This is a genomic window from Sphingomonas sp. IBVSS2 (assembly GCF_002127225.1).
In the GTDB taxonomy this organism is placed as follows: Bacteria; Pseudomonadota; Alphaproteobacteria; order Sphingomonadales; family Sphingomonadaceae; genus Sphingomonas.
Window position 1 is genome coordinate 893,395 of sequence record NZ_NFUR01000001.1, and the last position, 54,920, is coordinate 948,314.

Genomic DNA, 54,920 nt, shown 5'->3' on the forward strand with positions numbered 1-54,920 from the left:
CGATCCACCGAGGTCGAGCGGATATATTCGATGCGCTTGAACAGCTCCTCGCCGCCATAGGCACGGATTACGTTGCCGAGGAGCCGACCGAGGAAGCGAACATCCTCGTTGTTTGCGATCGCGAGGCTAGCCATGGGGCGCGTTGCTGCACTGCGAAATGTTACGGGGTCAATGCGAAAGCGCTTGGGGACGCGTTTAGTTTCGCTTTCCGGCTCAGCGCGTGGTGACTTGGTCGTCTTCCAGCCATCCGGCAACGCCGGGATCATTCTCGATCAGCGCTTCCGTCGCGACGGCGGCGGGCCGCGCGAGATCGCTGCCCAGGCCGAGCGAATCGGGGATCACGACCAGGGTGGTGCCGGGCCCCACCACGCCGGCGAGCGCGCGGCGGAAGGGATCGCTGCCCTGGAAGCGGCCGGCATCCGGCGCGGCGGGAGTGACGGCGGCACGGCCCTCGCCCGGCAGCGCCAGCCGCTGCCACCGATAGTCGCCGGCAACCACGTCCTGCAGCACATAGGCCTGGACCCGGTCGATCACCCCGTCGAACGCCACCGGTGCCGAGCCGATCTCGACGCCGCCGCGCAGCACCACCATCCGCCGGTCCGCGCCGCTCACCACGATCGAGACCGGGCCGGAGCGCGAAAGCTCGGGCCGCCACACCGCCGGGCCGGCGGGGAGCGCGGGCGCCACCGGATCGGCGCCGATGCGCAGCGCCGGGGCCTGGTTGGTGACGATCACCGTCATGCCGAGGTCGGTCTCCTCGAACAGCAGCCGGGCGAATTCATGGGGCAGGCGGATGCAGCCATGCGAGGCCGGATAGCCCGGCAGGTTCCCGGCATGGAGGGCGATGCCGTACCAGGTGAGGCGCTGCATGAAGGGCATCGGCGCGTTCGAATATTTGCTCGAACGGTGCCATTTCGCCTTTTGCAGGATGGTGAAGACGCCGGTAGGCGTGCGATGGCCGGGCTTGCCCGTCGAGATGGTGGAGACTGCGATCGGCACGCCGTTGCGATAGGCCACCACCCGCTGGGTGGCGATGTTCACCACCACCAGCATCGGGCCCGCCGGGGCGATCTCGGGCACCCAGATATACTGGCCGGGCCTGAGCCGCTCCACCGATGCCATCACGGTGCCGCCGTTGATCGGCTGCATCTGGGCCGCGCCCGCAGTGGCGAGCAGGCCCGTGGCGATGGCAAGGAACAATGCTTTGATGCGCTTCGACCGGAGCAAGACTCAACCCATGCGATGACGTCATGACATCCTATCAGCGTGGCGCCCCGGCGAAAACGGGCGGTTGCGGGAAAGCTGTTAGTCCCTAGCTTGGGGCCATGAATCCGGCCGATGGCATTGCGAAAAGGCTGCGCGGCGCGCTGATCGGCCAGGTGCGCGCGGTGTTCAACGACCAGGCCCGGGGCGAGAAGCCGGTCCAGCGCAAGCCGGAGGAGAGCCTGTTCGGCCCCGGATCGGTGGTGTGGCGCGTGCATGGCGACGTCACCACCATGATGGTGGGCGGCGTCGCGGCGCTGCTGCTCCAGATGCTCCATCCGGCAGTGCTGGCGGGCGTGTGGGACCATTCCGCCTTTCGCGGCGACATGCTCGGTCGGCTGCGGCGCACGGCGCGGTTCATCGCGGTGACCACCTATGGCTCGGCGGAAGAGGCCGGCGCGGCGATCGCCAAGGTGCGTGACGTCCACACCCGGGTGAAGGGCGTGTTGCCCGACGGCACGCCCTATGCCGCCGACGATCCGGGCCTGCTCGCCTGGGTGCATGTGACCGAGGCGGTGTGCTTCCTCGATGCCTGGATCCGCTATGCCGAACCGGGCATGTCGATGGCCGACCAGGACAGGTATTTCGCCGATTTCGCGCGCATCGCCGAGGCGCTGGGCACCGACCCGATCCCGCGCAGCCGGGCCGAGGCGAATGCGCTGATCGCTGCGATGCGCCCGGAACTGCTGGTGGACGCGCGCACCCGCGAGGTGGCGCGCATGGTGCTCGACCAGCCGGCGCCCAATCTGGCGGTGGCGCCGGTGCAGGCGCTCACCTTCGGCGCGGCGGTGGACCTGCTGCCCGGCTGGGCGCGGACGATGCACGGGCTTTCCAGCGCGGGCCTGGCGACTCCCGCGCTGCGCATCGGCACGCGCGGCGTGGCGCGCACCCTGCGCTGGGCGTTTCGTTAGTCCTGGCCGGCTTCGGCCTTTTCCTCTTCGGCCAATGCGAGCGAAACGATGCCCCGGCCCCGGCGGGCGAGGCCGATCTCGTTCGCGGCCGCGCGGGAGATATCGATCAGCCGGCCCTTGCCCCAGGGGCCGCGGTCGTTGATCCGCACGACCACGCTGCGCCCATTGGCGACGTCGGTGACGCGCACGTGCGTGCCGAAGGGCAGGCTGCGGTGCGCGGCAGTGAAGTCGCTGGGGTCATAGGCCTCGCCGCTCGCGGTGCGCTTCCCGGCGAAACGGTCGGCATAATAGCTGGCTTCGCCGGTGGCGATGGCGGCGGCGGGCGCCAGGCCGGGTGCGTTCGCATGGGAGATCGCGCAGGGCGAGAGCAGCATTGCCGCAACGGCAAATGCCATCCCCCGCTCGAATCTTGCCCCCATTTGAACCCGCCTCTTATTGCCCGCGGGCAGGCCTGCCGCCGATCGCCGAACAAATCCACAGCGCCGGGCCGATACTGCGCCATATGGTGGTCGGGCGGCGACGAGCCGCTCAGGCGGCGTCGAAGGCGAGCGTGTAGGTATAGCTGCGATAGGGCGTTTCCGATCCGGCCGGCGCCGCCGTGCGGTGGCGGACCAGGATCAGGTAGATGCCGGCCTCGCCCGGGCGCAGGGTGAAATCGCCCCGCGCGTCCGACCGGACCGTCGCGGCGATCTTCCGGCCGTCGTAATTGCCGGCGGCGCGGAACAGCGTGACTTCGGTATCGGCGAGCGGCCTGCCGTCGAACAGCAGGCGGAACTGGGCGTCGCTGCCCGCGGCGATCTCGGCCGGATGGGTACGCGGCTGGATTTCCAGCGCCGTGCCGATCGGCCGCAGCGCCCCGGCACTGGCCGCGCCGCGCGTGACATAGGCTTCGGCGAGCGTGGTGCTCTGCACGTCGACGGTGCGCGCGCCGGCGGGCGGGGCGCCGTCCTCGCCGGCGATGATCCACTTGCCGCCCGCCTGGTACATCTTGCCCTTGCGGCCGAGCCGCTGGCCGGTGGTGAGGCGATAAGTGCCCTCGGCCGAGAGATCGGCTTCGAAGATGGTAAGGTCGCGCAGATAGGCCGGCTTGCCGACTTCGCCGCGCGTGCCGTCGGGCCGGATCAGGTGGAACGGCGCGTCCTTCATGCCGATCTCCGGCACGAACGCATCCTCGCCGAACGACGCGGTGACGGTGACGTGATCGCCCTTGCCGATGTCGAACAGCGTCGGGAGCAGATAGGGCATGTGCGCCTGGGCCGCGGTGCCCAGCACCAGTGCGCCGAGCGCCCCCAGCAGCGTGAGTTTGGCAAATCGCATGGCGGCCCCCGTTCGAATGTCGCGAGGTTGCGCTACTATTATTGCGATTAACTTTCAATAGCAGATATTCGAGGAGTCTGGCGGATCCGGTAGCGCCAGGCCGCGATGCCGCCATAGAGCAGCGTGAGCAGGGCGAGGTTCAGGAGCTCGGCCCATTGCTCGGCCAGCGTCGCGCCCATCTGGTTGATGCCGACCATCAGGCGGATGCCCGGCGTCGTCGGCAGCAGCCGTGCGACGAGGGTCAGCCAATGCGGCGTCGCCTCGGCCGGCCAGGACAGGCCGGAAAGGAAGAAGATCGGGACGGAAGTGACGATCCAGAGCTGGATCGGCCGTTCGCGCGTGCGGAAGAAGCTGCCGAGCGCCAATGCCCCCGCCACCGTCGCCGATACGAACAGGGCGGCGGAGACGAGCAGCGCGGCCGGATCGGCCTGCGCGCGCGGATAGTCCTGGAACCAGAAGACGAAGCCGGTGAACCAGGCGATGTTCGCGCAGCCGATGACGAAGAAGGCGAGCGCGATGCCGAGCAGGCCGGCTGGGGCAATGCCCTGCTTGCCCTGCTGCTCGCGCATCGTCGCGGCGAGCATGGCGAGGCCGATGAGCAGGGTCTGCTGGATGATCAGGAAGGCGACGCCCGGGAAGATCGTGCTGCCATAGCCCTCGCGCGTGTTGAACAGCGGGCGCTGGATCATCGCGAGCGGCGGCGGCGCCGGGGCGCCCTGCGCCATCGCCTGGTCGAGCGCGGCTTCGCGCCCCGCCGCGCCCAGCGCAGCGCCGACGCCGGCCAATGCCGTCGACGTGCGCAGGAGATAGGCGCCGTTGCCATAGAGCGCGACCACGCCCTGGCCGCCGGAGAGGATGCGCCGCTCGAAGCCCGCGGGGATCACCACGATGGCGCTCACCCGCCGCTCCCGGAGCTGGCGCAGCGCGGCGGCGGGGGAGGGCGGGCGCGAGACCAGCTCCGCCTGCTGCACCGCGCCGAGCCGGTTCTCCAGCGCGCGGCTGGTGCCGCTATGGTCCATGTCGACCACCGCGATCGGCATCCGCACCGGCACTTCGCCCGAATAGGCCGAGGGATAGAAGAAGGCGTAGAGGATGCACGATCCGATCAGCAGCATCAGCGCCGAGCTGTCGGCGAAGATCGCTCGGAAGGTGGCGACGAAGGCGCGGCCGATCATCGCCGGCCCCAGCTTTCCGGCCGCCGCGCCGCCGCCAGGTAGCGCGGCAGCCCGATGCCGGCGCCGACCAGCAGGAAGGCGAGCATCGCCAGCAGCTGCCATAGCGACTGGGCGGCGGGCGCGGCCATGATCCATTGCTCCGCCAGCAGCTTGGCGAAGGCCGAATAGGGCAGCAGCGCGCTCCACAGCCGCGCGAAGCCGGAGGCGGATTCGATCGGGAAGATCGCGCCGGCAAAGGCGAAGGACGCGCCGGCATAGAGGCCGGCGACCGACAGTGCCTTGCCCATCGTCAGCGTCAGTCCGACGACCAGCAGCGTCACGCCGACATAGGCGAGGTACATGGCGACATAGCCGGCGAGCAGCATGGCAACGCTTCCCGCCACCGGCCAGCCGCGCAGCCCGGCGACATAGCCGATCGCCAGCAGCCCCCAGCCGGTGAAGATCGCGAGATAGGGCGCGAGCTTGCCCGCCACGGCGGCGGCGGCGCGCAGCGGGGGCTCGCCGCCGATCCAGTCCCCGATCGTGCCGTCGCGCAACTCGCGGCCGAGCGCGCCGGCGATCGCGACCATGAAGATCAGGTGGAGCAGCGCGGGATGGATCAGTGCGACCAGCTGCAGCTCGTAGCTGCCCTGGGGATTGAACAGCACCGCGCTCTGCACCGCGATCGGCGGGCGGCGGACCTTGCCGGGCCCGAGCGTGGCGGCGGTCTGGGTGGCGGCGAGCGTCGCGGCAAGGCCCTGGACGACATTGCCCGCCTCGCGCAGCGCCGCGCCCGACGCGGTGGAATAGCTCGCATTGTAGAAGGTGGTGATGCTGGCGGTGGCGCCGCGCAGCACCGCGCGCTCGCTGCCCGCGGGGATCAGCACCACGGCATAGGCGCGGTTCGCGCGCACCAGCCGTTCCGCCGCGCGCATGTCCCCCGGCCGCGCCGCGACGCGCAGGCCCGGCGCCGCCTCCAGCCGCCGCGTCAGCTCGCGCGAGACGGCGCTGTCGTCCTGGTCGACCACCGCGATCGGCAGGCCGCGCATCACGCCCGAGGACAGCTGTACCGCCACTACCGCCATCAGCAGCAGCGGCACCCAGGAGACCAGCGCGAGATCCCAGAAACTGGTGGCCAGGAACCGCACCTCCCGCCGCAGCGCGCTGCCGAAGGCGCCCGCCATGCCGGTCAGGCCGGCCAGTCGAACAGCACGGTCATGCCCGGCCGCAGCCCCTCGACCGGCGCGACCGGCACCACGCGCACCTCGAAGCTCTTGATGTCGAACCCGGTCGATTGCCGCGTCGCGCGCCAGGTGGCGAAGTCGCCGGCCGGCGCGGTATAGACGACGCGGAAGCGCGCCCGCTTGTTGGCGAGGGCGGGGATCGTGCCCGCCAGCTCCTTGCCGCGCGCCAGCCCGCGCAGCTGGTCCTCGCGCACGTTGAGCGTCACCCAGGGGTGCGCGATGTCGGTCAGCACGAACACCGGAAAGCCCTGCGGCACCAGCTCGCCCGGCTGGGCCAGCCGCTTGCCGACCTCGCCATCGGCCGGCGCCGCCACCCGCGTCTCGTCGGCCGCGGCCTGCACTTCCGCCACGGCGCCGCGCGCCTGCTGCACCTGGCCGGTCGCCGCCGCCTTGTCCTGCCGCCGCGCCCCGGCGAGCGCGAGGTCATATTGCGCGCGCGCCGCCTCGGCCTGTTCGGCGGAAGCGACTGCGTTGGTGCGCGCCTCGTCCGCTTTCTGCCCGGCGATCACGCCCTGCTCGTAGAGCCGCTGGGTGCGCGCGGAAGTGGTGCGGGCCAGTTCGGCGGCCGCCTGTGCCCGGCGCCACTGCGCCTCGGCCGCGCGGATGTCCTCCGGCCGGGCGCCTTCGTCCGCCTTGCTCTCCACTGCCTGCGCCGCCGCCAGCGCCCCGCCCGCCTGTTCCGACTTGGCCGCGACTTCCGGGCTGTCGAGCGTGTAGAGCAATTGCCCGGCCTTTACCGGCTGCCCCTCCTCGACATGAAAGGCGCCGATGCGGCCGGTGACCTTGCTGGTGATCCGCATCTCGCGCGCATCGACCATGCCCTGGATCTGGTCCGGCGCGGGGCGATAGGCCAGCCACAGGCCGAGCGCGAGCAGCACGGCCACCACCAGCCCGGCGACCAGCGCGACGGGAAAGCGCCTGGCAGGGGCAGGCGCGGGCACCGGCGCGGGGGCTTCGTCCTCGATCGCGGTATCGGTCATGGGATCACCTTGTCGGCCCGGGCTAGATAATCGGGCATCCGGGCCATCTGGCCGCTCAGGCTGAGCAGCTGGGCGAGCGCCTGGACATAGTCGTTGGCCGCCTGGGCGCGCTGCACGCGGGCGCGGCCGAGCCCGAGCTGTGCGTCGATCACGTCGAGCGACGTGACCTGCTGCTCGCGGAAGGAGAGCGTCTGCAGCCGCAGATTCTCGGTGGCCGAGGCAAGCGCGCTGTCCAGCAGCAGGAAGCGCCTGCGCGCCGCCTCCGTCTCGCCCCAGGCCTTGGTCACGCCGATTTCGAGCTGGGTGCGCGCCTCGCGCAACCCGGCTTCGGCCTGCGCCACCGTCTCGCGCGCGGCATCCACCTGCTGCCGGCGGCCGGCGCCCGACATGAGCTTGTATTTCAGGCCGACGCCCACCGACCAGTCGGGGTCGGTGAGCAGCGAGTTGCGCGTGTCGAAATTATACTGGCCGAAGCCATAGATGGTCGGCCGCAGCTTCGATTGCTGGAGCGTCACCCCGGCGCGGGCCTGGTCCTCCAGCGCCTGCATCCGGGCCAGCTGGGGATGGGCATAGAGCGCGGCGGCCTTGAAGTTCTCGAGCGGCTCCAGCGGCTGCGAATTGACGCCGAGCGGGCTGAGCGGATGCACGCCGGCCGGCGCGCGCAGCATGCCGGCGAGCGCCGCATTGGCGGTGCCCAGGTCCGATATCGCCTTCTCATATTCGCGCGCGGCATCGTCGCGCGCAACTTCCGCCTGCAGGCGCTGCGCGCGGCTGATGAAGCGCGCCTGTTCGAGCTTCGCTGCGTCGGCGACATGGCGGTTGAGCCCGTCGAGCACGTCGCGGCGGATGCCCAGCGCCCGCTCGGCGAGCTGCTGGCCATAATAGGCCTGCACCAGCTGGACGAGCGCATTGTCCACCGCGATGTCGCGATCGGCCTTGGCTTGGGCCACCTGCGCGCTGGCGCCGGCCCGGGTCCCGGAGATCTGGCCGCCGGTATAGAAGGGCAGGGTGGCGGTAACGATCGGCCGGGTGCTCGTCCGTTCCTGGCGGAACTTCAGCGGATCGCGGATGCCGAAGGATTCCGCCACCGGCGCCAGCGATCCGAGCGGCAGGTAGAGCGTCTTCTGATATTCGAGCAGCTGCGCCTCGACGTCCACGTCCGGCCGGCCGAGCGTGCGCGTGGCGCCTTCCTGCGCCTGCTTGCCACGCAGATTGGCGGCGGCGGCCTCGATCGCGTCGGAGCGCTGGAGCAGCCTGTCCTGCGCTGCGCGATAGTCCAGCCCCAGCGGTTCGGAAGTTTGCGCGAAGACAGGCGATGCACAGGAAAGCGTAGATAGCAGCGACAACGCCAGGATGCGCATCGACAGAACTCCCGTCACGCCACGCGCGAATGATCGCGATCATGCCGCTTTTGTAAAGAGCGATTTCCCGCCCTTGGGTCCATTACGGTTAGTGATGGAGCAGCTGGGGCGGGAGCCCGGGCAGGGTTTTGTTTCTCCCGCTATCCCCATTTCCACCGTCAACCCCGCCTGCGCGGGGATGACGGTGGAAATCGGATATCTCGAGACCCCGACCTACACGTCGAGATTGGCGACGCTCAGCGCGTTTTCCTGGATGAACTCGCGGCGCGGCTCGACCACGTCGCCCATCAGGCGCGTGAAGATCTCGTCCGCCACGTCGGCCTGGTCGACCTGGACGACCAGCATCGAGCGATTGGCCGGATCGAGCGTGGTCTCCCAGAGCTGCTCGGCGTTCATCTCGCCAAGGCCCTTGTAGCGCTGGATCGACAGGCCCTTGCGGCCCGAGGCGAGGATCGCGTCGAGCAGCTCGCTCGGGCGCGCCACCAGCGTTTCGCCCTTGGCGGCGGCGACCAGTTCCTCGCCCTCGCTTTCCTCGGATGCCGGCGCGGCCTCTTCGGTCATGGCGGCCTTGGCCGGCACCAGCTTGGCGAGCGAGCCATAGCTGGCCGCCTGCTCGGCGGCGAGCGCGTGGAGCTTGCGTCCCTCGGCCGAGGTAAGGAATGCCGCCTCGATGATGTGGTGGTCGGTCACGCCGCGCCACAGCCGCTCGAAATGGAAGCCGCCCTCGTCGGTGACGCGGGCCGACCAGCGCGCATCCTCGTCGGTCTGGTCGAGCCGGCGGGTGACCGCGCCCAGCCGCTCGGCGCGCTGCTCGCGGCTGGCCTCGGGATCGAAGGCGCCGGCCAGCGCCAGCGCCTCGACGATATCGGGCGCATAGCGGCGCGGCACATAGCGCATCAGGGTGCGCATGCGCCGGGCATGGTCGACCAGCTTGATCAGCTCGTCGCCGAAGATCGGCCCTTCATTGGTTTCCAGCCGCGTCGCGCCGACTCCGGCCTCGACCAGATACTGGTCGAGCGCGGTGTCGTCCTTGAGATACACTTCGGAGCGGCCCTTGGTCGCCTTGTAGAGCGGCGGCTGGGCGATGTAGAGGTGCCCAGCCTGGATGATCTCGGGCATCTGGCGGTAGAAGAAAGTGAGCAGCAGCGTGCGGATGTGCGCGCCGTCCACGTCCGCGTCCGTCATGATGACGATCTTGTGGTAGCGCAGCTTCTCCAGGTTGAAGTCGTCGCGACCGATGCCGGTGCCCATCGCCTGGATCAGCGTGCCGATCTCGCGGCTCGACAGCATCCGGTCGAAGCGGGCGCGCTCGACGTTCAGGATCTTGCCGCGCAGCGGCAGGATCGCCTGGAAATGCCGGTCGCGGCCCTGCTTGGCGGAGCCACCGGCCGAATCGCCCTCGACCAGGAACAGCTCGGACTTGGCCGGATCGCGCTCCTGGCAGTCGGCGAGCTTGCCGGGCAGGCTGGCGATGTCCATCACGCCCTTGCGCCGGGTCAGCTCGCGCGCCTTCTTGGCGGCCTCGCGCGCCGCCGCCGCGTCGATCACCTTCTGGATGATCATGCGGGCATTGGCCGGATTCTCTTCGAGATACTCGGCCAGCTTGTCGGCCATCAGGCTCTCGAGCGGCTGGCGCACTTCGGACGAGACCAGCTTGTCCTTGGTCTGCGAGCTGAACTTCGGGTCCGGCAGCTTGACCGAGACGATCGCGGTGAGGCCCTCGCGCATGTCGTCGCCGGTGAGCGTCACCTTCTCCTTCTTCAGCATGCCGCTCTTGTCGGCATAGCTGTTGATGGTGCGGGTCAGCGCGGCGCGGAACGCCGCCAGATGGGTGCCGCCGTCCCGCTGCGGGATGTTGTTGGTGAAGCAGAGGACGTTCTCGTAATAGGAGTCGTTCCACTCCAGCGCCACGTCGATGGTCACGTCGTCGCGGGTGCCCGCGATCGCCACGGGATCGGGCATCAGCGGCTGCTTGTTGCGATCGAGCCACTTCACAAAGGCCGCGATGCCGCCCTCGTAATAGAGTTCGACTTCCTTCACTTCCTCGTGCCGCGCATCGCGCAGGAACAGGCGCACGCCGGAGTTCAGGAACGCCAGCTCGCGATAGCGATGCTCGAGCTTCTCGAAGTCGTACTCGATCTGGTTCTTGAAGGTGCCGCCGTCGCCGGGCGTCTTCTCGGTCGAGGCGAGGAAGGTCACGCGCGTGCCCTTCTTGCCCTCGGGCGCCGCACCGATCACCTTCAGCGGCGCCGTCGCGTCGCCATAGGCGAAGCGCATGTAATGCTCCTCGCCGTCGCGCCAGATGTTGAGGTCGAGCCACTCGGAAAGCGCGTTGACCACCGAGACGCCCACGCCGTGCAGGCCGCCCGACACCTTATAGGCATTGTCGTCGCTGGTGTTCTCGAACTTCCCGCCGGCATGGAGCTGGGTCATGATGACCTCGGCCGCCGAGACGCCCTCCTCGCTGTGGATGCCGGTGGGAATGCCGCGGCCATTGTCCTCGACCGAGACCGAGCCGTCCGGATTCAGCTGGATGATGATCTTGTCGCAATGCCCGGCCAGCGCCTCGTCGATCGCATTGTCCGAGACCTCGAACACCATGTGGTGGAGGCCCGAGCCGTCGTCGGTGTCGCCAATGTACATGCCGGGGCGCTTGCGCACCGCGTCCAGTCCCTTGAGGACCTTGATCGAGTCTGCGCCGTAGCTGTTCTGGTTCGGGGTATTTTCGGGAGTGGTGTCGTCGATTGCCATGCCCAGCATATAGGAATTGGCGTCACGAAACGGAAGCAAAATAGGGGGGCGGTGGCCCCCCTGGGTGCGCTTATTCGCTGTCATATTCGAAGGTGGCGATCGCGGCCGCGTGCACCGGCTTGCCCTGGTAGCTGGCCGGGGTGAAGCGCGCGCGCTTCAGCACCGCGGCGCAGGCGGCGACGTCGAGCCTGGCGATGCCGCTGCTGTGCTGGACCATGCAGTGCGTCGCCGCGCCGCGCTCGTCGATCTCGTAGACGATGGTCACGCTGCCCGAGCTGTGCTCGGGAATCGCCGTGGCGGGATAGTCGGAGGACGGGAACCATTCCTCGGTCGGGCCCTTGGCCAGCGCCGGTGTGATCGCCGCCGGCACGCCCCGGGCGGCGATGGCGGTGCAGGCCGCCTTCGTCTTGGCTGCATCGGTGGCGGGATCGAGCGGCACGCAGGAAATGATCCGGTTCCTGCGGTCGGTCGCCACGGCATAGGTGGCGCCTTCGTGGCGCATCGCTGGCCAGGCGCGCAGCTTCTCGCCGGATGCGCTCGGTGCGGGCGCGAGCACCGCCGCAACGGCGCCGAGCATGAACAAAGCGGGCATGATCCCTTCCCCCTCCCGTTATGTGCGAAAGGGTGCGTGGGAATCACCGCGGCGTCCAGTCCTATTCCGCGCGCACCGTTCCCTCGGCGACATGGTAGCGCGTGGCGCCGCCGGGCACCGCCTCGAACAGGCCCGGCTCGGTGCCGGTCATCCACACCTGTCCGCGGCCTTCGAGCCGGGCGAACAGCGCGGCGCGGCGGCCGGGATCGAGATGGGCGGCGACTTCGTCGAGCAGCAGGATCGGCGCGCGTCCGGCGCGCTCGGCGACCAGTTCGGCATGGGCGAGGACCAGGCCGAGAAGGAGTGCCTTCTGCTCGCCGGTGGAGCAGAGATGCGCCGCCTGGTTCTTGCCCAGATGGGTGACGAGCAGGTCCGCCCGGTGCGGGCCGGCGAGCGTGCGCCCCGCCGCGGCATCCCGCCGGCGGCCGGCGGCGAGTTCGCGGGCCAGCGTGTCGGCATCGCCCCGCCAGCCCTCCAGCGCCAGGCCGGCGCGGGCGAACGGCCCCTCGGGCTGTGCCGCCAGCCGCTCCGCGAGCGCCGATACGGCCTCGCGCCGGGCAGCGTCGATGGCGGCGCCATGCTCGGCCATGCGCGCCTCGAGCGCGGCGAGCCAGTCGGCATCGGGCGCGGCATCGTCGGCGAGCAGACGATTGCGCTCGCGCATCGCCGCATCGTAGCGCGTCGCGTGATGCGCATGGCCCGGGGCGAGGGCGAGGGTCAGCCGGTCCAGGAAGCGCCGCCGCTCGCCCGCGGCATCGACGAACAGCCGGTCCATCGCCGGGGTCAGCCACAGCACGCTCACCCATTCGGCGAGCGAAGTGGCCGCGGCGGTGGCGCCGTTGATCCGCACCAGCCGCCGCTCGGGCGCGCCGGCCTGGGTGCCGGTGCCGATGTCGATGCCGTCGGACTCCGGGCCCAGCCGCGCGGCGACGCCGAAGCCGCCGCTGCCGCCCTGGCGCGCCATCTCGGCGAGCGGTGCGCGCCTGAGGCCGCGGCCGGGGGCCAGCAGCGACAGCGCCTCGAGCACGTTCGTCTTGCCTGCGCCATTCTCGCCGCTCAGCACCACGAAGCCGGGGCCGGGCGCCAGCACGGCATCTTCATGGTTGCGGAAATCGGTGAGGACGAGGCGGGATGCGGCCATTTCCCGCCGATAGCCGATCGCGCGGCGGGGATCACCTGTCCGCATGCGTCCCGCTTGCCGCGCGCCGGGACTTGCCCGATGATCGCGCGTGTCCGCATCCTCGGGGAAAGAAGGCACGATGTTCCGCACCACGCTGCTCCTGGCCGCGCTGCTCGCGCCCTTGCCCGCGCTGGCCGATGTGACCGCGCGCTACGGCGTGGACGGCAAGGAGCTGGTGGTCGAGGCGGACGAAGGCGGGAATTCCCGCGTCGAGCTGGCCGGCAAGTTCGCGATCATCCGCCGCGACGGCGCCGACTATGTCGTGCTGTACGGGAAGACCGGCCCCAAGGTGTTCGAGCTCCAGGCGCTGGCCACGCTGTTCAAGGCCATGCTGCCCAAGGCCGCGGAGAAGGAGAAGGTCCAGTTCGGCGTGGAGCCGGGGACCGCCCCCGCCACCGTGGCCGGGCGCACCGGCTCGGTCTGGCTGATGCGCATGCTCGCCGGGCCGGAGAAGGACCGCAAGCGCCATATCGAGATCGTGACGAGCGCCGATCCGCAGCTGGCGCCGATCGGACGGATCGTCGCCCGCGCCGCCGATCTCGCGCTCGACTTCATGGCCGGCTTCATCCCCGAATCGACGCAGTTCGGCGCCACTGCGCGGGGCATCCTCGCCAAGGGCGCGCTGCTCCGGATCCAGCCGGTCGATTCCGGCGTGCCGGGCAAGGCCGTGTTCGAACTCCGCTCGGTCGACTCCGCCGCAATCGACCCGAAGCATTTCGAGCTGCCCGGGCCGGTCACTCCGGCCGAGGAAGTCTTCGGAGCGATGGACGGGCTGGCGCGGCCGGACGGCGGCGGCAAGATCGAGAACCTGCCCTGAGCGGGCAGGCGGGGATCAGATGCCCTTCAGGCCGGCCGCTTCGAGGCTGGCCTGCGCGGCCCGGTACCGGACCGGGTCGCCGATGCCCAGGCGGCGGCGGACCTGGTCGAGCGGCTCGGCGAGCAGCGTCTCGTAATCCTCGCCGTGCAGCCACTCGGCCCGCTTGCCGTGGCGATAGCCTTCGATCACCGCGCGGAAGAAATCGAGCCTGCGGGTGATGCGGATGCTCTTCAGCGCCGCGCCCAGCCCGATGAAGCCCCAGCCGAGACCGCCGGTCTGCGCATAGGAGAAGGCGACCAGGCAGGCCTCGCCCAGATGCTCGTCGGCCTGATAGCCGGTGATCACGTGCCACAGGTCGTGGATGTCGCGCTCGCGCCGGCCCATCCAGGCATAGGGATGCTGGATGTCGGCATTCTGGAACGCGCCCTCGGCCATGCTGACGGCCACCAGCCCGTCGGCCGAATAGCCCGTGCGGTCGAGAAAGTGGCGATAGGCGGCGCCGACGGTGCCCTCGGCGAAACCGTCGATCCAGGCGCGGTCGGACAGCTTCTCGGCCATCTCGACATGCTGGAAGGCGATGCGCCCGCCATTGGGCATGGTCAGCAGCTTGCGATAGCTCTTCTGCGTCGCATCGCCGTTCAGCGCGCGCATGATGCGGAAGACCTGCTCGGTATCGTCGCCATTGGCGAGCAGCCGCCCGAGCGCGCGGAACGCGGTGCCCCATTCCCGCTTCATCGGGATGCCGGGGTTGAAGATCTGCGGCGCGGGTTGCGTGGCCATGGAAGCGAATCCCTTACTGACAATAGTGTCAATATAGGAGTCGGGGCAGGAAATCAACCGCGCACGCACCTGACAAGAACTCTTGACAACCATCGCGAGAAAGACAAGAGTTCTTGTCATATGGTACAGAGTTCTGGACAGCGCGAATGAAGAACCGGCTGCGCGTGCTGCGGGCCGAGGCCGGGCTGAGCCAGGGCGAGCTGGCCGGCCTGCTCGGCGTGTCGCGCCAGACGATCAACGCGGTCGAGACCGACAAATATGACCCAAGCCTGCCGCTGGCGATGCGGCTGTCGAAGATTTTCGGAGTGCCTATCGATGCCATCTTCCTTGACGACTGGACCCCGCCGGAGCTCCCCCATGGTTAGTCCCGGGACCCGCCGCCGGCTCGTCCACGCCGCGATCAGTGCCGTGGTCGGCTTCGTCCTTGCCTACGCCGCCGGAAAGGCCGGTCTGCTCGACTGGCTGGCCGAAATGCCGGGCGAGGACATCGCCTCGATCGCGCTCGCCGCCCTGCTGCTGGGCCTCGGCCTGTTCGCTCTGGTCGCCGCGTCGAGCAGCGCGCTCTATCGTCGCATGGCCGAGAATTACCAGGAGGGCGATCCGCTCGATGCCGGGGTGTTGCGCTATCTGCGCGTGAACGGCGTGGCCCTGCTCCTCGGCGCCGCGCTGTTGCTTGCCCCGCCGCTTGCCGTTCGTTTCGGCTTCACCGGCGATGCGGCGATCCCGGTCGCGGTCGGTCTCGCCATGTTGCTCGCGCTGCAGGCTTGGCTCAGCGCCCGGATCCGGCGCGCCAGCGACGAACTCAACCGCGCCGCGCTGGCGGAAGCGTCGATCGCCAGCCTCTGGCTTTCCCAGCTCGGCCTGTTCGGCTGGGCGGCGCTCGCCAGGCTCGGCCTGGTCGCGGAGGTCAGCCTGTGGACACTGATGACGATCTCGATGGCCCTGTATCTGGTCGTGTCGATCGTCGTCGCGCTGCGGCGGGGCATGTTTGCCTGATGCGAGCGGCCTGAAACGAAAAAGCCGGTGTGGGGCGGGCCCACACCGGCTATTTTCATGTCCGGATCCCTTGGGGGATCAGACCCGCATCGGCATCAGCACGTAGAGCGCCGGCGACTTGTCGTTCTCGCGGATCAGCGTCGGTGCCGCGGCGTCGGCCAGATGGACTTCCACCGAATCGCCTTCGATCTGGTTGAGGATGTCCATCAGGTAGCGGCTGTTGAAGCCGATCTCGAAGCCCTGGGCGGCATAGTCGCCCGGCACTTCCTCGGCCGCCGCGCCGTTTTCGGGGCTGGTGACCGAAAGGATCACCTTGTCGCGCTCCAGCGCCATCTTCACCGCGCGGGTCTTCTCGGTCGCGATGGTCGAGACGCGGTCGACGCCTTCCATGAAGCTCTTCGGATCGAGCTTGAGCAGCTTGTCGTTCGCGGTCGGGATGACGCGCGTATAATCGGGGAAGGTGCCGTCGATCAGCTTCGAAGTGAGGATCGCCTGGCCGAGGTCGAAGCGGATCTTCGAGGCCGAGAGCGACACGCCGATCGAGCCGTCCACTTCGTCGAGCAGCTTGCGCAACTCGCCCACGCACTTGCGCGGGATGATCACGCCCGGCATCGCATCGGCACCGTCCGGCCGCGCCACGGTGACGCGGGCGAGGCGGTGGCCGTCGGTGGCGGCGGCGCGCAGCACCGGCGTCGCTTCGTCGACGACATGCAGATAGATGCCGTTGAGATAATAGCGCGTCTCTTCGGTCGAGATCGCGAAGCGCGTCTTGTCGATGATCTGCTTCAGCGTCTCGGCCGGCAGCTCGAACACCGTCGGCAGCTCGCCCTCGGCGATCATCGGGAAATCGTCGCGCGGCAGCGTCGACAGGGTGAAGCGCGCGCGGCCGGCATTGACGGTGATCCGCCCCTCGGCCGCCGACAGCTCGACCTGCGCGCCCTCGGGCAGCTTGCGGACGATGTCGAACAGGGTGTGCGCCGGCACGGTGATCGCGCCGGGCTGGTCGACCGCGGCCGCGATCGTCTCGTCGATCTGCAGGTCGAGGTCGGTCGCCATCAGGCGCAGCGCGCCGCCGCCCTGTGCCTCGATCAGCACGTTGGACAGGATGGGGATCGTGTTGCGCCGCTCGACCACGGACTGGACGTGGCTCAAGCCCCTCAACAGAGTTGCGCGTTCGATCGTCGCCTTCATCAAGAACCCCCGGGGCATGTGTCGCCCGAATCTAACCCGGTACCGGGACTTTTCCGACCTTTACCCTTAACGGCAAAAAGGGCCGGAGCAAGCGCCCCGGCCCTATAGTTCACACCTTAAATACGCAGTTAAGGGTGTTAGAAGCGCACGCCGACGCCGGCGAGCACCTGGTGGCGCTTGGCGTCGATGCCGGCATCGTCGTTATTGTACTTCGAGTAGCGATACTCGCCCTTCAGATAGACCTTGTCGTTCAGCTTCACCTCGGCGCCCGCGCCCAGGCGCCAGCCATCGGCATTGTCCGAGGTGCTGACGTTGGTGGTGCCCGACACGTAGCGGCTGTCGAACTTGGCGTTGGTATAGCCGCCCTTGGCATAGATCAGCGCGTTGCCGCCCACGGTGAAGCCGACGCGGGCGCCGACATAGAGGTCGCGGCCGGTGCTGATGCGCGCACGGTCGCCGGCGACGAGCACGCTGGTGTCGGTGCGCTTGGCGGTGGAGCCGGTGGCTTCGCCTTCGACGCCGAACACGGCGTTGCCGGCCTGGAAGTCATAGCCGATCTGGCCGCCATAGAGCACGCCGTCGGCGCCCTTGACGCCGCTGCCCGAGGGCTTGACGTGATCCCAGCCGACCACGGCTTCGGCGCGCGGGCCGGTGAAGCCCGAATCGGTGCTCTGCGCGAAGGCGGGAGCGGCGAAGGCCGAGCCGGCGAGAAGCGCTGCGGCGGCGGCGATGAACTTGGTACGCATAACTGAACTCCTTGGGTACGCACCCGCGCTGCAAAGCGCGGGCGGGGAGATCAACCCGGCGCGAGGGACGCCGTTTCATGAACCCCCGATAAACAGAAAAAAGCGTGGCTTATCCGCAACAGTTGCGATTGCCGGCCACGCCTGGCCCTTAACGGCGACAATGTCCCCGCAATGGTCACTCCCTCTTATCGTCTGCCCGCGAGCGGGCTGGTGTCCTATTGGAATAGCGCACCTGATTCCCCGCTGAACGAAAGGGGGCGCAAATTGGGCACTTGCCTTTCTCTTGCCGCCAAGGCTTGTGCGGGGCCGATGACGAGCAAGCGCAAAGGCCGCGATTTCATCGCCCGCCACGGCGAGACCGTGTTCAACCTTGCCCGGCGCATGCAGGGCGATCATCCGCACACGCCGCTGACGCGGGCCGGCTTCGCCCAGGCGGACGCGATGGGCGCGGCGCTGCGCCAGATACTGGGACCCCGGCCCAGGCTCACGCTCTGGTCGTCGAGTGCCGGGCGCGCGCTGCAGACGCTGGCGATCATCGCCGAGCATCTCGAGCTCGACTGGCACCAGGCGCGCCGCGACGACCGGCTGGTGGAGATCGGCATGGGCGAATGGAGCGGGCGCTATTATGCCGATCTGATGGCCGAGGTGCCGGGCTTCCTCGATCTGGAGCATGGGCTCTACACCCGCCCGCCGCCGGGCGGCGAATGGTATGACGGCATCGCGGCGCGCGTCTCGTCCTGGCTCGCCGATACCGACGACGATCCGGGCGACCGGCTGGTGATCATGCACGGCATGTCGAGCCGCGTCCTGCGCGGCGTGATGACCGGGCTGCCGGTCCAGCCAAGGTTCGCCGCGCCGGTGGCGCCCGACCTGCCCCAGGGTTCGATCGTGCGGATCGAGCATGGCGTGGAGACGGTGGTGCACACCGGCACCGGGCGCGGCGCGGCGCCGGCATGAGCGGGCTGGCGCTCCTGCTGCTGCTTCAGGCGCGCACGCCGCTCGGCACGTTCGATGGCTGGGGGGCGTTCCGCGATCCCTCGCCGTTGCGCTGCTTCGCGATCGCCCGGCCGGTGGAGAAGCATGCCAATGCGCAACCCTTTGCCAGCGTGGCGACCTGGCCGCGGGACGGGGTGCGCAACCAGCTGCACATAAGATTGAGCCGCGCGCGCGCGCCCGATGCGCGCGTGACGCTGTCGATCGGCGAGCGCCGCTTCGAGCTGCAAGCGGGGGATGCGGATGCCTGGGCGCCGGATGCGCGCACCGATGCCGCGATCGTCGCGGCGATGCGCGCGGGGCGGAGCATGAGCGTGGAGACGATGGGCGCGAACGGCGCCCCCTTCGCCGACGGCTATGCCCTGCGGGGCGCGGCGACGGCGATCGACGCCGCTGCGCTGGACTGCGCTGGGCGGTGAACTGAATCGAGGGGCGGCGCCGGCGCGCCTTTGGACAAGTTCAGGGCGACGGGTAGAATATGCCGAGGCGGATCGCTTCCCGTCGAAGCGATCCGCCCGATTCTCTCCAGCCTTTACGGCTGCTTCGCCGCCGGCGTGCCGCCCGACGCGGCGAGCTTGGCGGATGCCGCTGCCTGGATGCGCTTGTTGAGCGCCGTGTCCGTCTGCATGGCCTGGCCGATGGCGTTGAAGCGCTCGGCGGTCAGGCCGGCGGCAGTGGCGGCGGCCGCCATCTTGGCGCCCTTGTCGGCTTCGGGCGTGGCGGTGTCCTTGCGGATCTTGTCGATCTCAAGCGCCGCGGTGGCGAACTGGCCGACTTCGGCCTCGGTCACCGGCCCGGCGGCCTGCGGCGCGGCTGGTGCCGGTGCGGTCTGCGCCGGGGCGGCCGGATCGGCGGTCTGGGCCAGCGCGGCCGGGGCGATAGCCAGCGTCGCGCCGGCGAGGATCGTTCCGATAAGCTTCATTACTGCACTCCAAAAAAGCAACCAACTCACCCCCTTGAACGCAATGCTGTGGTGCACGGATGCAACAGGACAACCCGAACGCGGTGCGTCGTGGCTCCTCCGGGGTTAACCGAGATAGGCCTTGAGCCCGGCAACCAGCGCGTCGAACACCGTGCGCACGCGGGCCAGGCCGCGCAGGTCTTCGTGGCATACCACCCAGGTTTCGAGGTCGAGCCGGAAGTCGGGGAGCAGCCTGACCAGTCCGTCGCGCGTGCCGATCGGCACCTGGCAGATACCGATGCCCAGCCCCGCGCGGATGGCGGCGAGCTGGGCATGGTCGCTGTCGCTGCGAAAGCCCAGTTCGCCGAGCTTCACGGGGAAGCCCGCCACCTGCACCGCGCGCAGCGTCGGCGAATCGCTCTGGGGGCCGATCAGCCGGTGGCCGGCCAGATCGGCGAAACTGCCGGGGAAGGGGAGGCCGGCGAGATAGTCGGGATGCGCGTGCACGCCGAGCGGCACCGCGCCGATCCGCCGCGCGACCAGCGCTTCCTGGCGGGGCGGCACCATCCGGACGGCCACATCGGCCTCGCGGCGCAGCACGTCCTCGTTGCGGTTGCTCGGGCTCAGCTCGATCACCAGGCGCGGATATCGGCGGGCAAGGGCGGTGAGGATGGGCGGCAGCGCCTCCACCGCGATCACTTCGCTGGCGGTGACGCGCACGGTGCCGGCGATCTCGTCCGGGGCCGCCGAGGCGGTGCGGACGAACGCGTCCGAAGCGAGCGCCATCGCGCGGGCATGCTCGTGCAGCGCCGATCCCCTCTCCGTAGGGGTGAGGCCGCCGGGGGAGCGCGTGAACAGCGGCGTGCCCAGCGCCGCCTCCAGCGCCTCGATTCGCGTCCGTACCGTCGGCTGCGCAAGGTTGAGCCGCCGCGCCGCGCCGGACAGGCTACCGGTCTCGAGCACCGCCAGGAAGGCGCGCTGCTGCTCCCAGTCGATGGAGTTCATCAAATTCCTATATACCGCCTGCAAAGGTTAGGCAATTTTCTATCAGGCCCATTTTCGCCACAGCTGGTGACACAGGTGATGATGGAGATCGGAATGAACAGGATCGCATTGGTGTTGGGCGCAACCGGCGGGGTAGGCGGCGAGACGGCGCGGGCGCTGCTCGCCAGGGGCTGGCAGGTGCGCGGCCTGGTCCGCGGGATCCGCCCGGGGCTCGACCCCAGGATCGACTGGCGCGAGGGTGACGCGATGGTGCGCAGCGACGTGCTGGCCGCAGCCGAGGGGATCGCGGCGCTGGTCCATGCGGTGAATCCGCCGGGGTATCGCGAATGGGACAAGCGGGTGCTGCCGATGCTGGAGAACAGCATAGAAGCGGCCTGGGCCAATGACGCCCGCCTCGCGCTGCCCGGCACGATCTACAATTACGACCCCGCCGGAACCCCGGTCGCCCGGCCCGATTCGCCGCAGGAGCCGGGCACGCGCAAGGGCGCGATCCGCAAGGCGATGGAGGCGCGGATCGCCGAATCGGGGGTCCGCGCGTTGATCCTGCGCGCTGGCGACTATTACGGGCCGCGTCCGGGCAACAGCTGGCTCTCGCAGGGGATGATCACCCCGGGCAAGCCGGTGACGCGCGTGACCAATCCCGGGCGACGCGGGACGGGGCATGCCTGGGCCTATCTGCCTGATGTCGGCGAGACCTTCGCCCGGCTGCTCGATCGCGAGGCGGAGCTGCCGCGCTTCGCCCGCTTCCATTTCGCCGGTCACTGGGACCCGGATGGTAGCGGCTTCCCCGCGGCGATCGCGGCGGCGGCGGGGCGCCGGGTGAAGCATGCCCGCCTGCCCTGGGCGCTGCTGCCGCTTGCCGCGCCGTTCAACCCGACCTTGCGCGAGCTGATCGAGATGCGCCCCTTCTGGAACCACCCGGTGCGCCTCGACAATCGCGAGCTGGTGGCCTTTCTGGGCGAGGAGCCGCGCACCGGGCTGGTCGAATCGCTGCGGACCAGCCTCAACGCGCTGGGGTCACTGGAATAATCGCGCGAGATCGACTATGTGCGCGGCCATGCAGACAGCTTCGGCCGCGCCCCCGCCCGTTCACGGGCACATCGAGCCTATGCCCATTCCCGGGCATATCGACCCCGTGCCCGTGCCGCGCCCGGCGGTGGCGCGCGAGGACGGCCGCATCGACCTGATCGGCCTCTCGCGCGAACAGCTTCGCGCGGTGCTCGCCGATGCCGGGCTGGAGCCGAAACAGGCCAAGCTGCGCGCCAAGCAGATCTGGCACTGGATCTACAATCGCGGCGCGACCGACTTCGCGGCGATGACCGACATCGCCAAGGCGCAGCACCCCTGGCTCGCCGAACGATTCGTGATCGGGCGGCCCGAGATCGTGGAAGCGCAGGTCTCGACCGACGGCACGCGCAAGTGGCTGCTCCGCTCGGCGGACGGCCAGGACTATGAGATGGTCTTCATCCCCGATGCGGACCGCGGCACGCTCTGCGTCTCCAGCCAGGTGGGCTGCACGCTCAACTGCCGCTTCTGCCACACGGGCACGATGCGGCTGGTGCGCAATCTGACGGCGGGCGAGATCGTCAGCCAGGTGATGCTGGCCCGCGATGCGCTGGGCGAATGGCCGAGCCAGCCCGAGGGCCGCATGCTCACCAACATCGTGATGATGGGCATGGGCGAGCCGCTCTACAATTTCGACAATGTCCGCGACGGGCTGGCGATCGTGATGGACGGCGACGGGCTCGCGCTCTCCAAGCGCCGCATCACCCTGTCGACCAGCGGCGTGGTGCCGATGATGGCGCGCGCGGGCGAGGAAATCGGGGTGAATCTCGCGGTGTCGCTCCACGCGATCACCAAGGAGGTGCGCGACGAGATCGTGCCCCTGAACCGCAAATACGGGATCGAGGAGCTGCTCCAGGCCTGTGCGGACTATCCGGGTGCCAACAATGCCCGGCGCATCACCTTCGAATATGTGATGCTGAAGGACAAGAACGACAGCGACGCCGATGCCCGCGAGCTGGTCCGCCTGCTCAAGAAGTACAAGCTGCCCGCCAAGGTGAACCTGATCCCGTTCAACCCCTGGCCGGGTGCGCCTTATGAATGCTCGACGCCGGAGCGGATCCGGGCGTTCAGCAACATCGTGTTCGAGGCGGGCATTTCCGCCCCCGTCCGCACGCCGCGCGGACGCGACATCGACGCTGCCTGCGGCCAGCTCAAGACCGCGGCCGAGAAGAAGAGCCGCGCCCAGATGGACCGCGAGGCCGAGGAGAAGATGGCGGCGCTGGGCTAAAGCCCGGCATCGCGGTAGCGCCATCCGGGTATCTTCCTCTGGGGATCGGCGCGCGCGAGATTGCCCTCGACAAGGCGGGGCAGGCGCGGAAGGAAGGCGGAGTGATCGATCCCGCCGCCCTGATCCTCCCTGCCGCCGCCGGCATGCTCGGCGGCGCGATGAACGCGCTAGCGGGCGGCGGCACCTTCGCGACGCTGCCGGCGCTGATCGCGCTCGGCCTGCCCTCGAACATCGCCAATGCCACTTCCAACGTCGCCCTGTTGCCGGGCGCGGGCGCGAGCGCCTGGGAATATCGCGACGAGCTGGCGCCGGTGGGCGGCCTGTCGGTGCGGGCGCTCGCCGGGATCACCTTTGCCGGCGGGCTGGTCGGCAGCATGCTGCTCGTGCTCACGCCGACCCGGGCCTTCGACATGATCATCCCCTGGCTGCTGCTCTTCGCCTTCGTGGTGATGGCGTTCGGCCGCCGCGCCTCGGACTGGCTGCACGCCCGCGTGACCATCGGGACGCGCACCCTCGTCACCGCGCAGAGCCTGCTCGGCATCTATGGCGGCTATTTCGGCGGCGGGGTGGGGCTGATCACCACCGCGGTCTATGGCCTGCTCGCCGGCGCCGACCCGCGCTCGCTATTCTCGATCCGCACGCTGATGCTCGCGGTCGCCAATTTCGCGGCGGCGCTGGTGTTCATCGCGATCGGGATGGTGCGCTGGTGGGCCTGCCTGCCGATGCTCGCCGGCGGGATCCTGGGCGGCTGGCTGGGCGCGCGCCTCGGCAAGCGGCTCTCGCACCGGGTGGTGCGGGCCTGGACGCTGCTCGTCACCGGCGGCACCACCATCGTCTTCTTCGTGCGCGCCTATGGATGATCGGCTAGGATAGGGCCATGCAGGTCTATCGCCACCGGCTGATCACGCGCATCTGGCACTGGGTCAACGCGCTCGCCGTGCTGGTGATGATCCCGAGCGGGCTGATGATCTTCAATGCGCATCCGCGGCTCTACTGGGGCAATTACGGCGCGAATTTCGACCATGCCTGGCTCAGCCTGCCGCGCTGGCCCGGCTGGCTGACCCTGCCGTCCACCTACGACCTGGCCGGCGCGCGGCACTGGCATCTGTTCTTCGCGCTGGTGCTGGCCTTCTCGCTGCTGGTCTATCTGCCCTGGAGCCTGGCCAACCGGCATCTCCAGCGCGACCTGCGCTTCCGCCGCGAGGAGCTCACCGCCGCGCATGTCGGAGAGGATCTGCGGGCGCATTGGGAGATGCGCTTCCACGATCCGGAGGACCCGCGCGCGTACAATCTCTTCCAGAAGGCGAGCTATGCCCTGGTCCTGTTCGTGCTGCTGCCGCTGCTGATCTTCACCGGCCTGGCGCTGGCGCCGGGCATGTGGCCCTGGCTGGCGGACCTGTTCGGCGGGCGGCAATCGGCGCGCTCGCTCCATTTCATCGCGATGGCGCTGCTGACCGGCTTCCTGGTGGCGCACCTTACCCTGGTGATCCTGGCCGGCCCGGTGAACGAGGTCCGCTCGATGATCACCGGCTGGTGGAAATCGCCCGAAGCGGAGCCAGGGGAATGATCACCCGGCGCGGCCTGATCGTCACCGGCGGCGCAACGCTGCTCGCCGGCTGCGACGCGTGGAGCGGGAGCCCGGTGCTGCTGAGCGCGGAGGAAGCGCATCGCTATCTCCAGCGCACCGTCAACGGCCGCGCCGCGCTTGCCCGCGAGTTCCGCCCGGAACAGCGCAGCCCGCGCTTCCGCACCAACGGCACCGCCAATCCCAATACGCCCGAATATAACGCGCTCGCCGCCAATCGCTTCGCCGGCTGGCGATTGCAGGTCGGCGGGTTGGTGGTGCGGCCGCTCTCGCTAAGCCTTGCCCAGCTGCGTTCGCTTCCGCAGCGCGCGCAGATCACCCGGCACGATTGCGTCGAGGGCTGGAGCGCTATCGGCAAATGGCAGGGGCCGCGGCTGGAGACCATCCTCCAGCTCGCCGGCCTGCGCGACGGCGCGCGCTACATCGTCTTCCACTGCGCCGACGTGTTCGGCCAGCGCCGGATTCCCTATTATGAATCGATCGACCTGGTGGACGCCTTCCACCCCCAGACGATCCTCGCCTGGGCGATGAACGACGCGCCGCTCGGCGTCGGGCATGGCGCGCCGCTGCGCCTCCGGGTCGAGCGCCAGCTTGGCTACAAGCATGCGAAATATGTGATGCGGATCGAGGCGGTGGCGAGCCTGGCCGGGATCGGCCGCGGCAAGGGCGGCTTCTGGGAGGATATCGCCGGCTATGAATGGTATGGCGGAATCTGATTTCGCAGCTGCGGAAATATTGCGGAAATCGCGCGCTTCCCTAATGTGGTTACCGGGGGGCTGTTACATCGGGTGGTGGTGACGGCTTAATGGCGTTGATCGATCGTTTTTTCGCACGCGCAATCAGGCGCGGACAACTCACCGTCATCCACGCGGATGGCACCCGGCAGAGCTTCGGCGAAGCCGATCCGGCGCTCAAGCCGGTAACGATCCGTTTCGGAGCAGGCGCGACGCGGCGCATCCTGCGCGACCCCTCGCTGGGCGCGGCCGAGGCGTTCATGGACGGCGACATCCTGATGGAGCAGGGCGAGATTCTCGACCTGCTGATCCTGTTTGCGTCGAACAACCGCTGGGAAGACAATGATTCGGTGCTCTTCCCCAGCGCGTTCAAGAAGGCGGTCGACGCAGTGATGTTCCGGCTCGGCCGGATCAACATGGAGCGCCGTTCGAAGCGGAACGTCGCCCATCACTATGATCTGTCGGGCAAGCTCTACGATCTCTTCCTCGATACCGACCGGCAATATAGCTGCGCCTATTTCAGCGCGCCGGGCATCGGCCTCGAACAGGCCCAGCTCGACAAGAAGGCGCACATCGTCGCCAAGCTGGCGCTGAAGCCGGGGATGAAGGTGCTCGACATCGGCTGCGGCTGGGGCGGCATGGCGCTCTACATCCACCAGAAGACGGGCGCCGAGGTGCTGGGCGTCACTCTGTCGGAGGAGCAGCTCAAGGTCGCCCGCCAGCGCGCGCTCGATGCCGGCGTGGCGGACAAGGTGAAGTTCGAGCTGATCGACTATCGCCACGTTACCGGCCAGTTCGACCGGATCGTCTCGGTCGGCATGTTCGAACATGTCGGCACGCCGCATTACCGCACCTTCTTCCGCAAGGTGCGCGAACTGCTGACGCCCGAGGGCGTGATGCTGCTCCACACCATCGGCAGGGCGGGCGGGCCCGGCGTCACCGATGCCTTCACGCTCAAATACATCTTCCCCGGCGGCTATATCCCCGCGCTCTCGGAGATCGCCCAGGGCTATGAAGGGCTGCGCTATTTCATGACGGACGTGGAGGTGCTGCGCCTCCATTATGCCGAGACGCTGAAACATTGGTACGAGCGCACCGTCGCGGCGCGCGACGCGATCACCGGCCTGTACGACGAGCGCTTCTATCGCATGTGGTGCTTCTACCTGGCGGGGTGCCATGTGAGCTTCAAATATGGCGGGCTGGTCAACTACCAGCTCCAGTTCTCGCGCTCGCGCGACGCATTGCCGTTGACCCGCGACTATATGGTCGAGGCGGAGCGGGCCCTGCACGAGCCGCACAAGGTGACGCTGCGCCAGGCCGGTCAGGCCGGGTAGGCGGCGTCCATCCGCGCGATCTTGGCGCGGACGATCTCCTCGAGCACGTCCGCGTCCACATCGGCCAGCCGCTTGATGTACAGGCAGCCCTTGCCGGTCCTGTGCCTGCCCAGCCGGTCCAGCACCTCGCTCTGGTCGGCATTGCCGTCGAGCACATAGAGGACCAGCTCGGCCTTGCGCGGGCTGAAGCCGATCCGGCACATCTCGCCGGTGCGGCCGCTGTCGTAGCGATAGGCATAGCGCCCGAAGCCGATGATCGACGGCCCCCACATCTTCGGCGGCGCGCCGGTCAGCCGCGCCATCATCGCGCAGACCGCCTCGGCATCCGCGCGGCGCGGCGCGTCGGGCACCGCGGCGATGAAGTCGGCGACCTGAATCTCCGTTGCCCTGGTCTTGAGCTCGGCCATCTGCCCCTCCCGAGTCGATGCCGGGGAGCATGCCCCAGCTACAGAACTTGCGGAAGCGGTCCCGCGCCCGTAAGGCGCACGCCGTTTCCCCGCACATCCTTTGGAGTCGCCCATGTCGGACAAGATCAACCGCGTCGTGCTCGCCTATTCGGGCGGCCTGGACACGAGCGTGATCCTGAAATGGCTCCAGCAGGAATATCAGTGCGAGGTGGTGACCTTCACCGCCGATCTGGGCCAGGGCGAGGAGCTCGAGCCGGCGCGCAAAAAGGCCGAGATGGCCGGCGTGAAGCCCGAGCACATCTTCATCGACGATCTGCGCGAGGAGTTCGTCAAGGATTTCGTCTTCCCGATGATGCGGGCGAATGCGCTCTATGAGGGCCTGTATCTGCTCGGCACCTCGATCGCGCGCCCGCTGATCGCCAAGCGCCAGATCGAGATCGCCAAGATGGTGAATGCCGATGCGGTGAGCCACGGCGCCACCGGCAAGGGCAATGACCAGGTGCGCTTCGAGCTGGGCTATTACGCGCTCAACCCGGACATCAAGGTGATCGCTCCCTGGCGCGAATGGGACCTGACCAGCCGCACCCGGCTGATCGAGTTCGCCGAGAAGCACCAGATTCCGGTCGCCAAGGACAAGCGCGGCGAATCGCCCTTCTCGACCGACGCGAACCTTCTCCACACCTCGAGCGAGGGCAAGGTGCTCGAGGACCCGTGGGAGGAAGTGCCCGACTATGTCTATTCGCGCACGGTGAACCCGGAAGACGCCCCGAACGAGCCCGAGACGATCACGATCGATTTCGAGCGCGGCGACGGCGTGGCGCTGAACGGCCAGGCGATGTCGCCGGCGACGCTGCTCACCGCGCTCAACGAGCTGGGCCGCAAGCACGGCATCGGCCGGCTCGACCTGGTCGAGAACCGCTTCGTCGGGATGAAGAGCCGCGGCATGTACGAGACGCCGGGCGGCACCATCTATCACCTCGCCCATCGCGGCATCGAGCAGATCACCCTCGATCGCGGCGCGGCGCATCTGAAGGACGAGCTTGCGCCGCGCTATGCCGAGCTGATCTACAACGGCTTCTGGTTCGCGCCCGAGCGCGAGATGCTCCAGGCCGCGATCGATCACAGCCAGGAAAAGGTGACCGGCACCGTCCGGCTCAAGCTCTACAAGGGCAGCGTGATCGTCACCGGCCGCAAGTCGCCGTACAGCCTCTATTCGGAGAAGGTGGTGACCTTCGAGGACGATCAGGGCGCGTACGACCAGCGCGACGCCGCGGGCTTCATCAAGCTCAACGCGCTGCGGCTCCGTTTGCTCGGGCGCCGCGACCGCCTCTGATCGTGTATCTGGCAGGTGCCCCGGGCACCTGCCGACGGCCAGCGCCTAACGCGCAATTAACCAAACTGGCCTAGCTGCGGTGGCATGGAGACGAGCCCGCCCCGCTATGCATGGCGTGACCTTGGCGTCGCGCTGCTGCTGACCGTGGTGCTGTCCGCCGCCTGGACGCTGCGCGACTGGCACGATCTGGCCGCGCTGCGGCTCCCCGATACCGACGACATGGCGCGGCTCCAGCAGATCCGCGACTGGCTGGCCGGTCAGTCCTTCGGCGACCTTGCCCAGCATCGTCTCGGGCCGGAGCCGGGGCTGGAGATGCACTGGTCGCGACTGGCCGACCTGGTGCCCGCGGCATGGATCGTGCTGCTCACCCCCTGGCTGGGCGGCCATGGCGCGGCGCTGGCCGCGGTGATCCTGTGGCCGGCTTCGCTGTTCTGCGCCGCGCTGGCGTTGACCGGCGCGGTCGCGCGCCGCCTGGGTGCGCCGCCGGCGACGGCGATCCTGCTCGCCGCGCTCGCCTATCCGGCGACCAGCCTGTTCTTGCCGGGGCGGATCGACCATCACGGATTGCAGCTCGTCCTGATCCTGCTGCTGGCGCGCGCGCTGCTCGGCACGGGCAGTTTCCGGGCGGGCGCGGGCGCGGCGCTTGCCGTGACGGCGTCGCTCATCATCGGGCTAGAGACCCTGCCGCTGCTGGGCGTCGCCGGGGCGGCGCTGGTGCTGCTGTGGGTGGTGGACGGGCCGGGCGGCCGCGACCGGTTGCTCGGCTTCGGCTTCGTCCTGCCGATCGCGCTTGCCGGAGCGGGCATCCTGTTTCGCACGAGCGGCTGGAGCGTGCCGGCCTGTGACGGTTTCACCGGGCTGTCGTGGCGCGTGGCGCAATGTGCCGCGATCGCGCCGATGGGCCTGGCCCTGTTCGCAGTCGCAGGGCGGCGGACCCTGCGGTCGCGTGCGGCCGCCGCCGGGATCGCCGGCGTGGCGGTGGCGGGGGCGGTGCTGCTGCTCGCGCCGCAATGCCTCGATCCCTATGGCGAAGTCGACCCGCTGCTCGCGCGCCTCTGGCTCGCCGAAGTCGGGGAGGCGCAGCCCCTGTTCGGCGCGCCGCCCGCCAATGCCATCGCCTATGCCGGGCTCGCCCTGGTCGGGCTGGTCGCGTCCCTCGCGATCGCCCGGCGGCGGCGCGAGGCGGGCTGGTGGGTGCTGGCCGCGCTCCAGTGCACCGCGCTGGCGATCACGCTGTTCCAGCTGCGCGGTGCCTATGCCGGGGCGATGCTCGCCGCGCCGGCGCTGGCGGTGACGATCGGTGCCGCGCGGACGCGTGGCCCGCTCGCGCTCGCCGCCGCCTGGATCGCCGCGACCGGCATCCTCTACCCGATCGCCGCCGCCGCGATCTTTCCGCCGCGCGCCGCCGCCGGGCCGAGCTGCACCACGCCGGAGAGCCTCGCCCGGCTGGCGGGGTTGCCGCCCGGACACCTGCTCGCGCCACTCGACCTCGGCGCCTATGCGCTCGCCGCCACGCCGCACGCGGTGCTCGCCGCGCCCTATCACCGAAACAATCGGGGAAACCGTGCCATGTACGACTTCTTCCTGAGCCAGCCTGCGCAATCCGAAGCGATCGCGCGGGCATGGGGCATCGATTACGTCGCCTTCTGCCCCGACGACCTCGACCGCTTCGCCAGGGAGGCGCGGGATCCGCGCAGCCTTGCCGCCAGCCTGCGCGCCGGATCGATCCCCGACTGGCTGGTGCCGATCGATGGCGGGGATGCGCCGCGCACCTACAGGCTGGCGTCGCGCCACTGATGGAACCGCCGGCGGCCCGCTGGTGGGAGACGCGCTGGTTCGCGCTCGCCGCGATCCTGGCGTCGTGCCTGCCGCTGCTCGCGCCGGACGTACCGCCGCTCACCGATCTGCCCGGGCATATCGGCCGGTTCCGGGTGATGCTGGGCACCGATGCGGACATGCTGGGCCGATGGTATCATTTCCAATGGCGGCTGATCGGCAATCTCGGCGCCGACCTGCTGGTCGCGGGCCTTGCCCCGCTGACCGGGCTGGAGCCGGCGGTGAAGCTGGTCACGATCGCGACGGTCGCGCTTTCGGCTGCCGGCATCCTGTGGATCGCGCGGGAGGTGCATGGCCGGGTCACGCCCTTCGCGCTGTTCGCGCTGCCGCTCGTCTACAACTACGCCTTCCATTTCGGCTTCCTCAACTTCGCGCTGGCGGCGGCGCTCGCGCTCAACGGCTTCGCCCTGTGGCTGCGGCTCGGGCGGCTGGGGCGGACCGGGCTGCGCGCGGCGCTGTTCCTGCCGCTGGCATGCGTCGTCTGGGTCGCGCACGTCATGGGCTGGGGCATGCTGGGACTGATGGTCTTCGGTGCCGAGCTCGCGTTGCGGCGCCGGGATGGCGGCGGATGGTTCGATGCGGCGATGCGCGCCGCCATCGCCTGTTTGCCGCTCGCATCGCCGCTGCTGCCGCTGCTGCTCTGGCGGCCCGATGGCGGCGGCGGGATCACCGAGCGCTTCTTCAGCCCGCGCAAGGTCTCGTGGCTGGCGATCTTCCTGCGCGACCGCTGGTGGTTGTTCGACTTCTGCTCGGTGCTGCTGCTCTGGGGGCTGATCTACCGGAGCGCGCGCACCCCGCGTTTCGGCCATTCGGCGGCATTGGTGGGCGCGTGCCTGATGCTGGCCGGCGCCTTCGTGCTGATCCCCTACAAGCTGTTCGGCTCCGCCTATGCCGATATGCGGCTGGCGCCGTTCATCGTCCTGTTCGCGCTGCTCGCGATTCGCGTCGACAAGGGCATCGGCGCGCGCGAGCTGCGCTGGCTGGCGATCGCCGGCCTGGCGTTCTTGCTGGCGCGGACGGCGGGGACCACGATCAGCTTCTGGCAATATGGCCGCGAATATGACCGGCAGCTCGCCGCGCTCGACCATGTCCCGCGTGGGGCGCGGATCGTTGCGTTCGTGGGCGACAATTGCATCGATCCCTGGGCGCTCGGCCGGCTGGATCACCTTTCCGGCCTGGCGATGGCGCGCCGCGCGGCGTTCTCCAACGACCAGTGGGAGCTCGCCGGCTCGGCGCTGCTCACCATCGACGCGCCTGCGATGGGCGCGTTCGCGATCGATCCGTCCGAAGTCGTCCTCGCCAGCCCCTGCAAGGACAAGCAGGACCGCATGACCATCGACCAGGCGCTGCGCGGCTTCCCGCGCGACGCGTTCGACTATGTCTGGCTGATCGCGCCGCCGCCCTTCGATACGCGGCTGCTCGCCGGCACGAAGCCCGTCTGGCGGGACGGCACCAGCGGGCTGTACGAGATCGACAGGAACCGCTTGTCGGGCGGCGCCCCTGCGCACTAGAAGGCGCGGATGGACAGGGGCGACGCGTTGCAATGGTGGCAGACACGATGGTTCGTGGCGCTCTGCACCTTCATAGCCATTATTCCGTTGCTCTGGCCCCAGATCCCGCCGCTGGTCGATCTGCCCGGCCATATGGGGCGCTACCGCGTCCAGTTCACCTATGACCAATATCCCTTCCTGAAGGAATGGTACGACTTCCGCTGGAGCCTGATGGGCAATCTGGGCGTCGACCTGCTGGTCATCCCGCTGCACCATGTCTTCGGGCTCGAGCTGGCGGTGAAGCTGATCGTCATCGCGATCCCGGCGATGACGGTGGCGGGCATGCTGTGGATCGCGCGCGAGGTGCACGGCCGCATCCCGGCGACCGCGCTGTTCGCGCTGCCGCTCGCCTATGCCTTCCCCTTCCATTTCGGCTTCGTCAATTTCGCGCTGTCGATGGCGTTCGCCCTGCTGGCGTTCGGCTGGTGGCTGCGGCTGGCGCGGCTGGGCAAGTTCGTCTTCCGCTCGATGGTGTTCCTGCCGATCTCGGTACTGATCTGGGTCTGCCACACCTATGGCTGGGGCCTGCTCGGCATCCTCGCCTTCTCGGCCGAGCTGATCCGCCAGCACGATCTGCGCCGCAATCCGCACGTGCCGTGGCACAAGGACCTGGTCGGCGGCTGGATCCTGCCCTGGTTCCATGCCGGGCTGCAGTGCCTGGTGCTCGCGCCGCCGGCGCTGCTGATGGTGCTGTGGCGCTCGGGCGGGCACGTCACCGGCCAGACGTTCGACATGTTCAACTGGCGCGCGAAGATGCTGTGGATCACCCAGGTCTTCCGCGATCGCTGGCAGCTGTTCGACCTGGCCTCGGTCGGCGTGCTGTTCCTGCTGCTGTTCAAGGCGGTGCGCGATCCGAACATCCAATATTCGCGCAACCTGGCGCTGTCGGGCATCTTCCTGACCCTGGTCTATATCTTCCTGCCGCGCGTCGTGTTCGGATCGGCCTATGCCGACATGCGGCTGGTGCCGTTCCTGCTCGCGATCGGCATCCTCGCGATCCGGCCCAAGCCGGGCCTGTCGATCCGCGGCGCCGCCACCGTGGCGGTGCTCGGGATGAGCTTCTTCTGCGTGCGCATCGCCGCCACGACCTGGAGCTTCCTGCTCTACAGCGGCACCTATGACCGCGAGCTCAAGGCGCTCGAGCATCTTCCCCAGGGCGCCCGGCTGATCAGCTTCGTCGGTGAGACCTGCCGCTACGAATGGAAGCAGACGCGGCTGCAGCATGTCCCTGCGCTCGCGCTGGAGCGCAAGCTCGCCTACACCAACGATCAATGGTCGATGGCGGGCGGGCAGCTGCTCACCGTGCGCTATGCCGCCGCCAGGCGTTTCGCCCATGATCCGTCGCAGATCGTCACCGACGTGCAGTGCCCGCGCGAATATTGGCGCCCGGTAGCCTGGGCGCTGGCGCGCTTCCCGCGCGACGCGTTCGACTATGTCTGGATGATCGAGACGCCTGCCTATAATCCGCGCTTCGAACAGGGGCTGATTCCGCTCTGGCGCGACGGTTCAAGCGCGCTGTTCAAGATCGATCATTCGGTGCCCGCGCCGGTGATCGAGCCGGGCGAACTGCCGGTGCCGCGCTGGGAGCGGGACATCATCCTGCGCGAGGGGCACCAGGGCGGCAGCAGCCTGCCGGATCCCGAGGCGAGCCCGGTGCCGGAGCCGGAGGAATCTCCGGTGCCCACGCCCACGCCGTCCCCTTCGCCCAGCCCGACGCACAGAGCGAAGCACGGGAAGGTGAAGCGCTAGCCTGCGCGCACCGCATCCCCCGGGGGTGACGGTGAACGGGCCGGGCCGGGACCGGCAAATCCGCGCCGCGCCTAGCAGCCGCGGCGGAAGGGCGTCAGCTCGCCGAGATATTCCTGCTCCTGCGCCACCGCTTCCCGCTCGCGCTCGAGATAGTCGGCGACGGCGCGGCGGAAGCCCGGATCGGGGAGGTAATGCGCCGACCAGGTGGTCACCGGCGCATAGCCGCGCGCGAGCTTGTGCTCGCCCTGCGCGCCCGCCTCCACCCGGTTCAGGCCGCGTGCGATCGCGGCATCGATCGCCTGATAGTAGCAGAGCTCGAAATGCAGGAAGGGCACTTCCTCGATCGCGCCCCAATAGCGGCCATAGAGCGCATCGGCGCCGACCAGGTTGAGCGCGCCGGCGATCGGCTGCCCATCCCGCTCGGCGAAGATCAGCAACACCTTGTCCGCCATCTCGGCGCCGAGCAGCGAGAAAAAGTCACGGGTGAGATAGGGACGGCCCCATTTGCGGCTGCCCGTGTCCTGATAGAAGGCCCAGAAGGCATCCCAATGCGCCTCGGTGATCTCGGCGCCGCACAGGTGGCGGATGGCCAGCCCCGCCACCGCCGCCGCGCGTTCCTTGCGGATCGCCTTGCGCTTGCGGCTGGCAAGGGCGCCCAGAAACTCGTCGAAGCCGCCATAGCCTTCGTTCGCCCAGTGGAACTGGGTGCCGGCGCGGATCAGCCAGCCGGCCTGCTCGAACAGGGGCAGCTGGTCCGGCTCGAGAAAGGTGACGTGCGCCGAGGAGAGCCGGTTGCGGTCGGTCACCGCCTCGATCCCGGCGATCAGGCCGGGCGCCAGCGCGCCGTCGCGCAGCAGCAGGCGGGGCCCCGGCACGGGCGTGAAGGGCACGGCAATCTGAAGCTTGGGATAATATTGCCCGCCCGCCTGCTCCCAGGCTTCGGCCCAGGCATGGTCGAACACATATTCGCCCTGGCTGTGGCCCTTGGCATAGGCCGGGGCGATCGCCGCGGGGACGCCCTGCGCATCCTCGATCACGATCGGCAGCGATTGCCAGCCCGCGCGCGGGCTCACCGATCCCGAGCGTTCGAGGATCGAGAGGAAGGCATGGCTGACGAACGGATTGCCGGCTCCCGCGCACGCATCCCAGTCCCCCGGCGGGATCGCGCCTACGCCATCGGCGATGCGGACGGTTACGTTGGAGGTGGGCACGGAAGCGGCGGGCACGGCACCCAGATAGGGATCGCGCCCCGCAAAGGGCAATGGCCTAGTCTAGTCCCGCTTCGTCCCGTCGCCCAGCAGCCGCACTTCGCGCTGCGGCAGGGCGAGGGCGATGCCATGTTCCTTGAACATCACCCAGAGCCGGTTGAGCACGTCGCTCTTCACATTGCCGACGCCGCTCTCGGGGTCGCTGATCCAGGTGAGGATCTCGTGCTCCACGCCGCTCTCGCCAAAGGCCGAGAGGCGCACATTGGTGGGTGGATCGTCGAGCGCGCGCGGGCTTTCCTTCGCGGCGCGCAGCATCAGCGACTGGGCGAGCTTGAGATCGCAATCATAGGCGACGGTCACCGGGATGCGGACGCGGACGTTGCGGTCGGTGTACGACCAGTTCTCCACTTCCTGCGTCATCAATATCTCGTTCGGGATCAGATGCTCCTTGCCGTCGCGCGTGACCACGCTCACCGCGCGCACGCCGATCTTGTTCACCCAGCCGAAGCTGTCGCCCACCACGATCACGTCGCCCGGCTTGATCGAGCGATCCATCAGCAGGATGATCCCGGCGATCAGGTTGCCGATCGTCTTTTGCAGGCCGAAGCCGATGGCGAGCCCGAACGCGCCCGAGAAGACGGTGAAGGCGGTGAGGTCGATCTCGAGCAGGTCGATACCGACGAAGAAGGCGATGATCACCGCAGCGATCGCGGCAAGTTTCTGGAAGAGCAGCTTCTGCGTGGGATCGAAGCCGCGCGCGCCGGCGATCCACCGGGTCAGCATCCGGTTGAACAGGCGCACCCCGGCGAAGAGCAGCAGCACGGTGACGGCGATGCTGAGCAGCGAGAGCAAGGTGAGCCGGCGCTGGCCGATCTGGACGCCGACCCGGTCGAGCGTGTCCTGCGTCGCCGCGAATCCGCCGATCGCGTGGCTCAATATGGCGGCGAAGGCGATGGCGGCCACGCTCCAGGCGATCCAGCGCGGCAGGTTGAGCCCGCGCAGCACCGCGACGGTGAACATGGCGGCGGCAGCTCCGGTGGCGAAGCCCAGTCCCAGCGCGGCGAGCGGGTGCCAGGGCCAGGCGGATAGGAGGATGCCGAGCAGCAGCGTCGCCACGCCGTGGCGGATCACGTCGCAGATGCGCCCGCTGAACAGCGGGCCGTGATCGGCATCGCGCGACCAATATTCGGCGATGCGCGCGCCGATCCTCCGGCCTGCGAGCCAGCCCAGCGCCAGGGCGACGATGGCGAGCGCGGCGGCGATGCCCGCTTCGGACAGTTCGGGTGGTGAAGGAAGGTCGTGCCCCGCCAGCCAGTCCCCGAACCGCTGCATCATCCGCGCATCCCGGCGAAGCGCGCCAGCCCCTGTTCGAGGTCGGTGATCAGGTCGTCCGGATCCTCGAGCCCGATCTGGAGGCGCACGACCGGCCCCTCGGCCTGCCATTCGGTGACGGTGCGGAAGCGTTGCGGATCGACCGGCAGCGCGAGGCTCTCATAGCCGCCCCAGCTATAGCCGATACCGAAATGCTCCAGGCCGTCGATCAGCGCGGCGCGCTCCTTTTCGCCGCCGCCGGCGAGGACGAAGGAGAACAGGCCGGCAGGGCCCTTGAAGTCGCGATGGAAGATCTCGTGCCCCGGGCAATCGGGCAGTGCCGGGTGGAGCACGCGCGCCACTTCGGGGCGGGTCCGCAGCCATTCGGCGATCCGCAGCGCCGCGCGGCCATGTTGTTCGAGCCGGATCGCCATGGTGCGCAGGCCGCGCGCGCCCAGCCAGGCGTCGTCGGGGCTGGCCGTCTGGCCGAGCTGATAGCTGGTGTCGCGCAGCGCCTGGTACCTGCCCTGGGCTGCAGTGACCGAGCCCAGCATCACGTCGGAATGGCCGACGACATATTTGGTCGCGGCGAGGATCGTATAGTCGATCCCGCGTGCGATCGCCGGGAAGAGCAGGGGCGTCGCCCAGGTATTGTCGAGCACCGTGACGATGCCGCGGTCCCGGGCCGCCGCGACGATCGCCGGCACGTCCTGCACCTCGAAGGTCAGGCTGCCGGGGCTTTCGAGGAAGATCACCCGGGTGTTCTCGCGGCACAGCGCCGCGATGCCTTCGCCGATCAGCGGATCATAATAGCTGGTCTCGACCCCCATTCGCCGGAGCAGGCCGTTGGCGAAGTTGCGCGTCGGGTCGTAGCTGCTGTCGGGAAGCAGCAGGTGGTCGCCGGGAGAAAGCAGGGCGAGCAGGGTCGAGGCGATGGCGGCGACGCCGGAAGGATAGAGCAGCGTCGCCTCGGCGCCCGGCTCGAGCTCGGTCAGCGCATCGGCGAGCGACCATTGGGTCGGCGTGCCCCGCCGGCCGTAGAACAGCCGGTGATGGGTATCGCTGGCGCCGCTGGCGCGCAGATGCGCCACGTCGTCGTAGAGGATCGTCGAGGCGCGCCATACCGGCGGGTTGACGATGCCCTGGGTCCATTCCTTGCGCCGGCCGGCGGCGACGACCTTGGTCTTGTCCTGCTTCTCGCTCATGCCGGGCCCAATGCCTTGGCGGTCTCGGGACGGCTACCCCATTCCGTCCAGCTGCCGTCGTACAGCGCGGCTTCGTTGTCGAGCAGGTGCGCGCCGAACGCCAGGATCGCGGCGGTGATGCCCGAGCCGCAGGTGGTGACCAGCGGGCGGGCGAGGTCGATGCCGTGATCCTCGAACACGGCGCGGATATGATCGGGCGCTTTCCAGGTGCCGTCGGGGTTGAAGAACTTCGGATAGGGGACGTTGCGCGATCCCGGGATATGGCCCGCGGCGACTTCGGGGCGCGGATCGGCTTCCGCGCCGGTGAAGCGAGCGGCCGAGCGGGCATCGGCGATCTGCCCGGTCTCGGCCTTCATCTGCTCGAGCGTGCGCAGCTGGGCCCTGGGCGGCCGGGGCTGGAAATTGCCGGGCTCGGCCCGGTGCGGGCCGCTCGCCACCGCACGGCCTTCCGCCTTCCATTTGGCCATGCCGCCGTCGAGCAGCGCCACGTCGACGCCGGCGAGCCGCAGCACCCACCAGGCGCGGCACGACGTGTGGTGCGGGCCATTGTCGTAGAGTATGATCGGCGTCTCGGTGTCCGCCCCCAGCGCGCGCAGCCGCTCGGCGATCCTGGCGACGGTCGGCACGGTCGAGGGGAGCGGGCTGGTCTCGTCGATCAGCGTGTCGAGATCGAGGAAGCGCGCGCCGGCGATATGCTCGGCCTCGAACTCGGCGCGAGGATATCGCGGCGGCGATCCGGGGATCGTCGAGCTATAGGTTGCATCGAGCACCAGCACATCATCGGTGCCGGCCAGCCATTCGGTCGTAACGAGCCCGTCCATGGAAAGCGTCCTAGAAGGATGCAAAGCGCTCCGCAAACGCCTACATGGCCGGGATGGACGCCAAGCATCTCGGAAAAACCTCGATCCTTCCCGCCACGCCGGAGGAGGCCGAGCTCGATTACGTGCCCAATCCGCGCAAGGGCACGCGCTATCTCATCCGCTTCGCGGCACCCGAGTTCACGTCGCTCTGCCCGATCACCGGCCAGCCGGATTTCGCGCATCTGGTGCTCGACTATGTGCCGAAGGACTCGATCGTCGAGTCCAAGTCGCTCAAGTTGTTCCTGGGCAGCTTCCGCAACCATGGCGCCTTCCACGAGGATTGCACCGTCGGCATCGGCCAGCGCCTGTTCGACGAGATGCAGCCGGAATGGCTCAGGATCGGCGGCTATTGGTATCCGCGCGGTGGCATACCCATCGACGTCTTCTGGCAGTCGGGTGTGCCGCCCGAGGGTGTCTGGATACCGGATCAGGGGGTTCCCGGCTATCGCGGACGCGGCTGAGCGCCGGATTTACAAGGCGACCGGACGGTCGTAGTATGCTGCATTGCAGCAAGATGAAACCTTATTGAAAACAGTTGGTTTGGAAGGGCGAGCGTGGGGCTTACGCGCAATTGAGTTTGCGATAGCGAAGGGAAAGATCGGCGCATGAAAGCCCCGAATATCCAGCACGTCGCGCTGATCGGTAACTTCCTGCCGCGCAAATGCGGGCTCGCCACCTACACGACCGACACCTATGCCGCGCTCAGGCAGCGCTTCCCGGATCTGAAGGTCGACGTCTATGCGATGGACGATCATCCGGGGCGGTACGATTATCCCGATGCGGTGACTGCCGCGATCCCCGAGCAGGACCGTGCCGCCTATCTCGGTGCGGCCCGGATGATCGAGGCTTCGGGCGCGCAGGCGCTGTGGGTCCAGCATGAATATGGCATCTATGGCGGCCCCGCCGGCGACTATCTGATCGCGCTGCTCGACCGGCTGTCGATCCCGGTGGTCGCGACGCTGCACACGGTGCTGGAGGATCCCGATCCCGATCAGCGGCGCGTGATGGAAGCGCTGCTGCGCCGGGCCGCGCGCGTGATCGTGATGGCGGAGAAGGGCCGCGAGATCCTCAAGCGCGTGCACGGCGCCGACGACAGGAAGATCGCAACGATTCCGCATGGCGTGCCCGATCGCCCCTTCGCCGATCCGCGGGGGTTCAAGCCGCGCTTCGGCTGGCAGGGGCGCGAAGTGATCCTCACCTTCGGCCTGCTGGCGCCGAGCAAGGGCATCGAGGCGATGATCGAGGCGATGCCGGCGATCGCCGCGGCACGGCCCGACACGCTCTATGTGATCCTGGGCGCGACGCATCCAAACCTCGTCGCGCACGAAGGCGAAGCCTATCGCGAGCGGCTGAAGGCGCAGGCCGCCGATCTGGGCGTGGCCGGGCATGTCGCCTTTGTCGACGGGTTCGTCGAGCAGGGCGCGCTGCTCGACTATCTCCAGGCGGCGGACGTCTATGCGACGCCCTATCCCAATCCTGCGCAGATCACGTCGGGCACGCTTTCCTATGCAGTGGCGGTGGGCAAGCCGGTGGTCTCGACGCCCTATATCCACGCGACGGAGATACTGGCGGACGATCACGGCGTGCTCGTGCCCTTCCAGGACAGCGCCGCCCTTGCCCGCGAGATCGCCAGCCTGCTCGCCGACGAACCGGCGCGGATGGCGCTGGCCGCGCGCGCCTATGCCCGGGGCCGCACCATGTTGTGGCCGCGCCTCGCCGAGGCCGCGATGGATGCCCTGGCCGCCATCGTCGCCGCCAGGCCGCGGCGTTTCGCCCGGCCTGCCAAGATGCTCGTGCCGCTCGAGCCCGACCTCGCCGCGGTGGAGCGGATGAGCGATGCGACCGGCATGCTGCAGCACTCCATCTATTCGGTGCCCGATCGCCGCCACGGCTATTGCATCGACGACAATGCCCGTGCGCTCATCCTGATGAGCAGGATCGAGGCGATGGACGAAGGCGTGCGCGACAAATGGACCAGCGTCTATGCCGCCTTCGTCCAATATGCCTGGAACCCGGACCTGCGCCGCTTCCGCAACTTCATGAATTTCGACCGGACCTGGTGCGAGGATGCCGGCTCGGAGGATTCGAACGGACGCGCGCTCTGGGCGCTGGGTGTTACGGCGCGCGATGCCCGGGCGCAGAAGCATCGCGACTGGGCCTCGGCCCTGTTCGACGCCACGGCCCCGATCGCGCTCGAGCTGGGCAGCCCGCGGGCGCGCGCCTTCGCGATGCTGGGCGCGGCGGCGATGCTAGGCGCGCATCCGGGCCATGCGCTTGGCCGCGAGATCCTCGCCCGGTTCGGCGAGGAGCTGATCGCGCTGCTCGACGGCAATCGCCGCCCCGAATGGCAATGGTTCGAGATCGTGCTCGCCTATGACAATGCCCGCCTGCCCGAAGCGCTGTTGCGCGCCGGGATGGCGCTCGGCCGCGACGCGTTCGTCAGTGTCGGGCTCGAGACGCTCGAATGGATCGTCGCCCGGCAGACCTCGCCGGAGGGCCGCTTCCGCGCCGTCGGCACGGAGAGCTTCGGGCGCGCCTATGCCCCCCCGCTCCAGTTCGACCAGCAGCCGCTCGAGGCACAGGCGACGGTGGAGGCCTGTGTCGCCGCCCATGCGGCGACGGGCGACAGGCGCTGGGTGGAGGAGGCGATGCGCGCCTATCGCTGGTATCTCGGCGCGAACGACCTCGAGCTGCCGCTCGCCAGCGCCCAGGACGGGGGATGTTTCGACGGGCTGATGCCGCATGGGCTCAACCGCAACCAGGGCGCCGAGTCCATTTTGGCGCTCCAGCTCGCCAATTGCGCGATTTCGGCTCTTTCAAAGGCAACCGGAAACGTGGCAACACCGGTGCGAGCCGCCGTCGCCTAGTTTCAGCCTGGGCATCGGTGCGGGGACAATGGCTGGGAGCCGAATGCTCGAACTTTTCAATCATGCGCTGCGCCTGCGTGCGGATCCTTCGCGCGTTGTGGTGCGGCCCTTCCACATTGCCTGGGCCTCGAACGGATCGGCGCCGAGCCGCACCGAGCGGCTGGTGAGCGAAGTGCTGGCGATGTCGCCCGGCGAGGCACGCAGCCAGCTTGAGATCGTGCTCAAGGACTTCGAGGCTCGCCACTGGCAGACGCGCCGGGTGTTCATGACGCGCTATGACGAGATCGAGGCGATGCTCGGGCTCGACGGCAGCCAGATCGGCGACGAGAAGCGCCAGCTGATCGGCGCCTATTTCTGCCACGAATACAGCTATGCCGCCGCCGCGCTGATGAATCCCAGCGCCGTGCCGCATTACGACCAGACCGGCATGCCGCCGGGCAGCCTGCGCATCCTGATGAGCCTGCGCGCCGTGGGCGAGGGGCACATATCCTCGGTTGCCTTTCGCGAAGGCATCATCACCGACCGGAACGACCTGGCCCTCGCGCCGGAACCGCCCTTCGCCACCGCCGCCGATGCCCGCGAGGAGGACGAAAGGCATATCCCCGAAGGGCCGGTGACGGTCTATCGCCACCGCGATTCCACGCTTTCGGGCACGGTGATCTTCCCGATCACCAAGGCCCAGTCCAACGGCCTCGAAGACCTGCGCATCACCCATTTCCGCCATGAGGACGGGCAGGAGGAGTGGATCGGCACCTATACCGCCTATAACGGGTCGGTGATCCAGTCCGAATTGCTGCGCACGCGCGACTGGCGTAGCTTCGACCTGGTGCCGATGTCGGGCAGCGCGAGCCGCAATAAGGGCATGGCGCTGTTCCCGCGCACGGTGAACGGCCGCTACATGATGCTCGGCCGGCAGGACGGCGAGAACATCTTCCTCCACGCCTCGGACGACATCACCAACTGGGACGGCGGCGAGCTGCTGATCAAGCCGAAATTCCCCTGGGAACTCGTCCAGATGGGCAATTGCGGCCCGCCGATCGAGCTCGACCAGGGCTGGCTGATCCTCACCCACGGCGTCGGCGCGATGCGCAAATATTCGATCGGCGCGGCGCTGCTGGACAAGAACGATCCGTCCAAGGTCCTCGCCCGATCGAGCGAGCCGCTGCTCGCCGCGGCGGATCAGGACCGCGAGGGATATGTGCCCAACGTCGTCTACACCTGCGGCGCCATTAGGCATGGCGACAAGTTGTTCATCCCCTACGGCGTGGCGGACAGCTCGGTCGCCTTCGCCTTCGTGCCGATCCGTTCGATCCTGGAGCAGATGAAGTGAATGGCGGCGGGGCGATCCCTGCCGCCATTCCCCATCACCGATAGTTCGCCTCGCCCTCGGCCGATGCCTCCGGGTCCGCGTCGGCGGGCGTGCCGCGCACCAGCCCCCGCGTCATCGCATAGGCGATGGCGATCAGCCCGAAGAACAGCAAGGGCGCGATCCACGTCGCCACGCTCTCGAAGCTCTCGCCCATCACCGCCAGCGGCGCGTCGTTGGGCGGGATCGGCGCGTTGCGGTTCGCCCAGGCGAGGATGCCGGCGAATGCGACGCCGAACAGGCTCTCGCCCACGATCAGGCCGGTTGCGGCGAGCACGCCCATCCGCTCGGCGAACTCGGGATTGGCCTGGCGCTTGGCCCAGCGATCGTAGAAATGCCCGATCACCGCGCCGACCGGGATCAGCAAGGTGAGCCCCATCGGCAGATAGATGCCCATGCCGACGGCCAGCGGCGGCAGGCGCATCCTGCCGGCCTTGCCCAGCACTTCGTCGAGTATGATCACGCCGACGCCGATCAGCGCGCCCAGCCCGATCAGGTTCCAGTCGATATCGCCGCCCAGCACGCCCTTGGCGATCGAGGAGATCAGCGCGGCCTGGGGCGCCGACAGCGCATTGGGCCCGGCGCCGGGCATGCCGACAAAGCCGAGCGTGTTCTTGAGCAGGTCGAGGACCAGCGGGATCGCCAGGCTGCCGAACACCACGCCCAGGATCAGCGCGAGCTGCTGCTTCCACGGCGTCGCCCCGACGAGCTGGCCGGTCTTGAGATCCTGGAGGTTGTCGTTCGAGATGGTCGCGATCGAGAAGATGATCGCGGTGGTGAACAGCGCATAGGCGATCAGCGCGTTGGTGCGCGCCGGATCGGCCTCGTTCCCGAAGACCGCGACCAGCAGCAGCGAGGCGCCGAGCACGGCGAGAATGCCGACGCCCGAGACCGGCGAGTTCGACGCGCCGATCAGTCCGGCCATATAGCCGCAGATCGCCGCGATCAGCACGCCGACGACCAGGACATAGGCGAGCGAGCCGCCGATCACCGCGAACGGATGGTCATGGACCGGGCCGCCGGCCGAAAAGGTCCAGAGCAGCCAGGCGATGGGGAGGAGCGTGGCGAGCGTAATCAGCGCCACCACGCCGATCGGCATGTCGCGCTCGGTGATGTCGAGCACCTGGCCGCCCTGGCGTGCGCGCGAGGCGGCGAGGGCGGAGCGCAGGCCGGCCACGATCGGCCCGATGATCTTGAGCAGCGACCAGATCGCCGCGACGCCGATCGTGCCGGCGCCGATGAAGCGGACCTGGCCGCGGAACGTGGAACTCACCAGCGCATCGACCGCGCCCAGATCGCCGCCATGGGCGAAGTACGGCACCAGCACCGTCCAGGAGATCAGCATGCCGAAGAACATCGCCGCGCCGACCGAGATGCCGACGAGATGGCCGACGCCGATCAGCAGCATCGACCAGCTGGTCGACCAGCCGGTGGCGGTGCCGCCCACCGCGAAATTCTTGCCGGCCTCCTCGGCCACCAGCTTCATCTTGGCGAGCAGCGCGAACAGCCCGGAGAAGATCGTGCCGGCAATCAGCGTGCGCAGGCCCGCTGCATTCTCGCGGTCGCCGGCCCCCGAGGCCGAGCCGACCTTGAGCACCTCGGCGGCGGCGACGCCCTCGGGATAGGGCAGGTCGGTGCCCGTCACGAGCGCGCGGCGCAGCGGCACCGAGAACATCACGCCGAGCACGCCGCCGGTAATGCATACCGCCACCGTGGTCCAATAGGGGAAGCCCGACCACCAGCCGACCATGATCAGGCCGGGCAGCACGAACACGATCGCCGCAAGGGTGCCCGCGGCGGACGCGATCGTCTGGACGATGTTGTTCTCGAGGATCGTGCCGCTCTTGAACGCCTTCAGGATGGCCATCGAGACGACGGCGGCGGGGATCGACGTGGCGAAGGTGAGGCCGACCTTGAGGCCGGCATAGACGTTGGCGGCGGTGAACAGGATGGTGATCAGCGCACCGAGGACGATGCCGCGCAGCGTAAGCTCGGCCATCGGGCGAGGCGATTGGGTGGTCATCGGGTCAGATCTCCGCGCGGAAAGTCGCAAAGGTCGCGACATCATCGCATGCGGGGGTCTCTCCCCGCTGCAAGACGCACGGGGCGGCCGGATTGGCAAGAAATGCGTTGGTCATCGGCGGAGCGTGGCATCTGCGCGCCCGATAGGACAGTGTTTTTTGCACTTCGCCGCCAGCGTCGTCGGCGATAGACATGCAAGCATGTGGAAGTCGCGAGTGCTCAAGCCTTCGGCGTCGATCGACAAGGTCATCGTCAGCGAGGCGATGGGCGATCCGCCTTATGGCGGCCTGCCGGGCGCCGTGCAGGCTTTCGTGATGCAGGCACTTTCCGCTGAATATGTCCCCGGCGAGCTGCCGCGCGAGGCGCTGATCGCCAGCCACACGCTCGCTTACGAGGCCGAGGTCTATAATGGCGGGCATGTCTCGGGCTTTCTTGGCAATCTCGGCATCGACAATGCGCGCTGGGACCTGATTGCCGAGGGGCTCGACCGGGTCGGCCTGCCTGGATCGGCGGCGATCTTCGCGGATTTCCGTGCCTTTGCGCGCAAACACCCGCTCCGCTTCCGCAGCTGGAAGCGGGAATATCCGCAGTATGACCCGTTCTTCGAAGAGCTGGATTCCCGCGTCTCTGCCGAGCCGCAATATTGCATCGTGCTGGCGCTCCATGCCTGGCTCGAGGATAAGCCTTGGATCGAGCAAATCCCGGACAGCGACTATCGCGCGCTGAATGTCGCACGCTGCCTGGTGCCGCCGCATCCGCTGCAGCAGCAGCGCCGCGACTTGCGGGCACCGCGGGTGGAGGCCGATATGCGCGCGTTGCGCAAGGCGCTGCTGAAGGGCCGGGGCAAGCAGCGCGGTTGACTCCGATAACCAGATGGTTGTTGATTGTCGCTGGTTGTCGATAGAGGCGCGCCATGTCCCCCGCCGCAAATGAGCTGTTCCGCGCGCTGGGCGATCCCACGCGCCGCGCGCTGTTCGAGCGGCTTGCGCGTTCCGAGTTGACCGTGCGCGCGTTGACCGACGGGGCGGGGATCTCGCAGCCCGCGGTCTCCAAGCATCTTGCGATATTGAAGGGCGCGGGGCTGGTGCTCGACCGGCCGCAGGGCCGCGAGACGCATTACCGGGCCGATCCCAAGGGGCTGGCGCCGCTGCTCGACTGGATGCGGCTGCACGAGACGCTATGGGCCGGCAGCTTCGACCGGCTCGACGATCTGCTGAAGAGGATGGACCAATGACCGAGGCGCGCACGCTGGTGATGGAGCGCGAATTTCCGCACCCGCCGGATAAATTGTGGCGCGCGCTCACCCAGCCGCACCTGATCGCGGAGTGGTTGCTGCCCAATGATTTCGTGCTGGAGGACGGCCATCGCTTCACGCTGCAGAGCCCCGGTGCCCCTGGCTGGAGCGGACGGATCGACTGTGCGGTGCGCGAGATCGAGCCGGGACGGCGGCTCAGCTATAGCTGGGACACCGGCGGCGAGGGGGAGGCGATGCCGCGCTTCGAATCGGTGGTGACGCTGACGATCGAGCCGGTGGCGGGCGGCACGCGGCTGCGCATGGAGCAGGCCGGTTTCACCAATGCCGCCAATTATGGCGGCGCGCGCTATGGCTGGGGCATGTTCCTCGATCGGCTGGAAGGCGTGGCGGCGGGGCTGGATTGAGCTTCCCCTCTCTGGAAGGGGGGAAGCCAGGAGGGAGTTGAGGCGCGCGCGCGTCCTGCTAGGCTCCGCCCATGAACACGCGAACCGAAACGGCGCAGCGCGCCGCACGGCTGGCGCTGGTGGGGGCGCTGCTCCTCATCGGCCTCTGGATCGCGCACGGCTTCGTGCCGGCCCTGCTCTGGGCGGTGGTGCTCACCATCGCGGTCGATCCGCTGCATCTGAAGCTGCGCGCCTGGATGAAGGGCACGCACCGCATCGTCATTCCGCTCATCATCACCGCGCTGGCGGCGCTGATGGTGCTGGTGCCGCTCGCCTTCGGCATCGCCCAGGCGCTGCGCGAGGCGCACGACATTTCGAGCTGGATCGCCCAGGCCCAGGCGCAGGGCGTGCCGGTGCCCGACTGGGTGGCGCGCCTGCCCATCGGGGGCGAAGCGGTGCGCGACTGGTGGCAGACGCACCTCGCCCGGCCCGAGGATGCCACGCAGCAGCTCCGCGCGATCCGCGGCGGCGAGTGGCTGATCCATTCGCGCATGATCGGGGCCAATGTCGCCCATCGCGCAGTGGTGTTCGGGTTCACGCTGTTGACCTTGTTCTTCGTGCTGCGTGATCGCGATGCGCTGCTGGCCCAGGGCCGGCGCGCGGTGCTCAGGTTCTTCGGCCCCACTGGCGAGCGCGTGGGAGCGCAGGCGATCCGCTCGGTGCGCGGCACGATCGACGGGCTGGTGCTGGTGGGGCTGGGCGTGGGCGCGCTGATGGCGATCGTCTATCTGGTCGCCGGGGTGCCGCATCCGCTGCTGCTCGGTGGCGCCACGGCGATCGCCGCGATGATTCCGTTCGGCGCGCCGGCGATGTTCGCGGTCGCGGCCTTGCTCCTGCTGCTCCAGGGCTCGGTGGGCGGCGCGATCGCTGTGGTGGCGATCGGAACCGCGATCATCTTCGTGGCCGATCACTTCATCCGCCCGGCGATGATCGGCGGCGCGACGCAGCTGCCGTTCCTCTGGGTGCTGATCGGCATATTGGGCGGCGTCGAGACGCTCGGCCTGCTCGGCCTGTTCATCGGCCCCGCGGTGATGGCGGTGCTGGTGATGCTGTGGCGGGAGTTTCTGGCGAACAGCGGGGCGGAAGCCTAGCGCCGGGGCGGCGCGTGGGGCTTGCTTGCAATGTAGGAAATTGTTCCCTTTATGTTCCTACATGATGGATCTGGCCGATACCGGATCCGATTGTGGAAGGACCGGGAATGACCAATTGCTGTGCTACTATCGCACTCAGCGCCTTCGACGGCGCCGATCCCACCGGGGTTGCCGACAGCACTGCCGCCATTGAGGCGGCGATCGCTGACAGTCTGGTGAGCGGCCGGCCGATCTGCGTCGACGGGAGATATCGCCACACCGCCACGATCACGGTTCCCGCGCGCGTGCTGTTCGTTGGTGCGGATACGCTGGTCAGCGATCGATCGCTGCGATCGAACGCATGTTTCATCAAGGATTTCGATGGTCTGGGCTTCCTGTTCAGCGGCCCGGAGTCCGGCACCGATGGCGTGCAGTACGACAGCGTCGCCGGACGAACGGGCGACAATGTCCAGGTGACGGGCTCGCGCTGGCAGGCCCCGCGCATCTGCGTCACCAATGCCGGGGGCAACAATCTGTTCATCGGCGCGCATGAAAGCGGCCCTCCCACCATCAATGCCAATCTGTGGTGGATCGGGCGCCTGCATAGCTATGGCGCGGGCGCGGCGGGCCTGCTCGTCGATCACATCAACGTGCCGAACCCGCCCGAGGAAAATTATCCGTTGGGCCTTCCAAACTGCAATGCCGGCACGCTTGATTCGGCCGACCTGCGCGACAACGGGGACGGCTGGAAACTCGGCAACACGATCGACAATGATCTCGGCCACTTGGTCAGCCAGGGCAATGCCGACTATGGCGGCGTGCTCGGCAGCTATGCCCGCAACAACTTTGTCCGGAAGTCCTATACTGAGGGCAATGCTGCAGGCGACGGCAAGATCCACGAGCATGCCGCCCAGAACCGGTTGTTCGTCAGCCGCGCCGTGACGCTTTCGCCTGGCTGGGCCGATGGTAGCGGCAATGCCTCGAACCAGCTGCACGGCCATAATTCGAGCATAGGCGAGACCGGCAATTTTGACACTGTTCCCTGGTACTGGCCTGAAGACCTCAACCAGCTTGCGGGTCGCGACAGCGTAGCGCTGCGCCAATATGTCGGTATCAACCTCATTCCCAGCGAGTTGCGGACGGATATCGACGGCACGCCCAGCACGACAGGTTCGCGCTGGACGGTGGCAACGCGAACGACCGGTATCGGACTGGAGGACAAGCTGTCCGTCGACAATGCCGGCAATGTCGAGATCCTGAAGAACCGTGTCCTGCGGATCGCGGGCGAGCAGGTGCTCGCATCGCCGCGGCCGGGCTGGAGCGTGCCGACGGGCGCTGCCGACCGTACGGCTTTCGATACGGGAACGGTTACGCTTGCCGGCCTCGCCGAGCGGGTAAAGGCGTTGATCGACGACCTGCACGCCATTGCGGGCATGGGCATCCTCAAGGCCTGATAGCCACGCCCCCCGCATGTTTGCGGGGGGCTTTCGTCACCGCCCCTTGAACAGCCCGCCGAGCACGCCGCGCACCAGCCCGCCGACGATCCCGCCGCCCGCGCCGCGCGAGCCGCCGAAGATCGCCTTGGAGACTTCGTTCGCCACTGCCCGGCCCGCCGCCGAGGACGCGGAGCGCGTGGCCGAGTTGATCGCGCGGTTCCAGGGGTTGTTCGCCGCCTCGCGCTCGGCCTGGCGCTGGGCCTGGGCGTCGAGCCGGGCCTGGCGATCGGCATCGCGCTGATCGGCGAGGCGCTGGCGCTCGGTTTCCTTGGCGACGCGCGCATCTTCCTTGGCCTGGGCGGCGGCGGCCTTCTCCGCCGCGTCCTTGGCCTGGGCCTCGGCGGCGGCCGCCGCGGCCTCGGCCGATTTGGCGGCGAGCAGCTCCTCGGCGGATTCGCGGTTGACCACGATATCGTAGCGGGTGCCGATCGCGTCGGTCTGGATCAGCACCTTGCGCTCCTCCGGCGTGACCGGGCCGACGCGCGAGGCGGGCGGGCGGATCAGCGTGCGCTCGACCGGGCTCGGCGCACCGTCCTCCTGCAGCAGCGAGACCAGCGCCTCGCCCACCTTGAGCTCGGTGATCGCGGTGGTGACGTCGACCCCGGGATTGGCGCGGAAAGTGGTGGCCGCCGCCTTCACCGCCTGCTGGTCGCGCGGGGTGAAGGCGCGCAGCGCGTGCTGGACGCGGTTGCCCAGCTGGCCTGCGATCGTGTCGGGCACGTCGATCGGGTTCTGGGTGATGAAATAGACGCCGACGCCCTTGGAGCGGATCAGGCGGACGACCTGCTCGATCTTGTCGAGCAGCGCCTTGGGCGCATCGTCGAACAGCAGATGCGCCTCGTCGAAGAAGAAAGCGAGCTTGGGCTTGTCGGGATCGCCGACCTCGGGAAGCGATTCGAACAGGGCGGAGAGCAGCCAGAGCAGAAAGGTGGCATAGAGCTTGGGGCTGGCCATCAGCTTGTCGGCGGCAAGGACGTTGACCAGGCCGCGGCCCTTGTCGTCGGTGCCCAGGAAATCCTGGATCGCGAGCGCCGGCTCGCCGAAGAAATTGGCACCGCCCTGGCTGCGCAGCTGGAGCAGGGAGCGCTGGATCGCGCCGACCGATTGCTTCGAGACATTGCCATAGGTGGCGGTGAGCTCGTCCGCCCGCTCGGCGCAGTGGGCGAGCATGGCCTGGAGGTCGTCCAGGTCGAGCAGCAGCAGCCCGTCCTTGTCGGCGACGGTGAAGGCGATGGTGAGCACGCCTTCCTGCACTTCGTTGAGGTCCATCAGCCGGGCGAGCAGCAGCGGGCCCATCTCGGAAATGGTGGTGCGGATCGGATGGCCCTGCTCGCCGTACAGGTCCCAGAACTGCACCGGCGTATCGGCATAGGCCCAGTCGGCCAGGCCGATCTCGGCGGCGCGCGCCTTGAAGATCTCGTGCGTCTTGGCGGTGGGCGAGCCGGCCATGGCGAGGCCGGACAGGTCGCCCTTCACGTCCGCCACGAAACAGGGAACGCCGGCGTTCGACAGGCCCTCGATGATGCCCTGGATCGTCACCGTCTTGCCGGTGCCGGTCGCGCCCGCGATCAGCCCGTGCCGGTTGGCGCGCCTGAGAACCAGCGATTGCGGCTTCGCGCCGCCGGCGCCCGCGCCAATGAAGATGCCCGTCTCTCCCGCCATCCGTCGACTCCTAGCTTGGGAATCCCGGGATAGAGGAGAAACGGGCATTCGTCAGCCCGGTGAGAGGCCTGGCATCACCAAGGGCGGCAACCGTTTCGACCTGGCGAGACGGATAAGGCTTGCGCGAAGCCGCGAGTTGCGCGGTATCCGGCAACCGCCTGGCGCGATGTCGGGGGTGCTTCCTAGACGGTCTCGAGGTTGTCGAGATATTCCTGGGCGGTCACAACGCCGTCCCCGTTCGTGTCGGAACGCTGGAACACCGCCGCACCTCCCATCAAATTTCCACCATTCCCATGAGTCCAATTCATGAACTCCGAGAAATTCAAACCGCCATCGCGGTCCCAATCGTTGGCACCGAATTGATCGATGATGATCTGATTCACATCTTTGGCCGACGCAACAGAGGGCAGCGCCAGCAACCCGAAAACGGCCACGGCACCAAGAAGCTTTCCCATACTCACCTCCAAGTCAAACAAACACGCCCGGAGCGCAGTTTCTGCGATCCGGGCGTGAATAGTCAGTGAAGGTCCCGTCTGCCGTCAATTTATAGCTTGGGATCGGCGTCGACAAAAAGAACCATAATAGAGTGAACGAGAATGTATGCGCGCCAACATTGTCCTGCCGATGATGGCGCTATGCTCAGCTGCCGATCTTGACAGACACGAAGCGTCCAAGCGCCCGGCGCTGAACGTAGAGCAGAACTGCGCTGCGCCCTCCGGATTTCGCCTGACCGACGACCCGTGCGATATCGGCAGCACTGGCAACCGGCGTGCGATTGACCGAGACGATAACATCGCCCCGCTGCAAGCCTTTGCCGGCTGCGTCGCTGCTCGCATCGACGCCCAGGACGACCACGCCACCCTGCGCGGCGTCCACGCCGACGCTGCGCGCAATCTGCGGGGTGAGCGGAGTGACTGCCACGCCCAGCCCCGAGGCGCTGGTCGCTCCGTCACCGTTGTTCGGCGCCGGGCCCACGCTATCATCCTCGGGATCGAACTGAGCGAGCTGCTCCTCCGGCGGACGGGTGCCGACGGTGAGCGTCAGCGTCTGGCGCTTGCCGTCGCGAAGCAGCTCCAATGGCAAGCGGGTGCCGGGAGGGGTATTGGCGACGAGATACGACAAGGTCTGGTCGGGAGTCACGTCCTTGCCGCCAACGCGGACGATCACGTCGCCCTGCTTGATGCCGGCCTTCTCCGCCGCCTGGCCGGGCTCGACGCGCGTGACGATGGTACCGAGATTCTTGGAGATGCCGAGGGCGTCCGCAGCATCTGCGTCGAGTTCCTGCATGCCGATGCCAAGATAGCCGCGCTGCGGGGTGCCGCCCTTCATCAGCGTATCGATAACCGGCTTGGCATCTTCGGCCGCGATCGCGAAGCCGATGCCGACATTGGCACCCGTGGGCGACAGGATCTGCGAGTTGATGCCGATCACATTGCCGTTCAGGTCGAACATCGGTCCGCCCGAATTGCCGCGGTTGATCGACGCGTCGGTCTGGATGAAGCGGCTATAGGCACCGGCGCCGGTGACCCGATGCGTCGCCGAGATGATGCCGGCGGTCACCGAGCTGCCCACCCCAAAGGGGTTGCCGATCGCGACTATCCAGTCGCCCACCCGAGCATTGGTCGAGTCGCCGAAGCGGACGAAGGGCAGGTTGCTGCCCTCGATCTTGAGGACGGCCAGGTCGGACGCCGCATCATGGCCGACCAGCTTGGCCTTGAACTCGCGCTTGTCGGGCAGGGTGACCGTGATCGATTCGACCGTCGCGCCCTTGGCACCCGCCGAGATGACGTGGTTGTTGGTCACGACATAGCCGTCGGCCGAGATGATGAAGCCCGAGCCGAGCGATTCGGCCTGGCGGGTGACCGGCTGGTTGCCGCCGCCGAACGCCTCGAACGGCGTGCCGGCGAACGGATTGGCGTTCGTCGTCACGCGCTGGGCGGTCGAGATGTTGACGACCGCCGGCTGCAGCTTGGCGACCATATCGGCGAAGCTCATCGGCGCGCCGGCCTTGGGCGCGGCCGCCTGGATCGCGCCGGGCTCGTTCTGCGCAGTCTGCGCACCGGCCGGCTGGTTGAGCGTCATCGTCGCGGCGGCGCCGCTCAGCAGAATGGCGGTAGTGAGAGCGTAAGCGTAACGCACGTGAGTCGGTCCTCTCAGACGAAGGAAAAGCGTTCGAACGGAATATTTGCGCCGAAATGCTGAACGGCGATTGAATATGAACGGATCGAAAGGCTCATCGTTGCCCCATGAATTCCTTCAGATAGGAATTATTCGGCGACAGGATGATCGACGTATCGCCCTTGGCCGGATCGGTATTCAGGAACGTCGTCCGATACGAGCGCATCGCGCGCCAGAAATCGTAGAATTCCGGATCCTTGTTGAAGGCCTGGGCATAAATCTGCGCGGCCTGGGCATCGGCGTTGGCGCGGATGATCTGCGCGTCCTTCATGCCCTGGGCCTCGATCGTCTTGGCTTCCTGGAAGCGCGCCGTCTTCATCCGCTCGAACGCGCTGTCGAGCGGCGATCCCGAGGGCAGCTCGGTCTGCTTGATCCGCACGTCGACGATCGAGACGCCATATTGCGCGGCGAGCTGCTGGAGCGCGCCCTGGATATTGTCCATCACCTGGCCGCGCTCCGGGCTGAGCAGCACCGCCGAGGGCCGCTTGCCGAGCTCGTTGCGCAGCGCCGAGCGGAACAGCGGCTGGAGCTGGTCGCGCGCGCGCTCCTCGGTGCCGATGGAGACGACCATCTTGAGCGGGTCGGTGACGCGGAAGCGGGCATAGGCGTCGATCTGGAGCCGCAGCTGGTCGGTGGAGAGCACCGGCTCGTTGGGCAGGTCGACCGAGAGCACGCGCTTGTCGACCCAGACGATCCGGTCGACGAACGGAATGCGGAAGATCGGCCCGGCATTGGTGCGGCCGAACGTCTCGCCCGAGCGCCAGGCATTGACCACGCGCTGGGGCTGCTCGAGCCGCAGGATCACCGCCTGCTTGGTCTCGGGCACGATCGCGACGGTGCTCATCACCACGATCACGGCGACGATGAGGGCGACGGCGATGCCGATGGGGCTGCGCAGCCAGGTCATTTCTGGTCTCCCTGCTGGGCCTTGCCGGCATCGGGGCGGATTCCCGGCAGCGGCAGATAGGGGGTGACGCCGGGCGCTTCGACGATCGTCTTGTTGGTGCGCGCGAGCACCTGCTCCATCGTCTCGTAATAGAGGCGGCGGCGCGTGACCTGGGGCGCCGTCTTGTACTGCTCGTAGATCTTGTCGAACTCGGCGGCCTCGCCCTGCGCGACGGCGATCACCTGCTGGGCATAGCCATTGGCGTTGTTGCGCGCGCCCTGGGCGCCCTGCTGCGCGGCCTGGACCGCCTTGAAGGCGTCGTCCACCTGCTCGGGTGCCGCCGCCTTGGTGAGCGCGACGCTCTGGACGCGGATGCCGGCATGATATTCGTCGAGGATCTTCTGCATCGCCGCCTGCACGTCGGACGAGATGCGTCCCTGGCCCTCGCCGATCGCCTCGGTGAGCGTGGTGGTGGCGATCACCGCGCGCATCGCGCTCTCGGCGGTATCCTTCACCGTCTCCTTCGGATCCTTGATCTGGAAGGAATAGTCGGCGGCGTCGGTGATGTACCAGTTCACCGAATAGGCGAGGTCGACGATGTTCTGGTCGCCGGTGAGCATCAGGTTCGCGCCGCTCTCGGGGAATTTCTCGGTGCGTACGCTGCCGACATCGACGACGTCGACCATCTGGATCGGCGCCGGCAGCGTGAACTTCACGCCCGAATCGAGCGTGCCGGTGTAGCGGCCGAGCGTGGTGACCACGCCGCGCTCGCGCGGGCCGATCGTGTGGAAACTGGTGAAGATCACCCAGATCAGCAACAGGCCGACGATCACCAGGGTCCAGAGCCGGGCGCCGCCCGGTGCCCCGGGAAAGCCGCCGCCGCGGGCGCGGCGGAACAGCTCTTCGAACAGGCCGCCGCCTCCGCCGCCGCCATTGCCGCCGCCGGAACGGGGGCGCCGCCCTTCGGGGGGGAAGGACCAGGGATTGCGCGGACCGCCGCCCGAGCCGCCCTTGCCGTCGCCCGAGCCACCGCCATTTCCACTGCCGCCGCCGGAGCCCCAGGGGCTCTTGGGGGCTTCGTTCTGCAGAATGCCGGCCTTGCCCAGCCAGCTCATCAGGTTTGCCATTGCGCCTTTATAGGGGCGTGCGCGCGGATTTACAGTGGCGCGCGGCGATTGTGCGCCTATCTGGCACGCGATGACCGACAATGAAGCCCTTGCGGCCGCGCTCGAACCCGTCTCCGCCGGCCGCGCCACTGCCCGTCTCGACGGGACCCGCGCCAGCATCGTGCTCGACGTGACCGGGCTCGGCGAAGCCGCGCGCGCGGAGCTCGAAGCCGATGTCCGTGCCGCCGCCGCCGCCCTGCCGGGGGTCGACGCGGTGCGCGTGCTGATGACGAGCGAGCGCCGCACCCGGCGGCTGATCGCGGTGGCGAGCGGCAAGGGCGGGGTGGGCAAGTCCACCGTCGCGGCCAATCTCGCCATCGCGTTGCACGCGCGCGGGCGCCGGGTCGGGCTGGTCGATGCCGATATCTACGGCCCCTCGCAGCCGAGGCTGCTGGGCGTGGAGGGCGTGCGGCCCCAGGCGCGTGAGAAAGTGTTGCTGCCGGTCGAGACCCGCTTCGGCGTGCCGATGCTGTCGATGGGCGGGCTGGTGGCCGAGGGGCAGGCGATCGCCTGGCGCGGGCCGATGGCGGGCGGCGCGCTCGGCCAGCTGGTCGATGCCGACTGGGGCGACGCCGAGCTGCTGGTGCTCGATCTGCCGCCGGGCACGGGCGACGTGCAGCTCACGATGATCCAGAAGCACAAGCCGGCCGGTGCGGTGATCGTCTCCACGCCGCAGGACCTGGCGCTGATCGACGCGACCCGGGCGATCGACCTGTTCAACAAGGCGGGCGTGCCGGTGATCGGCCTGATCGAGAACATGTCGGGCTATGCCTGCCCGCATTGCGGCGAGGTCTCCGATCCGTTCGGCGCGGGCGGCGCCGAGGCGGCGGCGACGAAGCTCGGCATTCCGTTCCTCGGCCGCGTGCCGCTCGAAATGGCGATCCGCGCCGCTTCCGACGCGGGCGAGCCGCCGGCCGCGGGG

52 protein-coding genes (2 of these 52 only partly in view) are annotated in these 54,920 nt (G+C 68.5%); 25 read left to right on the top strand and 27 right to left on the bottom strand.

Going from position 1 to position 54,920, the window contains the following annotated elements:
* Positions 1-134, bottom strand: the 5' portion of a protein-coding gene (ppc, locus tag CAP40_RS04365; protein ID WP_086128087.1) for a phosphoenolpyruvate carboxylase. Its footprint begins 2,539 nt before the window's first position; the window shows 134 of its 2,673 coding nt (coding positions 1-134); it begins with the start codon at positions 132-134; its stop codon lies off the left edge, out of view.
* Between the two features lie 79 nt (positions 135-213).
* Positions 214-1,227, bottom strand: coding sequence for a L,D-transpeptidase (locus CAP40_RS04370; protein WP_256924011.1), 1,014 nt, complete (start codon positions 1,225-1,227; stop codon positions 214-216).
* 98 nt (positions 1,228-1,325) lie between these two features.
* On the opposite strand from CAP40_RS04370, the gene CAP40_RS04375 reads away from it, so the two are divergent.
* A complete protein-coding gene (locus tag CAP40_RS04375) occupies positions 1,326-2,174 on the top strand; it encodes an oxygenase MpaB family protein (RefSeq protein WP_086128088.1) in 849 nt (282 codons plus the stop codon).
* Here CAP40_RS04375 and CAP40_RS04380 read toward each other — a convergent pair.
* The 9 genes from CAP40_RS04380 to recF all read right to left on the bottom strand — a co-directional run bounded on the left by CAP40_RS04380 (position 2,171) and on the right by recF (position 12,714).
* Positions 2,171-2,569 carry a septal ring lytic transglycosylase RlpA family protein gene (locus CAP40_RS04380; protein WP_086128089.1) on the bottom strand — a complete coding sequence of 133 codons (399 nt, stop codon included), beginning with the start codon at positions 2,567-2,569 and terminating at the stop codon, positions 2,171-2,173. The two genes, CAP40_RS04375 and CAP40_RS04380, sit on opposite strands and share 4 nt — an antisense overlap.
* Positions 2,570-2,702: 133 nt before the next feature.
* Positions 2,703-3,491, bottom strand: coding sequence for a DUF4198 domain-containing protein (locus CAP40_RS04385; protein ID WP_086128090.1), 789 nt, complete (start codon positions 3,489-3,491; stop codon positions 2,703-2,705).
* A gap of 47 nt (positions 3,492-3,538) precedes the next feature.
* Positions 3,539-4,666 carry an ABC transporter permease gene (locus CAP40_RS04390; RefSeq protein WP_086128091.1) on the bottom strand — a complete coding sequence of 376 codons (1,128 nt, stop codon included), beginning with the start codon at positions 4,664-4,666 and terminating at the stop codon, positions 3,539-3,541.
* Positions 4,663-5,829 carry an ABC transporter permease gene (locus tag CAP40_RS04395; RefSeq protein ID WP_086128092.1) on the bottom strand — a complete coding sequence of 389 codons (1,167 nt, stop codon included), beginning with the start codon at positions 5,827-5,829 and terminating at the stop codon, positions 4,663-4,665. The genes CAP40_RS04390 and CAP40_RS04395 overlap by 4 nt, the downstream gene beginning before the upstream one ends.
* 5 nt (positions 5,830-5,834) lie before the next feature.
* Positions 5,835-6,869 carry an HlyD family secretion protein gene (locus CAP40_RS04400; RefSeq protein WP_086128093.1) on the bottom strand — a complete coding sequence of 345 codons (1,035 nt, stop codon included), beginning with the start codon at positions 6,867-6,869 and terminating at the stop codon, positions 5,835-5,837.
* Complete coding sequence (locus CAP40_RS04405) at positions 6,866-8,230, bottom strand: TolC family protein (RefSeq protein WP_256924012.1); 1,365 nt, start codon at positions 8,228-8,230, stop codon at positions 6,866-6,868. The genes CAP40_RS04400 and CAP40_RS04405 overlap by 4 nt, the downstream gene beginning before the upstream one ends.
* Before the next feature lie 213 nt (positions 8,231-8,443).
* Positions 8,444-10,981, bottom strand: a complete 2,538-nt coding sequence (gene gyrB / locus CAP40_RS04410; protein WP_373384823.1) for a DNA topoisomerase (ATP-hydrolyzing) subunit B — start codon at positions 10,979-10,981, stop codon at positions 8,444-8,446.
* Positions 10,982-11,051: 70 nt separating this feature from the next.
* Positions 11,052-11,573, bottom strand: a complete 522-nt coding sequence (locus tag CAP40_RS04415) for an energy transducer TonB (protein WP_086128095.1) — start codon at positions 11,571-11,573, stop codon at positions 11,052-11,054.
* Between the two features lie 61 nt (positions 11,574-11,634).
* A complete protein-coding gene (gene recF / locus CAP40_RS04420) occupies positions 11,635-12,714 on the bottom strand; it encodes a DNA replication/repair protein RecF (RefSeq protein WP_086128096.1) in 1,080 nt (359 codons plus the stop codon).
* Positions 12,715-12,832: 118 nt separating this feature from the next.
* Between recF and CAP40_RS04425 the strand changes: the two genes are divergently transcribed.
* Entirely contained in the window at positions 12,833-13,570 is a 738-nt protein-coding gene (locus tag CAP40_RS04425; protein ID WP_086128097.1) for a hypothetical protein, read from the top strand.
* A gap of 15 nt (positions 13,571-13,585) precedes the next feature.
* Here CAP40_RS04425 and CAP40_RS04430 read toward each other — a convergent pair whose 3' ends face one another.
* The gene (locus CAP40_RS04430; protein WP_086128098.1) at positions 13,586-14,350 is read right to left on the bottom strand and encodes a Coq4 family protein; all 765 of its coding nucleotides are present in this window, start codon (positions 14,348-14,350) and stop codon (positions 13,586-13,588) included.
* Positions 14,351-14,496: 146 nt separating this feature from the next.
* On the opposite strand from CAP40_RS04430, the gene CAP40_RS04435 reads away from it, so the two are divergent.
* Both CAP40_RS04435 and CAP40_RS04440 read left to right on the top strand, forming a co-directional pair.
* Entirely contained in the window at positions 14,497-14,715 is a 219-nt protein-coding gene (locus tag CAP40_RS04435) for a helix-turn-helix transcriptional regulator (protein ID WP_086128099.1), read from the top strand.
* A complete protein-coding gene (locus tag CAP40_RS04440) occupies positions 14,708-15,346 on the top strand; it encodes a hypothetical protein (protein WP_086128100.1) in 639 nt (212 codons plus the stop codon). Before CAP40_RS04435 ends, CAP40_RS04440 begins: the two co-directional genes overlap by 8 nt.
* A gap of 78 nt (positions 15,347-15,424) precedes the next feature.
* Here CAP40_RS04440 and dnaN read toward each other — a convergent pair whose 3' ends face one another.
* Entirely contained in the window at positions 15,425-16,537 is a 1,113-nt protein-coding gene (gene dnaN, locus CAP40_RS04445) for a DNA polymerase III subunit beta (RefSeq protein WP_086128101.1), read from the bottom strand.
* Positions 16,538-16,674: 137 nt separating this feature from the next.
* Positions 16,675-17,283 carry an outer membrane protein gene (locus CAP40_RS04450; protein WP_086128102.1) on the bottom strand — a complete coding sequence of 203 codons (609 nt, stop codon included), beginning with the start codon at positions 17,281-17,283 and terminating at the stop codon, positions 16,675-16,677.
* A 309-nt stretch (positions 17,284-17,592) separates the two neighbouring features.
* On the opposite strand from CAP40_RS04450, the gene CAP40_RS04455 reads away from it, so the two are divergent.
* A complete protein-coding gene (locus tag CAP40_RS04455; protein ID WP_086128103.1) occupies positions 17,593-18,240 on the top strand; it encodes a histidine phosphatase family protein in 648 nt (215 codons plus the stop codon).
* On the top strand, positions 18,237-18,695 hold the full coding sequence (locus CAP40_RS04460; protein WP_086128104.1) for a hypothetical protein: 459 nt from the start codon (positions 18,237-18,239) through the stop codon (positions 18,693-18,695). The genes CAP40_RS04455 and CAP40_RS04460 overlap by 4 nt, the downstream gene beginning before the upstream one ends.
* Positions 18,696-18,808: 113 nt before the next feature.
* Here the strand turns inward: CAP40_RS04460 and CAP40_RS04465 are convergent, their stop codons facing one another.
* Positions 18,809-19,198: a DUF4168 domain-containing protein gene (locus CAP40_RS04465; protein ID WP_086128105.1), complete on the bottom strand. Its 390-nt coding sequence runs from the start codon at positions 19,196-19,198 to the stop codon at positions 18,809-18,811.
* A 105-nt stretch (positions 19,199-19,303) separates the two neighbouring features.
* Positions 19,304-20,182 (bottom strand): LysR family transcriptional regulator, encoded by an 879-nt coding sequence (locus CAP40_RS04470; protein WP_086128106.1) that lies wholly within the window; start codon positions 20,180-20,182, stop codon positions 19,304-19,306.
* Between the two features lie 93 nt (positions 20,183-20,275).
* On the opposite strand from CAP40_RS04470, the gene CAP40_RS04475 reads away from it, so the two are divergent.
* The 6 genes from CAP40_RS04475 (at position 20,276) to CAP40_RS04500 (ending at position 26,128) form a co-directional block, all read left to right on the top strand.
* Positions 20,276-21,211 (top strand): NAD-dependent epimerase/dehydratase family protein, encoded by a 936-nt coding sequence (locus CAP40_RS04475; protein ID WP_218822107.1) that lies wholly within the window; start codon positions 20,276-20,278, stop codon positions 21,209-21,211.
* Positions 21,212-21,239: 28 nt separating this feature from the next.
* Positions 21,240-22,475 carry a 23S rRNA (adenine(2503)-C(2))-methyltransferase RlmN gene (gene rlmN / locus CAP40_RS04480; protein WP_179187905.1) on the top strand — a complete coding sequence of 412 codons (1,236 nt, stop codon included), beginning with the start codon at positions 21,240-21,242 and terminating at the stop codon, positions 22,473-22,475.
* Between the two features lie 101 nt (positions 22,476-22,576).
* Entirely contained in the window at positions 22,577-23,335 is a 759-nt protein-coding gene (locus CAP40_RS04485) for a sulfite exporter TauE/SafE family protein (protein WP_256924013.1), read from the top strand.
* A gap of 17 nt (positions 23,336-23,352) precedes the next feature.
* A complete protein-coding gene (locus CAP40_RS04490) occupies positions 23,353-24,042 on the top strand; it encodes a cytochrome b/b6 domain-containing protein (RefSeq protein WP_086128108.1) in 690 nt (229 codons plus the stop codon).
* Positions 24,039-24,776 carry a molybdopterin-dependent oxidoreductase gene (locus CAP40_RS04495; protein ID WP_086128109.1) on the top strand — a complete coding sequence of 246 codons (738 nt, stop codon included), beginning with the start codon at positions 24,039-24,041 and terminating at the stop codon, positions 24,774-24,776. Before CAP40_RS04490 ends, CAP40_RS04495 begins: the two co-directional genes overlap by 4 nt.
* 89 nt (positions 24,777-24,865) lie before the next feature.
* Positions 24,866-26,128, top strand: coding sequence for a cyclopropane-fatty-acyl-phospholipid synthase family protein (locus CAP40_RS04500; protein ID WP_086128110.1), 1,263 nt, complete (start codon positions 24,866-24,868; stop codon positions 26,126-26,128).
* Here the strand turns inward: CAP40_RS04500 and CAP40_RS04505 are convergent.
* Positions 26,116-26,535, bottom strand: coding sequence for a DUF1801 domain-containing protein (locus CAP40_RS04505; RefSeq protein WP_086128111.1), 420 nt, complete (start codon positions 26,533-26,535; stop codon positions 26,116-26,118). The two genes, CAP40_RS04500 and CAP40_RS04505, sit on opposite strands and share 13 nt — an antisense overlap.
* Before the next feature lie 112 nt (positions 26,536-26,647).
* Between CAP40_RS04505 and CAP40_RS04510 the strand changes: the two genes are divergently transcribed.
* The 4 genes from CAP40_RS04510 (at position 26,648) to CAP40_RS04525 (ending at position 33,003) form a co-directional block, all read left to right on the top strand.
* The gene (locus tag CAP40_RS04510; protein ID WP_086128112.1) at positions 26,648-27,868 is read left to right on the top strand and encodes an argininosuccinate synthase; all 1,221 of its coding nucleotides are present in this window, start codon (positions 26,648-26,650) and stop codon (positions 27,866-27,868) included.
* Positions 27,869-27,952: 84 nt separating this feature from the next.
* Positions 27,953-29,665: a hypothetical protein gene (locus tag CAP40_RS04515; RefSeq protein WP_086128113.1), complete on the top strand. Its 1,713-nt coding sequence runs from the start codon at positions 27,953-27,955 to the stop codon at positions 29,663-29,665.
* A complete protein-coding gene (locus CAP40_RS04520; RefSeq protein ID WP_086128114.1) occupies positions 29,665-31,215 on the top strand; it encodes a hypothetical protein in 1,551 nt (516 codons plus the stop codon). Before CAP40_RS04515 ends, CAP40_RS04520 begins: the two co-directional genes overlap by 1 nt.
* 9 nt (positions 31,216-31,224) lie before the next feature.
* On the top strand, positions 31,225-33,003 hold the full coding sequence (locus tag CAP40_RS04525) for a hypothetical protein (protein ID WP_256924014.1): 1,779 nt from the start codon (positions 31,225-31,227) through the stop codon (positions 33,001-33,003).
* Positions 33,004-33,074: 71 nt separating this feature from the next.
* On the opposite strand, the gene CAP40_RS04530 is transcribed toward CAP40_RS04525, so the two are convergent.
* From CAP40_RS04530 to CAP40_RS04545, 4 genes are read right to left on the bottom strand one after another with little or no spacing between them, the layout of a single operon-like run.
* Complete coding sequence (locus CAP40_RS04530) at positions 33,075-34,214, bottom strand: GNAT family N-acetyltransferase (protein WP_086128462.1); 1,140 nt, start codon at positions 34,212-34,214, stop codon at positions 33,075-33,077.
* A gap of 60 nt (positions 34,215-34,274) precedes the next feature.
* Positions 34,275-35,546, bottom strand: coding sequence for a mechanosensitive ion channel family protein (locus CAP40_RS04535; RefSeq protein ID WP_086128115.1), 1,272 nt, complete (start codon positions 35,544-35,546; stop codon positions 34,275-34,277).
* Entirely contained in the window at positions 35,543-36,727 is a 1,185-nt protein-coding gene (metC, locus tag CAP40_RS04540; RefSeq protein WP_086128116.1) for a cystathionine beta-lyase, read from the bottom strand. Before metC ends, CAP40_RS04535 begins: the two co-directional genes overlap by 4 nt.
* Positions 36,724-37,548 (bottom strand): sulfurtransferase, encoded by an 825-nt coding sequence (locus CAP40_RS04545; protein ID WP_086128117.1) that lies wholly within the window; start codon positions 37,546-37,548, stop codon positions 36,724-36,726. Before CAP40_RS04545 ends, metC begins: the two co-directional genes overlap by 4 nt.
* Positions 37,549-37,601: 53 nt before the next feature.
* Between CAP40_RS04545 and queF the strand changes: the two genes are divergently transcribed.
* From queF to CAP40_RS04560, 3 genes are all read left to right on the top strand, one after another.
* The gene (gene queF / locus CAP40_RS04550; RefSeq protein ID WP_086128118.1) at positions 37,602-38,048 is read left to right on the top strand and encodes a preQ(1) synthase; all 447 of its coding nucleotides are present in this window, start codon (positions 37,602-37,604) and stop codon (positions 38,046-38,048) included.
* A gap of 144 nt (positions 38,049-38,192) precedes the next feature.
* Positions 38,193-40,454: a glycosyltransferase family 4 protein gene (locus CAP40_RS04555; RefSeq protein WP_086128119.1), complete on the top strand. Its 2,262-nt coding sequence runs from the start codon at positions 38,193-38,195 to the stop codon at positions 40,452-40,454.
* Between the two features lie 43 nt (positions 40,455-40,497).
* Positions 40,498-41,784, top strand: coding sequence for a glycoside hydrolase family 130 protein (locus tag CAP40_RS04560; RefSeq protein WP_086128120.1), 1,287 nt, complete (start codon positions 40,498-40,500; stop codon positions 41,782-41,784).
* A gap of 34 nt (positions 41,785-41,818) precedes the next feature.
* Here the strand turns inward: CAP40_RS04560 and CAP40_RS04565 are convergent, their stop codons facing one another.
* On the bottom strand, positions 41,819-43,843 hold the full coding sequence (locus tag CAP40_RS04565) for an OPT family oligopeptide transporter (protein ID WP_086128121.1): 2,025 nt from the start codon (positions 43,841-43,843) through the stop codon (positions 41,819-41,821).
* Between the two features lie 199 nt (positions 43,844-44,042).
* Here CAP40_RS04565 and CAP40_RS04570 point away from each other — a divergent pair, with 199 nt between their 5' ends.
* The 5 genes from CAP40_RS04570 to CAP40_RS04590 all read left to right on the top strand — a co-directional run bounded on the left by CAP40_RS04570 (position 44,043) and on the right by CAP40_RS04590 (position 48,064).
* Complete coding sequence (locus CAP40_RS04570; protein ID WP_086128122.1) at positions 44,043-44,702, top strand: hypothetical protein; 660 nt, start codon at positions 44,043-44,045, stop codon at positions 44,700-44,702.
* Positions 44,703-44,755: 53 nt separating this feature from the next.
* Positions 44,756-45,076 carry a helix-turn-helix transcriptional regulator gene (locus tag CAP40_RS04575; protein WP_086128123.1) on the top strand — a complete coding sequence of 107 codons (321 nt, stop codon included), beginning with the start codon at positions 44,756-44,758 and terminating at the stop codon, positions 45,074-45,076.
* Positions 45,073-45,501 carry an SRPBCC domain-containing protein gene (locus CAP40_RS04580; protein WP_086128124.1) on the top strand — a complete coding sequence of 143 codons (429 nt, stop codon included), beginning with the start codon at positions 45,073-45,075 and terminating at the stop codon, positions 45,499-45,501. Before CAP40_RS04575 ends, CAP40_RS04580 begins: the two co-directional genes overlap by 4 nt.
* Before the next feature lie 71 nt (positions 45,502-45,572).
* Positions 45,573-46,631: an AI-2E family transporter gene (locus tag CAP40_RS04585; RefSeq protein WP_086128125.1), complete on the top strand. Its 1,059-nt coding sequence runs from the start codon at positions 45,573-45,575 to the stop codon at positions 46,629-46,631.
* 107 nt (positions 46,632-46,738) lie between these two features.
* Entirely contained in the window at positions 46,739-48,064 is a 1,326-nt protein-coding gene (locus CAP40_RS04590; RefSeq protein ID WP_086128126.1) for a hypothetical protein, read from the top strand.
* A 36-nt stretch (positions 48,065-48,100) separates the two neighbouring features.
* Here the strand turns inward: CAP40_RS04590 and CAP40_RS04595 are convergent, their stop codons facing one another.
* From CAP40_RS04595 to hflK, 5 genes are all read right to left on the bottom strand, one after another.
* Entirely contained in the window at positions 48,101-49,768 is a 1,668-nt protein-coding gene (locus CAP40_RS04595; protein ID WP_086128127.1) for a helicase HerA-like domain-containing protein, read from the bottom strand.
* Between the two features lie 182 nt (positions 49,769-49,950).
* Positions 49,951-50,223, bottom strand: a complete 273-nt coding sequence (locus CAP40_RS04600; protein WP_086128128.1) for a hypothetical protein — start codon at positions 50,221-50,223, stop codon at positions 49,951-49,953.
* Positions 50,224-50,407: 184 nt separating this feature from the next.
* Positions 50,408-51,907, bottom strand: coding sequence for a Do family serine endopeptidase (locus CAP40_RS04605; RefSeq protein WP_086128129.1), 1,500 nt, complete (start codon positions 51,905-51,907; stop codon positions 50,408-50,410).
* Positions 51,908-52,001: 94 nt separating this feature from the next.
* The gene (gene hflC, locus CAP40_RS04610; protein ID WP_086128130.1) at positions 52,002-52,853 is read right to left on the bottom strand and encodes a protease modulator HflC; all 852 of its coding nucleotides are present in this window, start codon (positions 52,851-52,853) and stop codon (positions 52,002-52,004) included.
* Positions 52,850-53,959 carry a protease modulator HflK gene (gene hflK, locus CAP40_RS04615; protein WP_256924016.1) on the bottom strand — a complete coding sequence of 370 codons (1,110 nt, stop codon included), beginning with the start codon at positions 53,957-53,959 and terminating at the stop codon, positions 52,850-52,852. Before hflK ends, hflC begins: the two co-directional genes overlap by 4 nt.
* 70 nt (positions 53,960-54,029) lie before the next feature.
* Between hflK and CAP40_RS04620 the strand changes: the two genes are divergently transcribed.
* On the top strand, positions 54,030-54,920 hold the 5' portion of the coding sequence (locus CAP40_RS04620) for a P-loop NTPase (RefSeq protein WP_086128131.1). The gene runs 66 nt beyond the window's last position; 891 of the gene's 957 nt are visible here — the first part of the coding sequence; it begins with the start codon at positions 54,030-54,032; the stop codon falls past the right edge of the window.

What these genes read in the sequence shown, in the direction of transcription:
- CAP40_RS04375 (WP_086128088.1), top strand. Translation starts at nt 1,326, where the DNA reads ATGAATCCGGCCGATGGCATTGCGAAAAGGCTGCGCGGCGCGCTGATC.
- CAP40_RS04380 (WP_086128089.1), bottom strand. Translation starts at nt 2,569, where the DNA reads ATGGCATTTGCCGTTGCGGCAATGCTGCTCTCGCCCTGCGCGATCTCC.
- CAP40_RS04385 (WP_086128090.1), bottom strand. Translation starts at nt 3,491, where the DNA reads ATGCGATTTGCCAAACTCACGCTGCTGGGGGCGCTCGGCGCACTGGTG.
- CAP40_RS04390 (WP_086128091.1), bottom strand. Translation starts at nt 4,666, where the DNA reads ATGATCGGCCGCGCCTTCGTCGCCACCTTCCGAGCGATCTTCGCCGAC.
- CAP40_RS04395 (WP_086128092.1), bottom strand. Translation starts at nt 5,829, where the DNA reads ATGGCGGGCGCCTTCGGCAGCGCGCTGCGGCGGGAGGTGCGGTTCCTG.
- CAP40_RS04400 (WP_086128093.1), bottom strand. Translation starts at nt 6,869, where the DNA reads ATGACCGATACCGCGATCGAGGACGAAGCCCCCGCGCCGGTGCCCGCG.
- CAP40_RS04405 (WP_256924012.1), bottom strand. Translation starts at nt 8,230, where the DNA reads ATGCGCATCCTGGCGTTGTCGCTGCTATCTACGCTTTCCTGTGCATCG.
- gyrB (WP_373384823.1), bottom strand. Translation starts at nt 10,981, where the DNA reads ATGGCAATCGACGACACCACTCCCGAAAATACCCCGAACCAGAACAGC.
- CAP40_RS04415 (WP_086128095.1), bottom strand. Translation starts at nt 11,573, where the DNA reads ATGCCCGCTTTGTTCATGCTCGGCGCCGTTGCGGCGGTGCTCGCGCCC.
- recF (WP_086128096.1), bottom strand. Translation starts at nt 12,714, where the DNA reads ATGGCCGCATCCCGCCTCGTCCTCACCGATTTCCGCAACCATGAAGAT.
- CAP40_RS04425 (WP_086128097.1), top strand. Translation starts at nt 12,833, where the DNA reads ATGTTCCGCACCACGCTGCTCCTGGCCGCGCTGCTCGCGCCCTTGCCC.
- CAP40_RS04430 (WP_086128098.1), bottom strand. Translation starts at nt 14,350, where the DNA reads ATGGCCACGCAACCCGCGCCGCAGATCTTCAACCCCGGCATCCCGATG.
- CAP40_RS04435 (WP_086128099.1), top strand. Translation starts at nt 14,497, where the DNA reads ATGAAGAACCGGCTGCGCGTGCTGCGGGCCGAGGCCGGGCTGAGCCAG.
- CAP40_RS04440 (WP_086128100.1), top strand. Translation starts at nt 14,708, where the DNA reads ATGGTTAGTCCCGGGACCCGCCGCCGGCTCGTCCACGCCGCGATCAGT.
- dnaN (WP_086128101.1), bottom strand. Translation starts at nt 16,537, where the DNA reads ATGAAGGCGACGATCGAACGCGCAACTCTGTTGAGGGGCTTGAGCCAC.
- CAP40_RS04450 (WP_086128102.1), bottom strand. Translation starts at nt 17,283, where the DNA reads ATGCGTACCAAGTTCATCGCCGCCGCCGCAGCGCTTCTCGCCGGCTCG.
- CAP40_RS04455 (WP_086128103.1), top strand. Translation starts at nt 17,593, where the DNA reads ATGACGAGCAAGCGCAAAGGCCGCGATTTCATCGCCCGCCACGGCGAG.
- CAP40_RS04460 (WP_086128104.1), top strand. Translation starts at nt 18,237, where the DNA reads ATGAGCGGGCTGGCGCTCCTGCTGCTGCTTCAGGCGCGCACGCCGCTC.
- CAP40_RS04465 (WP_086128105.1), bottom strand. Translation starts at nt 19,198, where the DNA reads ATGAAGCTTATCGGAACGATCCTCGCCGGCGCGACGCTGGCTATCGCC.
- CAP40_RS04470 (WP_086128106.1), bottom strand. Translation starts at nt 20,182, where the DNA reads ATGAACTCCATCGACTGGGAGCAGCAGCGCGCCTTCCTGGCGGTGCTC.
- CAP40_RS04475 (WP_218822107.1), top strand. Translation starts at nt 20,276, where the DNA reads ATGAACAGGATCGCATTGGTGTTGGGCGCAACCGGCGGGGTAGGCGGC.
- rlmN (WP_179187905.1), top strand. Translation starts at nt 21,240, where the DNA reads ATGCAGACAGCTTCGGCCGCGCCCCCGCCCGTTCACGGGCACATCGAG.
- CAP40_RS04490 (WP_086128108.1), top strand. Translation starts at nt 23,353, where the DNA reads ATGCAGGTCTATCGCCACCGGCTGATCACGCGCATCTGGCACTGGGTC.
- CAP40_RS04495 (WP_086128109.1), top strand. Translation starts at nt 24,039, where the DNA reads ATGATCACCCGGCGCGGCCTGATCGTCACCGGCGGCGCAACGCTGCTC.
- CAP40_RS04500 (WP_086128110.1), top strand. Translation starts at nt 24,866, where the DNA reads ATGGCGTTGATCGATCGTTTTTTCGCACGCGCAATCAGGCGCGGACAA.
- CAP40_RS04505 (WP_086128111.1), bottom strand. Translation starts at nt 26,535, where the DNA reads ATGGCCGAGCTCAAGACCAGGGCAACGGAGATTCAGGTCGCCGACTTC.
- CAP40_RS04510 (WP_086128112.1), top strand. Translation starts at nt 26,648, where the DNA reads ATGTCGGACAAGATCAACCGCGTCGTGCTCGCCTATTCGGGCGGCCTG.
- CAP40_RS04515 (WP_086128113.1), top strand. Translation starts at nt 27,953, where the DNA reads ATGGAGACGAGCCCGCCCCGCTATGCATGGCGTGACCTTGGCGTCGCG.
- CAP40_RS04520 (WP_086128114.1), top strand. Translation starts at nt 29,665, where the DNA reads ATGGAACCGCCGGCGGCCCGCTGGTGGGAGACGCGCTGGTTCGCGCTC.
- CAP40_RS04525 (WP_256924014.1), top strand. Translation starts at nt 31,225, where the DNA reads ATGGACAGGGGCGACGCGTTGCAATGGTGGCAGACACGATGGTTCGTG.
- CAP40_RS04535 (WP_086128115.1), bottom strand. Translation starts at nt 35,546, where the DNA reads ATGATGCAGCGGTTCGGGGACTGGCTGGCGGGGCACGACCTTCCTTCA.
- metC (WP_086128116.1), bottom strand. Translation starts at nt 36,727, where the DNA reads ATGAGCGAGAAGCAGGACAAGACCAAGGTCGTCGCCGCCGGCCGGCGC.
- CAP40_RS04545 (WP_086128117.1), bottom strand. Translation starts at nt 37,548, where the DNA reads ATGGACGGGCTCGTTACGACCGAATGGCTGGCCGGCACCGATGATGTG.
- queF (WP_086128118.1), top strand. Translation starts at nt 37,602, where the DNA reads ATGGACGCCAAGCATCTCGGAAAAACCTCGATCCTTCCCGCCACGCCG.
- CAP40_RS04555 (WP_086128119.1), top strand. Translation starts at nt 38,193, where the DNA reads ATGAAAGCCCCGAATATCCAGCACGTCGCGCTGATCGGTAACTTCCTG.
- CAP40_RS04560 (WP_086128120.1), top strand. Translation starts at nt 40,498, where the DNA reads ATGCTCGAACTTTTCAATCATGCGCTGCGCCTGCGTGCGGATCCTTCG.
- CAP40_RS04565 (WP_086128121.1), bottom strand. Translation starts at nt 43,843, where the DNA reads ATGACCACCCAATCGCCTCGCCCGATGGCCGAGCTTACGCTGCGCGGC.
- CAP40_RS04570 (WP_086128122.1), top strand. Translation starts at nt 44,043, where the DNA reads ATGTGGAAGTCGCGAGTGCTCAAGCCTTCGGCGTCGATCGACAAGGTC.
- CAP40_RS04575 (WP_086128123.1), top strand. Translation starts at nt 44,756, where the DNA reads ATGTCCCCCGCCGCAAATGAGCTGTTCCGCGCGCTGGGCGATCCCACG.
- CAP40_RS04580 (WP_086128124.1), top strand. Translation starts at nt 45,073, where the DNA reads ATGACCGAGGCGCGCACGCTGGTGATGGAGCGCGAATTTCCGCACCCG.
- CAP40_RS04585 (WP_086128125.1), top strand. Translation starts at nt 45,573, where the DNA reads ATGAACACGCGAACCGAAACGGCGCAGCGCGCCGCACGGCTGGCGCTG.
- CAP40_RS04590 (WP_086128126.1), top strand. Translation starts at nt 46,739, where the DNA reads ATGACCAATTGCTGTGCTACTATCGCACTCAGCGCCTTCGACGGCGCC.
- CAP40_RS04595 (WP_086128127.1), bottom strand. Translation starts at nt 49,768, where the DNA reads ATGGCGGGAGAGACGGGCATCTTCATTGGCGCGGGCGCCGGCGGCGCG.
- CAP40_RS04600 (WP_086128128.1), bottom strand. Translation starts at nt 50,223, where the DNA reads ATGGGAAAGCTTCTTGGTGCCGTGGCCGTTTTCGGGTTGCTGGCGCTG.
- hflC (WP_086128130.1), bottom strand. Translation starts at nt 52,853, where the DNA reads ATGACCTGGCTGCGCAGCCCCATCGGCATCGCCGTCGCCCTCATCGTC.
- hflK (WP_256924016.1), bottom strand. Translation starts at nt 53,959, where the DNA reads ATGGCAAACCTGATGAGCTGGCTGGGCAAGGCCGGCATTCTGCAGAAC.